Source organism: Curtobacterium pusillum (assembly GCF_013359865.1).
Classification (GTDB): Bacteria; Actinomycetota; Actinomycetes; order Actinomycetales; family Microbacteriaceae; genus Curtobacterium; species Curtobacterium pusillum.
This window is the reverse complement of the sequence record NZ_JABMCE010000076.1, coordinates 1-57,671: the sequence shown is the minus strand read 5'-3', so window position 1 is coordinate 57,671 and position 57,671 is coordinate 1. Positions and strand designations below refer to the sequence as shown.

At 71.9% G+C, this 57,671-nt stretch carries 53 protein-coding genes and 1 riboswitch (1 of these 54 running past the window's edge); of the genes, 20 read left to right on the top strand and 33 right to left on the bottom strand.

Annotation, left to right across the window (positions count from 1 at the left end; translation table 11 throughout):
- Positions 1-605 carry the 5' portion of a tetrahydrofolate dehydrogenase/cyclohydrolase catalytic domain-containing protein gene (locus tag HP507_RS09835; protein ID WP_175351607.1) on the bottom strand. It extends 319 nt beyond the left edge of the window, so only the first 605 of its 924 coding nucleotides appear in the window; it begins with the start codon at positions 603-605; the stop codon falls past the left edge of the window.
- On the bottom strand, positions 602-1,906 hold the full coding sequence (gene glyA, locus HP507_RS09830; protein ID WP_271207311.1) for a serine hydroxymethyltransferase: 1,305 nt from the start codon (positions 1,904-1,906) through the stop codon (positions 602-604). Before glyA ends, HP507_RS09835 begins: the two co-directional genes overlap by 4 nt.
- Before the next feature lie 52 nt (positions 1,907-1,958).
- A riboswitch (ZMP/ZTP riboswitch) is annotated at positions 1,959-2,044 on the bottom strand.
- A gap of 37 nt (positions 2,045-2,081) precedes the next feature.
- On the opposite strand from glyA, the gene clpS reads away from it, so the two are divergent.
- The 9 genes from clpS to HP507_RS09785 all read left to right on the top strand — a co-directional run bounded on the left by clpS (position 2,082) and on the right by HP507_RS09785 (position 9,677).
- Positions 2,082-2,369 (top strand): ATP-dependent Clp protease adapter ClpS, encoded by a 288-nt coding sequence (clpS, locus tag HP507_RS09825; RefSeq protein ID WP_175351606.1) that lies wholly within the window; start codon positions 2,082-2,084, stop codon positions 2,367-2,369.
- Complete coding sequence (locus tag HP507_RS09820; RefSeq protein WP_175351605.1) at positions 2,366-2,842, top strand: DUF2017 family protein; 477 nt, start codon at positions 2,366-2,368, stop codon at positions 2,840-2,842. The genes clpS and HP507_RS09820 overlap by 4 nt, the downstream gene beginning before the upstream one ends.
- Before the next feature lie 116 nt (positions 2,843-2,958).
- Positions 2,959-3,384, top strand: a complete 426-nt coding sequence (locus tag HP507_RS09815; RefSeq protein ID WP_175351604.1) for a MarR family winged helix-turn-helix transcriptional regulator — start codon at positions 2,959-2,961, stop codon at positions 3,382-3,384.
- A gap of 25 nt (positions 3,385-3,409) precedes the next feature.
- A complete protein-coding gene (locus HP507_RS09810) occupies positions 3,410-4,882 on the top strand; it encodes an MFS transporter (RefSeq protein ID WP_175351603.1) in 1,473 nt (490 codons plus the stop codon).
- Between the two features lie 110 nt (positions 4,883-4,992).
- Positions 4,993-5,862, top strand: coding sequence for a formyltetrahydrofolate deformylase (purU, locus tag HP507_RS09805; RefSeq protein WP_175351602.1), 870 nt, complete (start codon positions 4,993-4,995; stop codon positions 5,860-5,862).
- Positions 5,863-5,870: 8 nt separating this feature from the next.
- Complete coding sequence (locus HP507_RS09800) at positions 5,871-6,275, top strand: YrdB family protein (RefSeq protein WP_175351601.1); 405 nt, start codon at positions 5,871-5,873, stop codon at positions 6,273-6,275.
- Positions 6,272-7,423, top strand: a complete 1,152-nt coding sequence (nagA, locus tag HP507_RS09795) for an N-acetylglucosamine-6-phosphate deacetylase (protein WP_271207313.1) — start codon at positions 6,272-6,274, stop codon at positions 7,421-7,423. The genes HP507_RS09800 and nagA overlap by 4 nt, the downstream gene beginning before the upstream one ends.
- A 127-nt stretch (positions 7,424-7,550) precedes the next feature.
- Positions 7,551-8,426: a PfkB family carbohydrate kinase gene (locus HP507_RS09790; RefSeq protein WP_271207314.1), complete on the top strand. Its 876-nt coding sequence runs from the start codon at positions 7,551-7,553 to the stop codon at positions 8,424-8,426.
- Between the two features lie 63 nt (positions 8,427-8,489).
- Positions 8,490-9,677 (top strand): MalY/PatB family protein, encoded by a 1,188-nt coding sequence (locus HP507_RS09785; RefSeq protein WP_175351599.1) that lies wholly within the window; start codon positions 8,490-8,492, stop codon positions 9,675-9,677.
- Between the two features lie 9 nt (positions 9,678-9,686).
- On the opposite strand, the gene nagB is transcribed toward HP507_RS09785, so the two are convergent.
- Positions 9,687-10,472, bottom strand: a complete 786-nt coding sequence (gene nagB, locus HP507_RS09780) for a glucosamine-6-phosphate deaminase (protein WP_175351598.1) — start codon at positions 10,470-10,472, stop codon at positions 9,687-9,689.
- Positions 10,473-10,533: 61 nt separating this feature from the next.
- Here nagB and HP507_RS09775 point away from each other — a divergent pair, with 61 nt between their 5' ends.
- Complete coding sequence (locus HP507_RS09775) at positions 10,534-11,013, top strand: NUDIX hydrolase (RefSeq protein ID WP_175351597.1); 480 nt, start codon at positions 10,534-10,536, stop codon at positions 11,011-11,013.
- A 298-nt stretch (positions 11,014-11,311) separates the two neighbouring features.
- Here HP507_RS09775 and HP507_RS09770 read toward each other — a convergent pair whose 3' ends face one another.
- From HP507_RS09770 to HP507_RS09755, 4 genes are all read right to left on the bottom strand, one after another.
- Positions 11,312-12,382, bottom strand: coding sequence for an ABC transporter ATP-binding protein (locus HP507_RS09770; protein ID WP_175351596.1), 1,071 nt, complete (start codon positions 12,380-12,382; stop codon positions 11,312-11,314).
- Positions 12,379-13,212 (bottom strand): ABC transporter permease, encoded by an 834-nt coding sequence (locus HP507_RS09765; RefSeq protein WP_271207315.1) that lies wholly within the window; start codon positions 13,210-13,212, stop codon positions 12,379-12,381. Before HP507_RS09765 ends, HP507_RS09770 begins: the two co-directional genes overlap by 4 nt.
- Positions 13,213-13,304: 92 nt before the next feature.
- A complete protein-coding gene (locus tag HP507_RS09760) occupies positions 13,305-14,294 on the bottom strand; it encodes an ABC transporter permease (protein ID WP_175351594.1) in 990 nt (329 codons plus the stop codon).
- A gap of 5 nt (positions 14,295-14,299) precedes the next feature.
- Complete coding sequence (locus tag HP507_RS09755) at positions 14,300-15,445, bottom strand: ABC transporter substrate-binding protein (RefSeq protein ID WP_175351593.1); 1,146 nt, start codon at positions 15,443-15,445, stop codon at positions 14,300-14,302.
- Between the two features lie 181 nt (positions 15,446-15,626).
- Between HP507_RS09755 and HP507_RS09750 the strand changes: the two genes are divergently transcribed.
- The 3 genes from HP507_RS09750 to HP507_RS09740 all read left to right on the top strand — a co-directional run bounded on the left by HP507_RS09750 (position 15,627) and on the right by HP507_RS09740 (position 18,750).
- Complete coding sequence (locus tag HP507_RS09750) at positions 15,627-16,064, top strand: YdeI/OmpD-associated family protein (protein ID WP_175351592.1); 438 nt, start codon at positions 15,627-15,629, stop codon at positions 16,062-16,064.
- A gap of 143 nt (positions 16,065-16,207) precedes the next feature.
- On the top strand, positions 16,208-17,506 hold the full coding sequence (locus HP507_RS09745) for an FAD-dependent oxidoreductase (RefSeq protein ID WP_175351591.1): 1,299 nt from the start codon (positions 16,208-16,210) through the stop codon (positions 17,504-17,506).
- Positions 17,503-18,750 carry an alpha-hydroxy acid oxidase gene (locus HP507_RS09740; protein WP_175351590.1) on the top strand — a complete coding sequence of 416 codons (1,248 nt, stop codon included), beginning with the start codon at positions 17,503-17,505 and terminating at the stop codon, positions 18,748-18,750. Before HP507_RS09745 ends, HP507_RS09740 begins: the two co-directional genes overlap by 4 nt.
- On the opposite strand, the gene HP507_RS09735 is transcribed toward HP507_RS09740, so the two are convergent.
- The 9 genes from HP507_RS09735 to HP507_RS09695 form a co-directional block, all read right to left on the bottom strand.
- Positions 18,690-19,598, bottom strand: coding sequence for an NAD(P)H-hydrate dehydratase (locus HP507_RS09735; protein WP_175351589.1), 909 nt, complete (start codon positions 19,596-19,598; stop codon positions 18,690-18,692). The genes HP507_RS09740 and HP507_RS09735 overlap by 61 nt on opposite strands.
- Positions 19,546-20,295: a histidine phosphatase family protein gene (locus tag HP507_RS09730; protein WP_175351588.1), complete on the bottom strand. Its 750-nt coding sequence runs from the start codon at positions 20,293-20,295 to the stop codon at positions 19,546-19,548. The genes HP507_RS09735 and HP507_RS09730 overlap by 53 nt, the downstream gene beginning before the upstream one ends.
- A 163-nt stretch (positions 20,296-20,458) precedes the next feature.
- Positions 20,459-23,590 carry an alpha-mannosidase gene (locus HP507_RS09725; RefSeq protein WP_175351587.1) on the bottom strand — a complete coding sequence of 1,044 codons (3,132 nt, stop codon included), beginning with the start codon at positions 23,588-23,590 and terminating at the stop codon, positions 20,459-20,461.
- 45 nt (positions 23,591-23,635) lie between these two features.
- Entirely contained in the window at positions 23,636-24,535 is a 900-nt protein-coding gene (locus HP507_RS09720) for a carbohydrate ABC transporter permease (RefSeq protein WP_376984493.1), read from the bottom strand.
- Complete coding sequence (locus HP507_RS09715; RefSeq protein ID WP_175351586.1) at positions 24,535-25,485, bottom strand: carbohydrate ABC transporter permease; 951 nt, start codon at positions 25,483-25,485, stop codon at positions 24,535-24,537. The genes HP507_RS09720 and HP507_RS09715 overlap by 1 nt, the downstream gene beginning before the upstream one ends.
- 111 nt (positions 25,486-25,596) lie before the next feature.
- Entirely contained in the window at positions 25,597-26,952 is a 1,356-nt protein-coding gene (locus HP507_RS09710; RefSeq protein WP_175351585.1) for an extracellular solute-binding protein, read from the bottom strand.
- A 105-nt stretch (positions 26,953-27,057) separates the two neighbouring features.
- Entirely contained in the window at positions 27,058-27,897 is an 840-nt protein-coding gene (locus HP507_RS09705; RefSeq protein WP_175351584.1) for a PhzF family phenazine biosynthesis protein, read from the bottom strand.
- A gap of 93 nt (positions 27,898-27,990) precedes the next feature.
- Complete coding sequence (locus HP507_RS09700; RefSeq protein ID WP_175351583.1) at positions 27,991-30,432, bottom strand: lamin tail domain-containing protein; 2,442 nt, start codon at positions 30,430-30,432, stop codon at positions 27,991-27,993.
- Between the two features lie 194 nt (positions 30,433-30,626).
- Positions 30,627-31,871: an ROK family transcriptional regulator gene (locus HP507_RS09695; protein WP_175351582.1), complete on the bottom strand. Its 1,245-nt coding sequence runs from the start codon at positions 31,869-31,871 to the stop codon at positions 30,627-30,629.
- A 97-nt stretch (positions 31,872-31,968) separates the two neighbouring features.
- On the opposite strand from HP507_RS09695, the gene HP507_RS09690 reads away from it, so the two are divergent.
- Entirely contained in the window at positions 31,969-32,424 is a 456-nt protein-coding gene (locus HP507_RS09690) for a GNAT family N-acetyltransferase (protein ID WP_175351581.1), read from the top strand.
- Positions 32,424-32,819: an MGMT family protein gene (locus tag HP507_RS09685; protein WP_175351580.1), complete on the top strand. Its 396-nt coding sequence runs from the start codon at positions 32,424-32,426 to the stop codon at positions 32,817-32,819. Before HP507_RS09690 ends, HP507_RS09685 begins: the two co-directional genes overlap by 1 nt.
- Here the strand turns inward: HP507_RS09685 and HP507_RS18395 are convergent.
- From HP507_RS18395 to sucC, 11 genes are all read right to left on the bottom strand, one after another.
- The gene (locus HP507_RS18395; RefSeq protein ID WP_217508666.1) at positions 32,777-33,271 is read right to left on the bottom strand and encodes an acyltransferase; all 495 of its coding nucleotides are present in this window, start codon (positions 33,269-33,271) and stop codon (positions 32,777-32,779) included. The genes HP507_RS09685 and HP507_RS18395 overlap by 43 nt on opposite strands.
- 87 nt (positions 33,272-33,358) lie before the next feature.
- Positions 33,359-33,784, bottom strand: a complete 426-nt coding sequence (locus HP507_RS09675; protein ID WP_175351578.1) for a DUF805 domain-containing protein — start codon at positions 33,782-33,784, stop codon at positions 33,359-33,361.
- 37 nt (positions 33,785-33,821) lie between these two features.
- The gene (locus HP507_RS09670; RefSeq protein WP_175351626.1) at positions 33,822-35,630 is read right to left on the bottom strand and encodes an ABC transporter ATP-binding protein; all 1,809 of its coding nucleotides are present in this window, start codon (positions 35,628-35,630) and stop codon (positions 33,822-33,824) included.
- A 110-nt stretch (positions 35,631-35,740) separates the two neighbouring features.
- Positions 35,741-37,564, bottom strand: a complete 1,824-nt coding sequence (locus HP507_RS09665; RefSeq protein ID WP_175351577.1) for an ABC transporter ATP-binding protein — start codon at positions 37,562-37,564, stop codon at positions 35,741-35,743.
- Between the two features lie 320 nt (positions 37,565-37,884).
- Complete coding sequence (locus HP507_RS09660; protein WP_141399771.1) at positions 37,885-38,070, bottom strand: hypothetical protein; 186 nt, start codon at positions 38,068-38,070, stop codon at positions 37,885-37,887.
- 175 nt (positions 38,071-38,245) lie between these two features.
- Positions 38,246-39,883: a bifunctional phosphoribosylaminoimidazolecarboxamide formyltransferase/IMP cyclohydrolase gene (gene purH / locus HP507_RS09655; protein ID WP_175351576.1), complete on the bottom strand. Its 1,638-nt coding sequence runs from the start codon at positions 39,881-39,883 to the stop codon at positions 38,246-38,248.
- The gene (gene purN / locus HP507_RS09650; protein WP_175351575.1) at positions 39,880-40,473 is read right to left on the bottom strand and encodes a phosphoribosylglycinamide formyltransferase; all 594 of its coding nucleotides are present in this window, start codon (positions 40,471-40,473) and stop codon (positions 39,880-39,882) included. Before purN ends, purH begins: the two co-directional genes overlap by 4 nt.
- A 42-nt stretch (positions 40,474-40,515) precedes the next feature.
- Positions 40,516-42,627, bottom strand: a complete 2,112-nt coding sequence (locus HP507_RS09645) for a cell division protein PerM (RefSeq protein ID WP_175351574.1) — start codon at positions 42,625-42,627, stop codon at positions 40,516-40,518.
- Positions 42,628-42,685: 58 nt separating this feature from the next.
- Positions 42,686-43,195 (bottom strand): hypothetical protein, encoded by a 510-nt coding sequence (locus tag HP507_RS09640; RefSeq protein WP_175351573.1) that lies wholly within the window; start codon positions 43,193-43,195, stop codon positions 42,686-42,688.
- A gap of 81 nt (positions 43,196-43,276) precedes the next feature.
- Complete coding sequence (sucD, locus tag HP507_RS09635) at positions 43,277-44,164, bottom strand: succinate--CoA ligase subunit alpha (RefSeq protein WP_175351572.1); 888 nt, start codon at positions 44,162-44,164, stop codon at positions 43,277-43,279.
- Between the two features lie 15 nt (positions 44,165-44,179).
- Positions 44,180-45,346 carry an ADP-forming succinate--CoA ligase subunit beta gene (gene sucC, locus HP507_RS09630; protein ID WP_175351571.1) on the bottom strand — a complete coding sequence of 389 codons (1,167 nt, stop codon included), beginning with the start codon at positions 45,344-45,346 and terminating at the stop codon, positions 44,180-44,182.
- Between the two features lie 179 nt (positions 45,347-45,525).
- Here sucC and HP507_RS09625 point away from each other — a divergent pair, with 179 nt between their 5' ends.
- The 4 genes from HP507_RS09625 to HP507_RS09610 all read left to right on the top strand — a co-directional run bounded on the left by HP507_RS09625 (position 45,526) and on the right by HP507_RS09610 (position 49,259).
- Entirely contained in the window at positions 45,526-47,151 is a 1,626-nt protein-coding gene (locus HP507_RS09625) for a RecQ family ATP-dependent DNA helicase (protein ID WP_175351570.1), read from the top strand.
- 229 nt (positions 47,152-47,380) lie between these two features.
- Positions 47,381-47,662, top strand: a complete 282-nt coding sequence (locus HP507_RS09620) for a hypothetical protein (RefSeq protein WP_175351562.1) — start codon at positions 47,381-47,383, stop codon at positions 47,660-47,662.
- A gap of 38 nt (positions 47,663-47,700) precedes the next feature.
- On the top strand, positions 47,701-48,612 hold the full coding sequence (locus HP507_RS09615) for an oxygenase MpaB family protein (RefSeq protein WP_175351569.1): 912 nt from the start codon (positions 47,701-47,703) through the stop codon (positions 48,610-48,612).
- A gap of 8 nt (positions 48,613-48,620) precedes the next feature.
- Positions 48,621-49,259 carry a pyridoxal 5'-phosphate synthase gene (locus HP507_RS09610; protein WP_175351568.1) on the top strand — a complete coding sequence of 213 codons (639 nt, stop codon included), beginning with the start codon at positions 48,621-48,623 and terminating at the stop codon, positions 49,257-49,259.
- A gap of 5 nt (positions 49,260-49,264) precedes the next feature.
- On the opposite strand, the gene HP507_RS09605 is transcribed toward HP507_RS09610, so the two are convergent.
- Both HP507_RS09605 and HP507_RS09600 read right to left on the bottom strand, forming a co-directional pair.
- Entirely contained in the window at positions 49,265-51,718 is a 2,454-nt protein-coding gene (locus HP507_RS09605; protein WP_175351567.1) for an ATP-dependent helicase, read from the bottom strand.
- A gap of 12 nt (positions 51,719-51,730) precedes the next feature.
- The gene (locus HP507_RS09600) at positions 51,731-52,741 is read right to left on the bottom strand and encodes a glycerophosphodiester phosphodiesterase family protein (protein ID WP_175351566.1); all 1,011 of its coding nucleotides are present in this window, start codon (positions 52,739-52,741) and stop codon (positions 51,731-51,733) included.
- A gap of 130 nt (positions 52,742-52,871) precedes the next feature.
- Between HP507_RS09600 and HP507_RS09595 the strand changes: the two genes are divergently transcribed.
- Positions 52,872-53,855, top strand: coding sequence for a DUF817 domain-containing protein (locus HP507_RS09595; protein ID WP_175351565.1), 984 nt, complete (start codon positions 52,872-52,874; stop codon positions 53,853-53,855).
- Here the strand turns inward: HP507_RS09595 and HP507_RS09590 are convergent.
- From HP507_RS09590 to HP507_RS09575, 4 genes are all read right to left on the bottom strand, one after another.
- Positions 53,826-56,294, bottom strand: a complete 2,469-nt coding sequence (locus tag HP507_RS09590) for a glycoside hydrolase family 3 C-terminal domain-containing protein (protein ID WP_175351564.1) — start codon at positions 56,292-56,294, stop codon at positions 53,826-53,828. The two genes, HP507_RS09595 and HP507_RS09590, sit on opposite strands and share 30 nt — an antisense overlap.
- 263 nt (positions 56,295-56,557) lie before the next feature.
- Entirely contained in the window at positions 56,558-56,839 is a 282-nt protein-coding gene (locus tag HP507_RS09585; RefSeq protein ID WP_175351563.1) for a hypothetical protein, read from the bottom strand.
- A 23-nt stretch (positions 56,840-56,862) separates the two neighbouring features.
- Positions 56,863-57,408: a gluconokinase gene (locus tag HP507_RS09580; protein ID WP_271207317.1), complete on the bottom strand. Its 546-nt coding sequence runs from the start codon at positions 57,406-57,408 to the stop codon at positions 56,863-56,865.
- Positions 57,405-57,671: enolase C-terminal domain-like protein (locus HP507_RS09575; RefSeq protein WP_277355489.1), on the bottom strand; the 267-nt coding region annotated here is incomplete at its 5' end. The genes HP507_RS09575 and HP507_RS09580, both read right to left, overlap by 4 nt.

The following is a 57,671-nucleotide window of genomic DNA, read 5'->3' as shown; positions in this document are numbered from 1 at the left end:
TCGAGCCGGGTGAGCAGCAGGCCGAGCGGACGCCCGACCGTCAACCCCTGCCCGATGATCGTGACGTGCGCACCCCGGATCGGGATCTCGTACGCCTCGAGCATCGCGACGATGCCGCGCGGGGTGCACGGCAGCGGCGCGTCGATCGTGCCGGCACCGCCCGGGACGGCGAGCACGAGCTCCCCCAGGTTCGTCGGGTGCAGTCCGTCGGCGTCCTTCGCCGGGTCCATCAGCTCGAGCATGGGCGTCGGGTCGATGCCGTCCGGCAGCGGGAGCTGCACGATGAACGCGGTGACCGCGGGGTCGTCGTTCATCTGCAGGATCGCTGCACGGATGTCCGCCGCTGACGCGGTGACCGGCAGGTCGATCCGGTGCGAGTCCAGCCCGATCGAAGCCGAGTCGCGGTGCTTGCCGGCGACGTAGGACAGCGACCCCGGGTTCGAACCGACGAGGATCGTGCCGAGGCCGGGGCGGATGCCGTGCTCGTGCAGGCGGTCGATCCGGCCGCGGAGCTCGTCGAGCGTCCGGGCGGCGAGGGCGGTGCCGTCGATGCGGACGGCCGAGCCCTCCCCGGCCCAGAGCGCGCGGGGAAGCGCGTCGCTCACGCGTACAGCGGGAACGCGTCGGTCAGGGCCTTGACCCGGGCCGAGAGCGACGCGGCGTCCGGGTTCGGCATGAGCGTCAGCGCGATGATGTCGGCGACCTCGGTGAACTCGGCGTCCCCGAACCCACGGGTGGCCAGCGCGGACGTGCCGATGCGGACACCCGAGGTGACCATCGGCGGACGCGGGTCGAACGGCACGGCGTTGCGGTTCACGGTGATGCCGACCTCGTGCAGGAGATCCTCCGCCTGCTTGCCGTCGACCTCGGACTCGCGCAGGTCGACGAGCACCAGGTGCACGTCGGTCCCGCCGGTGAGGACGTCGATGCCGGCGGCCTTCGCGTCGGGCTGCGTGAGGCGCGCTGCGAGGGCCTGTGCACCGCGGATGGTGCGCTCCTGGCGGTCCTTGAACTCCGGGGTGCCGGCGAGCAGGAACGCGGTCGCCTTCGCGGCGATCACGTGCATGAGCGGGCCGCCCTGCTGGCCCGGGAACACGGCGGAGTTGAGCTTCTTGAAGAGCGACTCGTCGTTCGACAGGATCAGGCCGGAACGGGGGCCGGCGAGCGTCTTGTGCACGGTCGAGGAGACCACGTGCGCGTGCGGGACGGGCGACGGGTGCAGGCCCGCGGCGACGAGACCGGCGAAGTGCGCCATGTCGACCCAGAGCTTCGCGCCGACCTCGTCGGCGATCTCACGGAACTTCGCGAAGTCGAGCTGGCGGGGGTACGCGGACCAGCCCGCGATGAGGACCTTCGGCTGGTGCTCGATCGCCTTCGCGCGGATGTCGTCGTAGTCGACCTCGAACGTCTCCGGGTCAACGCCGTACGACACCGCGTTGTAGATGCGGCCGGAGAAGTTGAGCTTCATGCCGTGGGTGAGGTGGCCGCCGTGGGCGAGCTCGAGGCCGAGGATCGTGTCGCCGGCGGACGCGATGGCGTGCAGGACGGCGGCGTTCGCGGTGGCGCCCGAGTGCGGCTGGACGTTCGCGTACTCGGCACCGAACAGGGCCTTCGCCCGGTCGATGGCGAGCTGCTCGGCGACGTCGACGTACTCGCATCCGCCGTAGTAGCGCTTGCCCGGGTAGCCCTCGGCGTACTTGTTCGTGAGCACGGAGCCCTGCGACTCGAGGACGGCGCGCGGGACGAAGTTCTCCGACGCGATCATCTCGAGGTAATCGCGCTGACGGCCGAGCTCCTGCTCGAGGACGCGCGCGATCTCGGGGTCGACCTCGCTCAGCGGGGCGTTGAAGGACGTCTGCGTCCCGGAAGAAGCGGGCACTGCGGGGGGCAGATCGGTGATGGACACGGGACTCCTCGTTGTCTGTCCGTCGCGCGCGTGCACGACGAGGTGGACGGTGGGGCGCGGCCCAGGCGTACGGCAGCGCACCGTGTCAGGTGTCGCTCCCCGATGGTGACCCATCCAACGCCAGTCGCGACCTGACGATCGTACCGAGCGAGCCGGTTCGTGTCACCCTGGATGCATGACCCTGCTGTCGCCTGACGTGGACGAGCGCACGACCGTGCGCCCCGACGCACCCTGGGTCGCCGTCGTGTGGGACGACCCGGTGAACCTCATGTCCTACGTGACCTACGTCTTCCAGCAGTACTTCGGGTTCCCGCGGGCGAAGGCCGAGCGGCTCATGCGCCAGGTCAACGACGAGGGCCGGGCGATCGTGGCGACGGGTCCGCGCGAGACGATGGAGGCCCACGTCGAGGCCATGCACGGCTACGGGCTGCAGGCCTCCGTGGACAAGGCTCCTGCTCCGTGATCCCGTTCGTCCGCCGGGCCGACGGCGTGCACCTCGGCATGTCCTCCGGCGAGCGCGGCGTGCTCACCTCGTTGACCGAACAGCTGCAGCAGGTGCTCGACGGGGACCTGGCGTCCGACCCGGTCGCCGCGCGGATGTTCCCGGACGCCTACCGGGACGACCCCGACGCGAGCGCGGAGTTCCGGCGGTGGACCGAGTCGGACCTCGTGGCGCAGAAGACGACCAACGCATCCACCGTGCACGCCTGGCTGACGGGCGCACGTGACGGGGCGTTCACGTCGGAGGACGAACAGGCGTGGCTCCGCTGCCTGACCGACCTGCGGCTGACGATCGCGGTCCGGCTGGGCATCGTGGACGCCGCGACCGAGGCGCAGTCGTACGGCGCCGACACCGGTGTCGGCCTGCGGGACGTCTACGACTGGCTCGGGTACGTGCAGGAGCACCTGGTCGAGACGCTCACGAGCGCGCACTGACCACGTTCTCGCCCGTCCGGGCCTGGAGGCGCGGCGCACCTCCGCCTCGGCCCTCGCCTCGTCGAGATCGACAGGATGCCTTGCAAGTCCGGCTTCCGAAGGAGTACCGTTCCGGTATGGAATCGTCCGAGTCGTCCGACCTCGCCGGCGACCTGCTGACGCTCTACGGCAGGATCCGCCGGACCACGCTGGTCGGGAAGGTCGACGAGGTCACCGCCTCGCAGTCGGCCGCCCTCGGTCGTCTCATCCGCGACGGCGCCACCACCACGGCCGACCTCGCGCGGGCCGAGGGCGTCCGACCGCAGTCGATGGGCGCGACGGTCCAGGCCCTCGTCGACCTCGGTCTCGCCGACCGCGAGCCCGACCCGGAGGACGGCCGCCGCACGATCGTCCACGCCACGGACGCCGGCCGTGCCGCACGCGACGAGTCGCACCGTGTCCGGACCCGGCTGCTCGCCGAGCGCCTCGCCGCCCTCGAACCCGACGACCGCGCGACCGTCGCGCGCTCCCTCGCCATCCTCAGAACCCTCGTCGAACCGTGACCACCAGGAGGGGCGACGCGCGTCCGTGACGCGAGCCGCGCCTCCCGGCCCCCACGACGCGACCACGTCGCAAAGGCAGCACCCCACGTCCAGCGCAACCGCCTCCACACCCATCGCCCCGGCGACCGACCCGAAGGGCAGCGGCTTCGGGCCGAAGTTGCTCGTCCCCGTCCTCGTCGGGCCGCTGCTCAACCCGATCAACACCACGATGGTGTCCGTCGCCCTCGCCCCGATCTCCCGCGACCTCGGGATCGGTGCCGCGCAGGCGATCTGGCTCGTCGCGGCGCTCTACCTCGCGAGCGCCATCGCGCAGCCGACGATGGGGAAGCTCTCGGACCGGTTCGGCCCCAAGAAGGTGTTCCTCACCGGGCTCGTCATCGTCGGGGTCGCCGGCGTCGTGCCCGAGGTCCTCACGGGTTTCGGTGGCGCGGTGTTCGCCCGGGTCCTCATCGGGATCGGGACGTCGTCGGCGTACCCGGCGGCGCTCACCACACTGCGGCAGCACTCCGCACGGATCGGGAAGCCGACGCCGCCGCTCGTGCTCGGAGCACTGTCCATCACGTCGCTCGTGTCCGCCGCTGCCGGTCCGCCCCTCGGCGGGGCGCTCATCGCAGCCTTCGGGTGGCACGCGATCTTCCTCGTGAACGTCCCGCTCGCCGCCTTCGGCATCGTCGTGTCCGCGCTGTGGCTGCCGTCCGACCGGCTCCGCCCGCGCAACGACGAGGATCTGCCGGTGCTCACCGCGCTCGACCCGTTCGGCATGCTGCTCATGACCGGGTTCGTGTCGGCGCTGCTCGTGTTCCTGCTCGACCTGCCGGCCGGGCTCTGGTGGCTGCTCGGCGTCGCCATCGTCCTGCTCGTGGCGCTCGTGCTGTGGGAACGCCGCGCGGTGCGGCCGTTCGTCGACGTGCGGATGCTCGCCCGGAACGGTGCCCTCTCGCGCACGTACGTGCGGCTGTTCCTCACCTACCTGCTGGCGTACACGATGACGTACGGATTCTCGCAGTGGGTGCAGGACGTCGCCGGCTACTCGAGCGACGTCGCCGGGTACATGCAGCTCCCCGCGGCGGTCGTCGCCGGGGTGGCGTCGTTCCTCATCGCCCGGAAGTCCGCCGTCCGGGGGCCGCTGGTGGTCGCGGCGGTGGTGCCGATCGTCGGCGGTCTGCTCCTCCTGCTGCTGCACGCCGGGTCGCCCGTGTACCTGCTCGTGCTCGCGCCGGCGCTGTTCGGCGTCCCGCAGGCCCTGGCCTCCGTGTCGAACCAGGCGGCGCTGTACCGGGTCGTGCCGTCGGAGTACATCGGTACAGCGGCAGGGCTCTCGCGGACGAGCGTCTACATCGGCGCGATCGGTGCCTCGTCGCTCATCGGCGGCGTGTTCGGCCAGGCCCCGACCACGCCGGACCTGCACGTGCTGGCGTGGGTGATCGTCGGGGTCGCGGCGCTGCTGAGCGTCCTGACGATCGCCGACCGCGCGCTGGCCCGCCCGCTCCCCCGCTGACGCACCCCACGCCCGCGCCCCGCGCCCACACCCGCGGCCCTGTCGCCCGTCGCCCGTCCGACGGGGCTGCACCGCGCCTCCCGGCCGCCGCGGCCCGGTACCCTGATCCGGTGACCGACCCGACCGCCCCGATCCCCACGCACTGGACCCTCACCCTGGTCTGCGACGACCAGCCCGGGATCGTGCACGCCGTCTCCGGAGCAGTCGTGGCGGCCAACGGCAACATCACCGAGTCGCAGCAGTTCTCGAGCGTCGACACGAACACGTTCTTCATGCGCCTGCAGGTCCTGGCCCCGGTCGACCGCGCCGCCTTCGAGGCGGCCCTCGCCCCGGTCGCCGAGCGCTACGCCGCCCGCGTCCAGCTCGACGTCGTCGGCCGTCCGCTCCGCACGTTGGTCCTCGTGTCGAAGGCCGGGCACTGCCTCAACGACCTGCTCTACCGGCAGCGCGGCGGGCAGCTGCCGATCGAGGTCCCGCTCGTGCTGTCGAACCACGCGGAGCTGTCCGAGCTGGCGTCGTTCTACTCGGTGCCGTTCGAGCACCGCCCGGTCACGGACGCGGACTCCAAGGCCGAGATGGAGCGCCGGATCCTGCAGGCCGTCGAGGAGCACGACATCGAACTCGTCGTCCTCGCCCGGTACATGCAGATCCTCTCGCCGGAGCTGTGCGCGGCACTCGAGGGCCGTGCGGTGAACATCCACCACTCGTTCCTCCCGGGCTTCAAGGGTGCGAACCCGTACCGGCAGGCCCACGCGCGCGGGGTGAAGCTCATCGGTGCGACGGCGCACTTCGTGACGAGCGACCTCGACGAGGGGCCGATCATCGAGCAGAACGTGGTGCGGGTCGACCACACGAAGGACCCCGCGGAACTCGTGTCGATCGGCCAGGACGAGGAGTCCCGCACCCTCACCCAGGCGGTGCGCTGGATCGCGGAGGACCGGGTCCTCCTCGACGGCGCCCGCACGATCATCTTCAAGTAGGTCCACGTATGTCAGCACCGCAGTCCCCCGTCGACTGGGGAGAGGTCCCCGATCCGTCGGCGATCGGCAAGCCCCGCCGGGAGTTCGACGGCTGGCGTGTGCTCCGCATCGTGGTGTGCACGTTCGGACTGCTCTCGCTGGCGTTCTGGGGCTACCTCGCGTGGCCGTTCCCCATGCCCGGCATCCTGTTCATGATCGGTGCGCCGGTGTTCGCGGCGCTGGTCTGGTACCTGTTCCGGTCCGAGGCGTCACCGATCGAGACCGACGTGGTGGGGAAGACGATCGTCGAGGTCGCGCTCGTGGTCGCGGCCGGCGCGTGCTGGGTCTCGATCGGGCACCCGGTGGTGGGGCTGGTCTTCATCCTGGTCGCGGCGCTGTCCGGTGTGGTCCAGTTCCGTCGGGAGGCACGGTGAGCGGCGGCCTGGAGGCGCGGCGCACGCTGGTCCGGGCGACCCGCGTCGTCGACGCGGACGGCTCCAGGGCGGACGGCTGGGTCCTCGTCGTCGGCGACACGATCCACGCGGTCGGCTCCGGCCCCGAGGCTCCGGCGGCGGACGAGGTCGTCGACCTCGGCGACGCCGTCCTGACGCCGGGGTTCGTCGACCTGCACGGGCACGGCGGTGCCGGTGCAGCGTACGAGGACGACTCCTTCGCCGACGCCCTCGCGATGCACCGCTCGCACGGGACGACCCGCTCGGTGCTGTCCCTCGTCGCGAACGCGGTCTCCTCCCTCGCCGCTTCGCTCGCACGGGTCCGCGCCGCGATGGACGACGACCCGCTCGTGCTCGGCGCCCACCTGGAAGGGCCGTTCCTCTCCCCGCACAACAAGGGCGCCCACAACGAGTCGTTCCTTCGCTCGCCGACCGCAGCGGACGTCGACGCGCTGCTGGCCGCCGGGTCCGGCGTGCTCCGACAGATCACCATCGCACCCGAGCTTCCCGGTGCCCTCGACGCGATCCGACGGTTCGTCGCGGCCGGCGTCACGGTCGGCGTCGGCCACACCGTTTGCACGTACGACCAGGCCCGAGCCGCGTTCGACGCCGGCGCGACCCTCCTCACCCACGCCTTCAACGCCATGCCGGGGATCCACCACCGCGCGCCGGGCCCGATCTCGGCTGCCGTGGCGGACGACCGCGTGACCCTCGAACTCATCCTCGACGGCGTCCACGTGCACCCCGTCGTCGCGGACACGCTCTTCCGCGCCGCTCCGGGCCGGGTCGCGCTCGTCACGGACGCGATGGGCGCTGCGGGTTCGGCCGACGGGTCGTACACGCTGGGGTCGCTCGCGGTCACCGTCGCGGGCGGGATCGCCCACGTCGCCGGGACGGACACGATCGCGGGGTCGACGCTGACGCAGGACGCGGCGTTGCGGAACGCGGTCGCGCTCACCGGCCGGTCGCTGCCCGAGGCCGTGGCGGCGCTGACGAGCGTGCCCGCGGCTGCCCTGGGGTTCGGCGATCGTCTGGGGCGGCTCGCGCCGGGGTTCGCCGCGGACCTCGTGGCGCTGTCCCCGGCGCTCGAGGTGCAGCGGGTGTGGGGCGCCGGGCGAGCGCTGCGCTGACGCGCTGCGCGCCGTAGCCTCGCTCAGTCTGGGAGCGCGTGGACGTGCGGTGCGCGTTGTGTGGCGTGCGATGAACTCGTCGCGGTCGAGGCCGAGATCGGCGGGTCGGACCACGAGGAGGAGCACCGTGAAGGCTGGGGCGGTCGTGGTCGGCCAGGTCGCGCGAGATCTCGTGGTGCGGGTGGAGCGCCTGCCGGCTCCCGGACGCGCCACGACGGTCGCTCGTCGCATCGAACGGCTCGGCGGCAAGGGGGCGAACCACGCGCTCGGACTCCACCAACTGGGCCTCGCCGTGGCACTCGTCGGCGTCGTCGGCACCGACCATGCGGGGGACGACGTGCTGCACGAAGCCGACACGGAGGGCCTGGACGTGGCCGGTGTGGTCCGGCGTGGTGAGACGGCGCTCCTGATCGACGTGACGGACGACGACGGTCGTCGCCTCCTGGAGGACGTCCCCTCGGACGCTCTCCTCCGCCCGGAGGACGTCGAGCGGACGGCGTCCCTGTTCGACGAGGCGGCCGTGGTGTCGCTGCAACTGCAGCAGCCGACGGATGCCGTGCTCACGGCCGCGCACCTCGCCGCCGAAGCCGGCGCTCGCATCGTGCTCGACGGCGCGACGGAGGACGACGGCGACGAACTCCTCGCCCTCGCGGACGTCGTCCGTGCGGATGCCACGGAAGCGGCGATGTGGACCGGCACCACGATCCGGGAACGGGCGGACGCTGCCCGGGTGACGCGGTCCCTGCTCGAACGTGGCCCCTCGCTCGCGGCGGTGACGGTCCCCGGACAGGGGGACCTCGTCGACTGGCGGACCGGCAGGGTGTTCCTCCCCTACGGCGACTCGCCCGTCGTCGACCCGACGGGCGGGGGAGACGCCTTCCTCGCCGGACTCGTCGCAGCGCTCACGCACGGCGCGGGCCCGGAGGAGGCCGGCCAGGCGGCAGCGCGGGCGGCGGCCAGCACCGTGGCTCGCCTGGGCGGGCGCCCCGAACTCGGGCGCTGACCACGGACGCCCGATCCGAGCAGCCCCTCGGCGACCGTCGGTCGTCGCTGCCAGGATGGCCCCATGAGCGTCATGGTCTCCCTCTTCGATGCACACCGCACCCGCACCAGCGAGAAGTACACGACCTACCCTCCCGAAGTACTGCCGATGTTCGTCGCCGAGATGGACAGCATGCTCGCCGAACCCGTGCGGGACGCCCTCGTCGCCGCGGTCACCAACGGCGACACCGGGTACGTCGGACACGGGCGGGCTCTGCCCGAGGCGTTCGCCGACTTCGCCGAGAGCCGGTGGTCGTGGCACGTCGACCCCGACCTCGTCCGGACCACCACGGACGTCTCGGTGGCCGCGGTGGAGATCCTCCGCCGGGTGATCGAGCCGGGTGACCAGGTCGTCATCATGCCGCCCGTGTACCCGCCGTTCTGGGAGTACGTGGCCGAGGCCGGCGGCTCCGTCACCGAGGTGCCGCTGCTCGCACCCTCGGGCGAGCCGGACCCGTTCGACACGACGGCCGGGTGGCGGATGGACCTCGAAGGGCTCGCTCGGGCGTTCGCGGACGGCGCCCGCACCGTGCTCCTCTGCAACCCGCACAACCCGCTCGGGCTGGTGCACGCCCGTGACGAGCTCGCCGCCTTGGCCCGGCTGGCCGCGGAGTGGGACGCCGTGGTCGTGTCGGACGAGATCCACGCCCCGCTCGTGCACGCGGACGCGACGTTCACCCCGTTCCTCGACTCCTGTCCCGAGGCAGCCGGGCTGGGGGTGGCGCTGACGAGCGCGAGCAAGGCGTGGAACCTCGCGGGCACCAAGTGCGCGCTGATGATCGGCGCGTCGGACCGCGCGCGGCAGTGGTTCGACGGGATGCCCCGTGAGGTCGTCGAGCGCACCGGCATCCTCGGCTACACGGCGAGCGTCGCCGCGTTCAGCGAGGGCGGACCGTGGCTCGCGTCGCTGCTGACCGAGCTCGCGGCGAACCGACGCACCCTGGCGGAACGGCTCGGCGACGTGCTGCCCGGCGTGGGGTACCGGCAGCCGCAGGCCTCGTACCTGGCGTGGCTCGACCTGCGGGCGCTGCCGTGGGGCGATGACCCCGCGACGCTGCTCGTCGACGAGGCGAAGGTCGCGCTCGGCAGCGGGCCGGACTTCGGACGCCAGGGCGTCGGCTTCGCGCGGCTCAACTTCGGGTGCTCGGCGGAGACCCTCGACGAGGGACTCAGCCGCCTGCGCACGGCGTACGAGCGGTGCGCGGACGGCTGAACCCGGGCGTCACTCGAACCGCTGCCACTCCGGCTTGTTCGCGTACGTGTACCGGTAGTAGTCGGCGAGCTGCAGGCCTGCCGCGGCTTCCTCGTCGACGACGACGGTCGCGTGCTGGTGCAGCTGCAGTGCGGAGCCGGGGACGAAGGAGCTCAGCGGCCCTTCGACCGCGGCCGCGACGGCGTCGGCCTTCGTCGACCCCTGCGCCACGAGCACGAGCTCACGGGCGTCGAGGATCGTGCCGAGGCCCTGTGTCATGCAGTGCGTCGGCACCTGCTCGAGGGAGTCGAAGAACCGGGCGTTCGCCTCCCGCGTGGACGGCGCGAGGGTCTTGATGCGCGTGCGGGACGCGAACGAGGACGTCGGCTCGTTGAACCCGATGTGGCCGTTGGCGCCGATGCCGAGGATCTGCACGTCCACGCCGCCGGCGGCACGGATCGCGGCGTCGTACTCCTTGGCGGCGAACTCCAGGTCGGACGCACGACCGTCCGGCACCCGCACCCGCGACGGGTCGAACCCGAGCGGCGCGGTGACGTCGCGCGCGATGACGCTCGCGTACGACTCGGGGTGTTCGAGCGGGATCCCGACGTACTCGTCGAGGGCGAACGCGCGGGCCTCGGCGAACGAGATCTCCCCGGCGTCGACGCGACGCTTCAGGTCGGCGTAGATGCCCTGCGGGCTGGACCCGGTGGCGACACCGATGACGGCGGACGGCTTCTTCGCGACGACGGAGGCGATCTTGGCCGCGGCGACGCGACCGACCTCAGCCGGCGTGGACAGGATGATGATCTCCACGGGGCCAGCCTACTGGTCATGACCAGTCTGTGACAGGGCGGCTTGTCGGTAGCGTGGCGGCATGCCCACGCCTGACTTCGTCCTGTCGCTCCGCTCGAAGATCGGGACGGACCCGCTCTGGCTGACCGGGGTCACGGCCGTCGTCACCCGCGGCGAGGGTGCGGGGCGCGAGCTGCTCGTCGTGCGCCGGGCCGACAACCACGTGTTCACCCCGGTGACCGGCATCGTCGACCCCGGCGAGGAGCCCGCGGTCGCCGCCGAGCGCGAGGTCCTCGAGGAGGCGGACGTCGTCGCCGTCGCCGAACGCCTGGCGTGGGTGCAGGTCCTGCCGGAGATGACGTACCCGAACGGCGACCGGGCGCAGTACCTCGACCTCGTGTTCGTGTGCCGGTACGTGTCCGGGGAACCGTTCCCGGCCGACGGCGAGAACACCGAGGCGTTCTGGGCTCCGCTCGACGCCCTCCCCGAGATGCCCGCGAACATGCTCGCCCGCATCGAGGCTGCTCTCTCCGACGAGCCCGCGGCGCGCTTCCAGCGCTGACGCCCGCCGCCCGTCCGCGAAAGCGACAGACACCCGGCGCACGCGAGCGGCACCCTGTCGCTCTCGCGGGACGGACCGCACGGACCGGCGGCACCCTGTCGCTCTCGCGGGACGGACGGACTGGAGGCACGGTGCCAGGCCGCACCGCGCCTCCAGTCCGGCGCCTTCTCGCGAAAGCGACAGGTTCCTGCCGGACGCGGGCGGGAATGTGTCGCGTTGGCGGGAGGGACCGCTCGGCTGGGCCGGAGACCGTCGCTTTCGCAGAGGGGACCGAGGGAGGCGGGCACCCGCCCGGCCGCTACGCGAGGGGCGCGACCGCCACCGGTGCGCCGAGCAGGCGCACCGCGACCGCGTCGCCGGCCGCGCGGCGGTCGCCGACCTCGTGCTGGACGGTCACGACGGTGTCGTCGTCGAGCCGGACGGTGGTGCGCCGGATCGAGCCGAGGAAGCTCGAGGCGACGACCGTGCCGGTGACACCCTCGGCCGCGAAGGCGACGTCCTCGGGGCGCACGTACGCGAGCACCGGGCCGTCCTGCGCTCCGGCGTCGATGGCCGGCACGCGGAACCCGTACACGAACACGTCGCCGCCGCGCAGGTCGCCTCGGAGCCGGTTCGACTGGCCGACGAAGTCCGCGGTGAACGCCGAGGACGGGGAACGGTAGAGCTCCTCGGGGGTGCCGATCTGCTCGATGTCGCCGGCGTTCATCACCGCGATGCGGTCGGAGACGGCGAGCGCCTCCTCCTGGTCGTGGGTGACGAACACGGTGGTGATGCCGAGGTCGCTCTGGATGCGGCGGATCTCGTCGCGCAGGGAGACGCGCACCTTGGCGTCGAGCGCGGAGAGCGGTTCGTCGAGCAGGAGCACCCGGGGACGGGTGACGAGGGCGCGGGCGAGGGCGACGCGCTGCTGCTGGCCTCCCGAGAGCTGGTGCGGGTACCGGTCGGCGAACTCGGCGAGGTGCACCATGTCGAGCGCGTCGATCACCCGCTCGCGACGTGACGCTGCCGGGACGCGGCGCATCTCGAGGCCGAACGCGACGTTCTGCCGGACGGTCATGTGCGGGAACAGCGAGTACTGCTGGAACACCATGCCGATGTCCCGCTTGTCGACGGGGGTGCTCGCGACGTCGGCGCCGTCGATGCGGATCGATCCGGAGTCGATGCCCTCGAGGCCCGCGAGCGCGCGGAGGGCCGTGGTCTTCCCGCAGCCGGACGGACCGAGCAACGACACGAACTCGCCGGGTTCGACGCGGAGCGACAGGCCGGCGAGGGCTCGGTGGGCGCCGTAGTGCTTCTCGACGGCCTCGAGCTCGACGGTCGCGCCGGCTGTGGCGAGCGACGCCGGTGCGGCAGGGGCGGTGACGGTCATGCGGACTCCTTCCGGCGGCGCCGCTGACGGGCACCGGTGCCGGACCGACGGGTCCCGATCCGGCCGATGACGACGAGCAGCAGGAACCCGAACACCAGGGCGCCGAGCGAGAAGATCGCGGCGACGTACGGGTCGGTCTGCTGCACGAGCACGAGCGCGGTCTGGAACGTCGTGCGGGACAGGAACGAGGCGAGGGTGTACTCGCCGAGGACGACCGTGATGGTGAGGAAGCACGCGGCCGTGATGCCGCGGCGGAGGTTCGGCAGGAGCACCCGCCACGTCACCGCCCACCACGAGGCACCGAGCGACCGTGCGGCCTCGGACAGGACGGTCAGGTCCGTCGCGGTGATGGCCGCTGCGATCGGGCGGAACGCGAAGGGCAGCGCGACGACGCCGATCGCGAAGGACAGCGTCCACGCTCCCGAGCCGAACACCTGGGCGACGACCTGGTACACGGGGATGAACCCGACGACGAGCACCACGACCGGCACGGTGATCGGCACGATGCAGACGAACTCGAGGACTCGGCGCAGGCGCGGGTAGCGGAGCGCGGTGACGATCTGCGCCGGCAGGAGCACGAGCAGCACGATCGCCACCGTGATCACCGCGATGAGGAGCGAGGCGCCGAGGCCGTCGAACACCGGCTGGTAGGTCGAGGCGTTGATCGGGTCCGTGATCGCGGAGTAGTGCGCGAACGTCAGGCCGCCGTCCGTCCCCTGGCGGAAGGTGAACTGCGCGAGGGCGACGAGCGGGACGGCGAACACGAGGCCGATCACGATCAGCACGATCGCGGCGGTGACCCGTGACGGGGCCGCGCCGAAGCGGGGCACGCGAGTCGCGCCTCCAGGCCGACCCGACGGACGGGACCGACGCGACGGACGGGACCGACCCGAGCGACGCGACGTGCCGGACGTGGCCGCGCTCATCGTTGCCACCTCGCTGCTCGACGCTGCAGGAGCGAGTACGCCCCCATCACGACCGCCATCACGACGACCATGCCGAAGGCGAGCACCCCGGCCACGTTCTGCAGCCCGATGATCGTCTCGCTGGTGAGCTGCGTGCGGATCGTGAGCGGCACGATGCCGCCCTGCGAGATGAGCGCCGCGGCGGTCGCGAACGACGAGAAGCCGTTCGCGAACAGCAAGAGCAGCGATCCCCAGAACGCCGGCGCGAGCACGGGCAGGCCGATGCGGCGCCAGTACGTGACGCGGGAGGCGCCGAGCGTGGCGGCCGCCTCGCCCCACTGCGCCTTGACGCCCTCGAGCGCCGGCATGAACGTCAGCACCATCAGGGGCACCTGGAAGTACACGTAGGGGACGACGAGTCCGGGCACCGTGTAGAGGAACGCGCCGTTCGCGTTGAGGTCGACGTGGAACGCCGACACCAGCCACGTGGTGACGACCCCCTGAGCACCGATCGTCGCGATGAACGCGAAGGCGAGCATGACGCCGCCGAACTGGGCGAGGACGCTCGCGGCCGAGTCGATCATCGACCGCACGAGCCCGTCGGGGCGGAGTGCGGCGAGCGCCCAGCAGACGATCGCCCCGATGACCGCGCCGATCACGGCGGAGACGGCGGACAGCGCGAAGGAGCCGCCGAAGGCCCGCAGCACGGACGGGTCCGCGAACGCGGCGAGGTTCGCGAAGGTGACGTGTCCGGCGGCGTCGAAGAACCCGCTGCCGACGGCGATCGCGGCGGGGACGGCGAGGAAGAGCACGACGTACGCCGCGAAGGGGGTGAGGCCGAGCCACGCGATGCCGCCGCGGCGCCGGACAGGGGGTCCGGCGACGCGGCGGGCGGTGACATCGGCGGGGGCCGGCGCGACGCTGGTGGCGGCGGCCCCGGCCGTGGCGGGAGCGGGGGTCGCGCCCGGCGCGAACGCGCTCCCACCCGGTGCCGATGCGCTGGTCATGCCGCTCAGGACCCCATCGTCGAGGCCCACTTCGCCGACAGCACCTTGGCCGCCGCGGTGGCCTGCTCGTCCGTCAGCTCCACGTAGTCCTTCGGCGCGCCACCGGCTGCGTCGAGGGCGTCCTGGTCGACCTTGCCCGACTTCTCGAGCGCGGCGAGCGTGGAGGGGAAGGCACCGGCCTGGAGGTACAGGTTCTGCACGTCGGGGCTGGCGATGTACTCCTGCCAGAGGCGAGCGGCCGCGGGGTGCGGTGCGTCCTTGCTGATCGCCTGGGAGTAGTACGAGCCGAGGGCCTGGCCCTCCGGGACGACCGTCTTCCAGTTCTTGTTGCCGGAGGCACCGGCGGCCGGGCCCCACGCGAGGTTGTTGTACGACCACTGGATGACCACCGGGGTCTCACCCGAGGCGACGGTCGCCTGCGTCGGCAGCACGTTCTGGAAGTTGCCGGCCTGCTTGAGCTTGCCGAAGTAGGTCACCCCGGCGGTGATGTCGTCCGCCGAGCCGCCGTTCTCGAGTGCGGCGAGGTACACCGCGGACGCGGCCTGGTTCGCCTGGGTGGGGTCGCCCGAGATCGAGACCTTGCCCTTGTACTCGGAGCCGAGCAGGTCGTTCAGGTCCTTCGGCGCGTCCGTGATCTTCGACGAGTCGTAGCCGATCGACATGAGGCCGGTGTAGTCGCGCGTCCAGGCGCCCTTCCCGTCCTTGAGGTTCGCCGGGATGTCGTCCCAGTTCGCGACCTTGTAGTCGGTGAGGAGGTCGAGGTTCTGCTGCAGGACCGCGTTGCCGAGGTCGAGCACGTCCGGGGCGGTCGACTGGCCCTTCTGGGACTTCACCGCGGCGACCTCGTCGGCGCTCGAGCCGTTCGGGTTCGCGGAGTTGATCGTGATGCCGTACTTCTTCGTGAAGCCGTCGATGATCTTGCCGTAGTTCGCCCACGACGGCGGCAGTGCGATGACGTTGAGCTGTCCCTCCGCCTTCGCTGCCTTGACGAGGGCGTCCAGGCCGCCCGCCGACTCGGCGCTGGTCGCGGTCTTCCAGTCGGCGTCGGAGCTGCCCGACGTGCTGGCGGAGCTGGTCGCCGAGCATCCGGCGAGGGTGACGATCGCGGCGGCGGCGAGGGCGATGCCGGCCAGGGTGCGCTTGTGCTGCACGGGGTGTGCCTTTCGGGTGCTTCGGGGCGGTCCCGGGGTCCGGGTTCTGGATGATCGTGGCCCTGGCCGGTTTCCGACCCGTGCTGCGGTGGTGAACGGTGGCGGAACAGCGGGTGCGCCTGTAGGTTTCGCGTGTCAGCGCGCGTCGCGCTGCGCTTCGGTTCACGGCCTGGAGGCACGGATGCGGTTCACGACGACGGTCCTGCAAGCGAGGAAGACGGCCACCGGACTGCCCGTCCCGCAGTCCGTGATCGACGCGCTCGGCTCCGGGAAGCGCCCCGCGGTGATCGTCACCATCAACGGCGGCTACACCTACCGCTCCACCGTCGGCGTCATGAACGAGCAGTTCCTCGTCCCGCTCTCGGCGGAGCACCGTTCGGCGGCGGGCATCGCGGCCGGGGACTCGGTCGAGGTCACGATCGAGGTGGACGCCCAGCCGCGGAGCGTCGACGTGCCGGACGACCTGGCGACGGCGCTGCACGAGGCGGGGATGCGGGCAGCGTTCGACACGCTGTCGAACTCGCGGCAGCGCGCGATCGTCGACCCGGTCGTGCAGGCGAAGGCCCCGGAGACCCGGCAGCGGCGCATCGACAGGGCCGTGGAGTCCCTGCGCCGGTAGGCCGCGTGGGATGCGGCGTTCTCGGTACCGGCCGGACGGACGAACCGGGCATCACCGGGAGTCCGGTGACCGTTTGCCCCGGATTGCCTGATCGGCCCCTCCCCCCGCGACCCGATCCACCGGTCCGCCTCGATATGTGAGGCATGACCCATCGCCTTCCCATCGCTGTGCTCGGCGCCGGAGCCGCCGGCTGCGCCACCGCTCTCGCCCTCGCCCACGCCGGCCACGACGTCACGCTGATCGACCGACGCGGTCTGCTCGAAGGGACGAGCAACGGCACACCGGCCCGGCTCGGCCTCGGCTTCCACTACGCAGACCGCGCCACCGCGCTCCTCCTGCTCGAGCACACCGTCGACTTCGTCACCCGCCTCCCCGGGAGCACGCTGGCGGATCGACCAGGCGCCCCGGATTCGGTCCGGCACGCCCGGTACTTCATCGCACGGGACTCGCTCTTCACACCCGACGAGCTCCGCGGCACCCACCGGGCACTTGCGGCGAGGTACGCCGAGCTCTGGCAGGAGCACGAGGGCCGGCTCCCCTACGGCGAACCCGAGCAGTTCCTCCGCGAACTCGCTCCGGAGGAGTACGAGCACGACACGGCGACCGCGCGGGTCGTCGCGGGCTTCGACACCCGCGAGGTCCTCATGGACTGGCCGCACGTCCGCCGAGCACTGCTCGACGCCGTCACCGCGGAGCCCCGCGTCCGGGTCGTCACCGGTGCCGAGGTCGTCGGCGTCGACCGCCACGCTCCCTTCCGTTCGGTGGTCCGCATCGAGGACGCCGCCGGTCGGGCGGCGCAGCTCGGGGCATCGCTCGTGGTCAACTGCACCTGGGAGAACATCGACCGTCTCACGGCGAGTGCTGGGCTCCCGGTCAACGCCGAGGCCGTGAACCGGCTGAAGGCGCTGCTGGAGCTGCGCCTGCCCGCCTCGCTCGTGGACCTGCCGTCGACGTTCTTCTGCATCGGACCGTTCGCGATGTTCTCGAACATGGGCGACGGCCGGGGCATGGTCACGTACGCGCCGGACACGAACGTGCGCGCGTACCCGGCGGGCGACGGCGTGGCCGAGATCATGCGTGCACTCGACGGCCAGACGTCGCGGAAGGCGGATGACGAGCTCGCCGCGCGTATCCTCGCGGGAGTCGCGTCGTTCATCCCGGGAATGGCCGGCGCCGAGCCGCTGGCGCTCCGGTACGGCGTGGTCCGCACGCACGGCTCCTCCGCGCTCGACGACCGCGGCAGCGACATCCACCGACGCGACTACAGCGGCGTCCGGGTGGAGGCACCGGACCTGATCACGAACGCGGCCACGAAGCTCATCTACTTCCTGCGCAACGCGGACGACGTGACCACGCGGGTCGCCGAGGTCCTGCCGCCGCCGACGGACCGTGCGCGTCCCGGGGACTGGGTCACGCCCGTGGCCGCCGGAGCGCGACGATGATCGTCGGTCCCAGGGGCGGCGATCCGGCCCTGCGGCGCACGCCGAGCATCGACGGGCTCCGCGAGCTCGCGCGGCGGCGTACGCCCCGCGCGGTGTTCGACTTCGCCGACGGGGCGGCCGAACGCGAGTCGAGCGCACGCCGGGCCGTGGCCGCGTTCGACGAGCTGGACTTCGTCGCACGCGCCTTCCAGGACGTCTCGGTCGTCGATCCGACCGCGGAGGTCCTCGGCTCCCGCGCGGCGGCACCCTTCGGGATCGCGCCGATCGGGTTCACCCGTCTGGTGCACCCCGCGGGTGAGATCGCCGGCGCACGAGCGGCGGCGAGCGCGGGGGTGCCGTTCACCCTGTCGGCGATGGGCACCACGACGATCGACGGACTGCGGGAAGCGGTACCGGATGCCCGACTGTGGATGCAGCTCTACCTGCACCGTGACCGCAGCCGGATGCGTGCGGTGCTCGACCGCGCCGCTGCCGCCGAGTACGAGGCGCTCGTCGTCACGATCGATGCGCCGACCGCCGGCGCCAGGTACCGCGACACGGCGAACCGTCTCGCCGTGCCGCTGCGCCTCGACGCCCGCCGGGCGCCGTCCGCGCTCCGCCATCCCCGGTGGTGGCTGGCACACCTCCGGGACGAACCGCTGCGCTTCGCCTCGGTCGACCGGGCTGAGGGATCGATGGCGGAGGTGTTCGCGTCCGTCTTCGACCCCGCCATGACGCTCCACGACCTCGCCTGGGTCCGCGAGCACTGGGCCGGGCGGCTCGTGGTGAAGGGCGTCCAGCGGCCGCGCGATGCGGTCGCCGCCGTCGAGGTGGGCGCCGACGCGGTCACGCTCTCCGTACACGGCGGCCGGCAACTCGACCGCGCGATCGCGCCGCTGCACGTGCTTCCCGAGACCGTGCAGGCGGTCGCCGGTCGCGCGGAGGTCCACATCGACTCGGGCATCCGATCCGGGGCGGACATCGTCGCGGCGGTCGCCCTCGGAGCCGATTGCACGCTCGTCGGCCGCGCCTACCTGTACGGGCTCATGGCGGGCGGGCAGGCGGGGGCCGATCGATCCATCGCCATCCTGTACGAGGAGATCGAGCGCACGATGCGGCTGCTCGGCGTGTGCTCGCTCACCGAGCTGCGCGAGTCCCATGCCGTCCGGACCCGGGCCGCCGGCCGTGCCTCCGCGCTCGCGAGTCAGGCGCCGAGTTCGACCAGCACTCGTGGGATCTCCGTCACGAGCTCACTCGCCAGGTAGCCGAGCGGGCCGACCTGCACCGCCAGCCGGTCCCCCGCGGCCGCGTGCACGTACGACGCCCACGCCGCTGCCTGGGCCGGCTCGGCCCCGCGCGCGAGCAGCCCGACGATCGCGCCGGAGAGCACGTCGCCGCTGCCGCTCGTGCCGAGCCCGCCGGTCCCCGTGCCCTTGGCCCACGCGCGGCCGTCCGAGGTCGCGATCGTGTCCCCGAGGGCGACCACGGCGCCGAACCGTTCGGCGATCGCCAGCGCGTCGGCCACGTCATCGTCGAGCGGGCGGCCGAGCAACCGCTCCGCCTCGCCACTGTTCGGCGTCATCACGAGCCGTCCGCGCAGGGGCCGCAGTTCGGCTCGCACGTCGGCGACGACCCCGAGCGCGAAGGCGTCGAGCACGACGAGCGTGTCCGGTCCGACGGCACCCGCGATCCTGGCAACGAGGTCGCGGGTGCCGTCCGGTTCGTCGAGACCCGGTCCGAGCAGCACGGCGTCGGCTCTGGCGAGGTCGTCGACGATCCCCTCGATCGCCCCGAGGGCGACGTGACCGTCGGCGTCCTCGTCGAGGGGTTCGACGCCGGACTCCGGGACGGCGACCGCGACTTCGTGCGCGACGCTCCGCGCGACCGCCAGGGTGAGGCGTCCCGCTCCGACCCGGAGTGCGGCGAGCGCCGAGAGCATCGTGGCCCCGGGCGTCCGGGCGGCGCCGCCGATGACGAGCACCTGGCCGCGACCGTACTTGCTGCCGCCCACCTCCGGCAGCGCCCACTCGCGCAGCAGGTTCGGGGTGACGGGGATCGGTTCAGCCGGCACGGACGTCGTCCTTCCGGCCGCTGTGCTCGGTGACCTCGGCATCCGGGTCCTCGGCGAGGTGCTGGACGGCGGAGAACTCCTCGAGGGTCCACGGCGCTCCCGGGCGGTCGCGCCGGAGTCGCGTCAACGAGGCGTTGGCCACCGTGTGCGTCGCGGCGAAGTCCATGAGGGCGGGTTCGTCGAGGTCGAGGCACACCGCGACGGTCAGCATGACGACGGCGTCGTGCGCGGCGATCAGCAGGCGTTCCGGGCCCTCGAGCCGGTCGAGGTCGACGAGCAGTGACCGCAACCGGAGCTTCACGTCCACCCAGGACTCCCCGCCGGCCGGCCGGTGGTAGTACTTGCCGAGCCACTGCCGGCGGCGTTCCTCATCGGGGTAGCGGTTCCGCACGCCGGCGCGTGTCAGCAGGTCGAGCACGCCGAGCTCCCGGTCACGGAGCCGTTCGTCCACCCGCTTCGGTGGTTCCGCGAGTCCACCCGCGGCGAGCGCGATGCCGATGGTCTGCTGCGCGCGCAGGTACGGCGACACCCAGAGCGCGACCGGGACGTCGTCGACCCCGCGCTCGGCGAGTTCGGCACCGAGCGCGCGGGACTGTTCCTCGCCGAGCGCGCTCAGCGGGACGTCGGCGTCGCGGTGGTCGACCTCGATGACGTCGGCGCCGGCGGCCTCGGCACGCGCTGCGGCGACGTTGGCGGTGGACTCCCCGTGTCGGACGAGCCAGATGTCGGTGACTGCCATGCCACCACGTTAGGCCGCGGCGCCTCAGGCGCTGACCAGGATGGCGCTCGACGGCGGGCGCACAGGACGCGGCAGCCCCCGAGCCCGCAGCAGCAGCACGGCGCCGGACGGAACGCACCCGTGTCCCGTCCGGCGCCGCGGTCTCCCGGCCGGACCCGCTGCCTCAGGCCCGGCGTACCCGCAGGGTCACGATCTCGAAGGGCCGGAGCGTGAGCACGACCGGCTCCCCCGCGTCCCACGAGTCCCCCGACGGGCGTTCCAGCAGGTCCACCGCCGCCACCGATGCGACGTCGAACCCGAAGTCGACGCCGACGTCCGCCGCGCGGCCGCCGGACGCCTCGTAGAGCCGCACGACGACGTCGCCGGAGCGGTCCTCGGCGAGCTTGACGGCCTCGACGAACACCTGCGGCGACGACACGGTCACGATCGGCTCGACGGTCGTCGAACCCGGCACAGCCCGCACGGGCAGGTTGAGCCGGTACCCGGAGTCGGCGGCGTCCAGCACCGACTCGCCGACACGGAGCACGGTGCCGAACACGTGGTGGCCCTGGTCGGCGTCCGGGTCCGGGAACGTCGGCCCGCGCAGCAGCGACTCGCGGACGAGCGTGGTGGTCCCGCCGTCCGCCCGGGTCGAACGGGTGATGTCGTGCCCGTACGTGGAGTCGTTCGCCACGGCGACGCCGAATCCCGGCTCGGCCACGTGGACCCAGCGGTGCGCCGACGTCTCGAAGCGGGCCATGTCCCACGAGGTGTTCTGGTGCGTCGGCCGGTCGATGTGCCCGAACTGGATCTCGCTCGAGGCGGAGCCCGCACGGACGTCGAGCGGGAACGCCAGCTTGAGCAGCTTCTGGTGCTCGTGCCAGTCGACCTCGGTCTCGATCGTGAGTTCCGGCTGCCCGGCGACTGCGGAGTACCGGGTCGTGATCGTCGAGGAACCGAACGACCTCGACACCACGAGCGAGGAATCGGCGATGTCCACCGAGGACGCCGACAGCACCGTCCCGCTGCGCTGGTACGCCCGGTCGATGTCCCACGCCTCCCACTGGTTCGGGGTGTCCCGGAACACCGTGTACTCCCCGGCGGCGGAGCCGGGCGCGACGGCGTCCCGTCCGGTGGCGTGGTCGACGAGCGACACGACGTGGCCGGCCGCGTCGACGGTCGCGGTGACGACGCCGGTGTCGAACACGAAGCGGTCGCCGTTCCGGACGGGAGGCACGGGTCGCGCCTCGTCACCGAGCGAACCACCCAGGGCGGTTGCGCCCCCCGCCGCCACGGGCGAGGCGTTGAAGCGCACGACGGTCCCGACGGACGCGCTGCCACCCTCGGCACCGGACGACGGCGCGTCGAGGAGTGCTCCGCCGTCGCCGCTCCCCGGGCCGGCACCGCCGGCGAGCGCGGTCGACGAGGCGCCCACACCGGCGAGCGCCGCGGCGCCACCGTTCGCGAGCGCGGCGGTCGCGTTCCCGATGAGCCCCTCGAGGACCTCGGCGACGCGGGCGTAGTTCGCTTCGGCGTTCTCGTAGACCCAGGCGATCGACGACCCGGGCAGGATGTCGTGGAACTGCTGCAGGAGGACGGTGTGCCAGGCCTCCTCGAGCTCCTCGTACGGGTAGTCGAGTCCGAGCCGGACGGCGGCGGTCGTCGCCCAGAGCTCGGCCTCGCGCAGCAGGTGCTCGGAGCGCCGGTTGCCCTGCTTCGTGCGGATCTGTGACGTGTAGGTGCCGCGGTGGAACTCGAGGTACATCTCCCCCGACCACACGGCCGGCGTCGGGAGTGCCTGCTCGAGCTCCTCGAACACCTGGGCCGGGGTGCCGAGGTCGACGCGGGGCGACCCGTCGAGGTCGTGCTGCCGTCGGGCGGCGGCGACCATCTCACGGGTGGGGCCACCACCGCCGTCGCCGAAGCCGTACAGCAGCATCGAGGTGTTCGCGACGCCGCGCTCCTTGTTCTGCCGTTCGCCGCGGTGCAGGTCGGCGGGCGACACGTCCGAGTTGTACGTGTCCGCCGGGGGCAGGTGGGTGAGGACCCGTGAGCCGTCGATGCCCTCCCAGTGGAAGGACGTGTGCGGGATGACGTTCGTCTCGTTCCACGAGGGCTTCTGCGTGACGAACCACTTCGAGCCCGCGGCGCGGACGATCTGCGGCAGAGCGCCCGAGTAGCCGAACGAGTCGGGGAGCCAGGCCTCGGGGGTGTCGATGCCGAACTCCTCGAGGAACAGGCGCTTGCCGGCGACGAACTGCCGGGCGAGTGCCTCACCGCCGGGCAGGTTCGTGTCGGACTCGACCCACATGCCGCCGACCGGGATCCACCGTCCCTCGGCGACCCGCTCCTTGATGCGGGCCCAGATCGACGGGTAGCCGTCGCGGATCCACGCGTACTGCTGTGCTGACGAGCAGGCGAAGGTGAAGTCCGGGTCGCGGTCCATCAGGTCGAGCACGTTCGAGAACGTGCGGGCGCACTTGCGGATCGTCTCACGGACCGGCCAGAGCCAGGCGGAGTCGATGTGTGCGTGGCCGACGGCGATCGCCCGGTGCGCGGCGGCGCTCGCGGGGACGGCGAGCACGGGTGCGAGGACCGCGCGGGCGTCGGCCGCGGTGCCGGCGACGTCGTCGGGGTCGAGGGCGTCCGCGGCCCGTTCGAGCACGCGGAGGACGTCCGCGCCACGGGTACCGTCGGTGGGCAGCTCCGCCATCAGGCCGCGGAGGACCCAGAAGTCCTGCTGGAGTTCCCACACGGTGTCGTCGCGTTCGACGACCTCGAGCGCCTTGAGTCGGTAGATCGGCTTCGTGCCCGCGGTCGATCGCGACCCGAGCGGGGTGGCGCCCTGGAAGGAGTCGCCGCCGATGTCGGGGTTCGCGGCGGCCTCGACGTAGAGCTCGAACGTCTCGCCGGGGCCGGCCTCGATCGGCACGGTGTCGTTCTTCGGCTCGATGCCCTTGACGGTGGAGCCGTCCGGGCGCCACACGAGCCCCTCGGCCTGGAACCCGGGTTGCCGCTTCGTGAAGCCGAGGTCCACCAGGAGTTCCGCGGTCGTGCCCGGGGCCGTCCCGAAGTCGTCCGGGACGGTGCCGCGGATCCGGAACCACGTGGTGCCCCAGGGCCGGCCGCCCCACGAGCTGCCGACCGTGAACGGCTCGTACTCGGCGCGCACCGCGACGTCGAACGGCACGGGTTCGTCGGGCACGGTCCACGCCGCGATCTCCACCGGCGCGGACCTGCGGTGGACGGCCGGGTCGATGCGGTCCCGCACGAGGCGGGCGATCCGGGCTTCGACGAGCGGTTCGTCGTGGTGCATGGAGTGGATTCCTTTCGGAGGACGGATCGACGTACGGGGCGGGCGTCAGCCCTTGATGCCGCCGGCGAGGGCGTTGCCGCCGCCGAGACCTCGGGACACGAGCACGTAGAGGGCGATGACGGGCACGGAGTAGATGATCGAGAAGGCCGCGAGCTGCCCGTACGCGACCGCCCCGTACTGCCCGAAGAAGTTGAAGATGCTCACGGCGGCGGGCACCTTGTCGGGCGAGAGCAGCAGGACGAAGGGGACGAAGAAGTTCCCCCACGCCTGGATGAACACGAAGATGAACACCACGGCGATGCCCGGGCGCATGAGCGGCACGACGATGCGCATGAGCGTGGTCATCATCGAGGCGCCGTCGGTCCACGCCGCTTCCTCGAGCGAGATCGGCACCGAGTCCATGAAGTTCTTCGCCATCCAGATCGCCATGGGCAGCGAGGTCGCGGCGAGGAAGAAGATGCAGCCCCACACGTTGTCGATGAGGTTGAGCGACACGAACAGGGCGTAGACCGGCACCATCATCGCGGTGATCGGCAGACCTGTGCCGAACAGGATCCCGTACAGGAACGGCTTGTTGACGCGCATCTTGTAGCGGGACAGCGGGTAGGCGGCGAGGATCGCGACGACGACGGTCACGAGGGCGCACCCACCGGAGATGAGCAGGCTGTTCGCGAGCGGGATGAACGACAGTTCCGGCGTGAGGACCTTCGTGAAGTTGTCGAGCGTGAAGTGCGACGGCAGCTTCACCGACAGCGACGCGTCGGGGTCGACGGACGCGAGCACGAGCCACAGCAGCGGCACCGCGAAGCACAGCGCGATGACGAGCAGCACGATGTTCGACACCCACCGCATGGTCCGCCCGCGGGGGGAGGTCATGTGCAGGGCACCGGGTGCGGTGACCGAACGGGTCGTGGTCGTCTCGGGACGAGCGGCGGTCAGTGCCATCAGTCCACCTCCGGCTTCAGGGCCCTGATGTAGATGATCGAGAACACCGCGCCGACCACGAGCAGGATCGTGGCGATCGCCGTCCCGAAGCCGAGCTGCGAGAACTTGAACGCCTCCTGGTACGCCAGGATCGGCAGCGTGGACGAGTTCGTGCCCGGACCGCCGGCCGTCATCACGTAGATGAGCGTGAACACCGACAGCGTCTGCAGCGTGGTGAGCATGAGGTTCGTGGAGATCGACCGGCGGATGACGGGCAGCGTGATGAACACGAGCCGCTGCCAGCCGGTGGCCCCGTCGACCTCGGCGGACTCGGTGATCTCCTCCGGGACCTCCTGCACGGCCGCGGAGTACACGAGCATCGAGAACGCCGTGCCGCGCCAGATGTTCGCGAGGATCACGGCGAGCATCGGGTACGTGTAGAGCCAGTTCGGGCCGCTGATCCCGATGCCGCTGAGGAACTCGTTGAGCGTCCCCTTGTCGTTGAAGAACGCGTACGCCGCGAACGACGCCACGATCTCGGGCAGGACCCACGCGGCCACGACGAAGGTGCCGACGATCGCCCGGACCGCACGGTGGGCGCTCCGCATGAGGAGCGCCAGCCCGAGGCCGAGCACGTTCTGCCCGACGACGGCGGAGGCGAGGAGGAAGACGATCGTCAGGATGACGGACTTCGGGAAGTCCGGGTCCTGGAACAGCTCGACGTAGTTCTTCAGGCCGACGAACTGCTGGTCCGCGGCTCCGACGCCCGTCAGCGCCGAGTTGGTGAACGACCCGTAGAACGACGAGATGACGGGGCCGAGCAGGAAGATGACGAGGAGCACCACTGCGGGGAGGAGCGGGACCGCTCGTCCGACGTTCCGCAGTGGCCGCCGCTTGCGCGGCGCCGGTGGATCGGTGCGCTTCGGCGCGCCGGGCGCCGACAGCGTCGGCGCGAGGGGGGTGGTGGACACAGTGGTTGCCTTCCGGGTGCGGAGGGGGTTCCGAAGGTGGGTGGGGTCCGGACTGGAGGCGCGGCGCACGACGCGAGCCGCGCCTCCAGTCCGTCAGGTCGTCCCGTTCCGTCAGCCGGACGTGGTGTGGTCCTTGCCGACCACGCCGATGACGCTCTTGTCGTAGGCCGCCGCGGCTTGCTTCGGCGTCTGCTGCCCCGTCATCACGGACTCCATGGCGACCTGGATGGCGTTGGAGACCTGGGAGTAGTCACTCGTCGCCGGTCGGAAGTTCGTGTGCTCCACGAGTCCGGAGAAGAACTTGAACGTCGGGTTGGAGGCGTCGTACGACGGGTCCTCGGCGACGTCCTTGCGGACCGCGATCTGGCTGTTCTCGATGTCGTACTTCAGCGAGCCCTCCTTGTTGAGGAAGGTCGAGATGAAATCGAAGGCGGCCTGCGGGTCCTTGGAGTTCTTGCCCACCGCGAGGGTCCAGCCGCCGGACATCGAGTTGTAGCCCGGGTCCTGGCCGTTCTGCGTCGGCATCGGCGCCTGACCCATCACCTTGTTCCAGTCCGCCCACGGAGCGGTGCCGGACTTCAGCCACGTGCCGGACTGCCACGACCCGTCGAGGTCGATCGCGAGCTGGCCCTTGGGCAGCCACGTCTGCGCGATCGTGGTGCCGACGTTCGTGTCGAGGGCCTGCTGCGGTGTCGGGCCGAGGCCACCCTGGTAGACGTCCTTGATGAACTGCAGCGAGTCCTCGAACTGCTTCGAGCCGGTGACCCACTTCTTGTTCTTGTAGAGCGTGTTGCCGGAGCCGTCCGCGCCGTACAGGAGCATCTCGAAGCCCTGCATCGTCGACGCCTCGCCCTGGGGCTTCCCCGAGTACACGTTGAACGGGATGACGTCCGGCTTCTTCTCCTTGATGGTCTTCGCGGCCGCCAGCACGTCGTCCCACGTCTTCGGCTTCCACGGGACCGGCAGCCCGACCTCCTTGAAGATGTCCTTGTTGTACCAGAGGGCACGGGTGTCGGTGCCCATCGGGATGCCGTACGTCTTGCCGTCGACGCCCTCACCGGCCTGCTTGGCGTTGTCGTAGAACTCGCTCCAGTCCTTCCACTTCGCCGTGTACTTGTCGAGCGGGAGGAGGTACCCGGCCTGGGCGTCCGCCTTGATGAGGAAGGTGTCCTCGTACATGACGTCCGGTGCCGTGGCCGGGGCCTTGTTCATGAGCGCGAGCTTCGTGTAGTAGTCGTTCTCCTGCGCCTGGATCGGCACGAGTTCGACCTTCTTGCCCGGGTTGTCCTTCTCGTACTCCTTCTTGACGACCTTCATCTGGGCGTCGAGCTGCTGGAAGGCGCCGAACTTCTGGTACGCGATCTTGATCGTGTCGCTCGAGGCGGACCCCGAGCTCGAGCAGCCTGCCAGGCCGACCGCGGCGACGGCCACGGCTGCGAGTCCGGCGATGATGCGGGTGCGTTTCATCGGTGCTCCTTTGCACGGGTGAGGTCCGCGGGCTCCGTCGCCCGCGCGCACACTTAGTCCACCGTATTGACTTATTGCTGTCAAGGGTCCCGCGCGTCGAGCCGCTCAGATCGGGGTCGCACCGCCCGTGACCGTGATGCCGCCCGTGGCCGGCACGTCGACGAGCAGCACGCTCGGACGGCCGACGTGGCGGCCCTGCCGGATCACCACGCGGTCACCCGCCGCGGCGGCCCCGACCTCGCGCAGGTACGCGCCGGTGGCCGCCGCGGCCGAACCAGTCGCCGGGTCCTCGGTGATGCGGCCGACCGGGAACAGGTTGCGCGCCTCGTACTCCAGTGGCGCCGTCCGGTGCAGCACCGTGACCGTCCCCGACCAGCCGGCCTCGCGCATGAGGTCCGCGAGCGGCGACGGGGCGAACCGGAACTGGTGGAACAGGTCCTCGTCACGCAGCACGAGGACCGGGTGCCAGTTGCCGGCGAAGGACTCCCGGACCGGGAACCCCTCGGCGACGTCGTCCGGCGTCAGCCCGAGCAGCGTGAACAGCCGGTCGCAGCGTTGCGGGTCGATCGGTCGGGAGGCCGGTTCGACACTCGTCATCGCCACCCGCACACTGCCGTCCGGTGCCCTCGTCGCGTCAAGGGCGATCGCTCCCGCGGGTGTCGTGAAGACCCGCTGCCCGAGGCCGTGCCGCTCTGCCAGCACCACCGCCGTCGCGACCGTGGCGTGGCCGCAGAACGGCACCTCGGCCGCCGGCGAGAAGTACCGCAGCCGCGGGCCGGTCGGGGTCTCGCCGACGACGAAGGCGGTCTCGGGGTAGGCGACCTCGCGCGCGATCGCGAGCATCTCGTCGTCGGACAGGGCCGCCGCATCCAGCACGATGCCGGCGGGGTTGCCACCGCCCGGCTCGGAGGCGAACGCGGTGTACCGGAGGATCTCGACGCTCATGCTGCGACGGTAGCGCCGGGCTGCGGCGTCGTGCGCGGGCCGATCCGCGGCGCGTGGCCTCCGGCGAGGCGCGCGCACCGCGTTTCGCCACCGCTACTCGGCGGCGACTCCGGCGGCTCCGGCTCCGGCTCCGGCTCCGGCTCCGGCTCCGGCTCCGGCTCCGGCACGGCGTCGGCGCAGGACCAGCACGCCGACGCCCGCTGCGAGGAGCAGGAGGGCCACGAGCGCCCCGCCCCCGAGGCCCTCGGCGCCGGTGAAGGCCAGCTCACCCGTCACCGGGTCGATCGTGATCGTCGTCCAGCCGATGACCGTGCCGTCCGCAGCCGTCACCACGATCCGGTGCTCGCCCGCCGGGGCGTCCGCCGGGATCGTCACCGACACCGTGCCGTCAGCGGCGACCGTCACCGTGCCCAGCAGCGTCGGGGTCGAGAACAGCCACACGTCGACCCGGTCACCGGCGTACCGCGTGCCCACACCGACCGTGATGGTCTCCCCGGGACGGGCCGTCGCGGGCGCCGTCAGTGTGCCGCGGTCCGCCTCGGTCAGCGACGTCTCCGAGGGGGCCACCGGCGTCGTGCCCGGCACCGGAACCGGGGTCGGCGTGGAGCCGCTGCCCGGGGTCGGCGACGGCGTGGACCCGTCCCCCGGCGTCGGCGTCGGCGTCGGCGTCGCGCCACCGTCACCCGGCGTCGTCCCACCGTCGTCCGTGCAGGGGTAGGTGCCCGTGCGGAGCGAGAACCCGTCGGTGTCGTTGTCGTCCGTGTAGAACGTCGCACGCTCTCCCGAGGCGCAGACGCCCGAGATCGCGAAGCCCTCGTTCGCCAGGGTCCGGTCAGCCGCCGAGGGTGCCTCGTGGACCGTCGACGCCGTGAAGGCCCCGTCCGTCACGTCGTACAGCGCCGCCCGTCCGGAGCACGCGTCGTCGCAGACCACCCAGAGCGCGTCGAGCGTCGGGTCGAACTGCACGTCCGCGACGACGGCGAACGGCGTCGCGATCGTGGCCACGCGCTGGAACGAGCCGCCGTCCATCAGGGCGTAGGCGTACACGCTCGCGGTGCCCTCGACCCCCACGAAGAACAGGCCGTCACCGTGCCCGGCGTAGGTCGACGGCGAGTACGCGACGCCGGTGTGCTCGTCCGCGAAGCCGTGCGCGGTGAGCCAGGAGTCCGGGATCCACGTGACGCCCTCGAGACCGGCGTTCGCGCCGAGCCCCGGGAAGTCCGCGGCGAGGTTCCACTCTTCGGTGGCGTCCAGCGTCGCCTGCGAGCCGTCGGTCGTGGCGAACCGCAGGACCGCGGGTCGGCTCGTCGACGACACGTCGTTGTTCCGCTCGGTCGAGACGTACACGGCGCCGGGGTCGTCGCTCGTGACGGTCACACCCTCGGCGTCCGGGGTGCCCGAGCCGTCGGCGTAGTGCAGCACCGTGCCCGCGGCGTTCGACGGTGCCCAGCCGCCCGTGCCGTCCGAGACGAGGTGGTAGAGCAGGCCGTCGCCGTTCTGCACCGCCCAGAGCTGACCGTCCTCCGAGGTGGCGGACGTCGTCCAGTCGATGCCGCTCAGGTCGCCGGTGAAGGTGTCCTCGTCGTCGAGCACCCGCTCGTCCGCGCCGCCGGGCCACGCCTCGGCGGTCACGACGCCCGCGAACGCGTTCGCCGAGCCCTTCGTCGGCTCGGAGGTCTCGGCGAAGTCACCGGTGCCGTCGGGGTTGCGGCCGTACGTGGTCGCGGCGTGCGCGGTCCAGGAGTACGAGTCGACGAGCTGACCCCGGGGGTCGAAGATCCTGGCCGAGTCCGCCTTGCCGAGTCCGAAGCCGAGGTCCGCCTCGTCGAGGACGGTGAACCCGCCCGGCGCGATGGTCGCCCCCGCGGGGATCGTGTACGCATGGTCGTCCTCGCTGTCCTCGACGACGTAGCCGCCGAGGTCCACCGTGGTCGCGCCGACGTTCGTCAGCTCCACCCAGTCGCCCGGCGTCCCGCCGTCCGACTCGACCTCGTTGATGCGCACCGGCGAGGAGCAGTCGTTCGCCGTCCCCTTCGTCGACGCGGTCGTGTCCACGAGGTCGCCGGTACCGTCCGGGCACCGACCGAAGGTGACCGCCGCGTGCGTCGTCCACGAGTACCGCAGCACGAGGTCCCCGGCCGGGTCGTACACGCGCGCGGTGTCCGCTCCGCCCAGGCCGAAATCGAACCCGGGAGCGGTCGCCGACAGCTGGTCGATGACGAAGTACCCGCCGGCGGCGATCGTCGAGCCCCCGGGCAGGACGTACGCGTCGTGGCTGCTGTCGTCGTCGAGGAACGAGTACCCCGACAGGTCGATCGCCGCCGCGGAGGTGTTCTTCAGCTCCACCCAGTCGGTGTCGTCGCCGTTCGACTCGACCTCGTTCACGACGAGACCGTCCGCGGCTGCGGCACCCACGGAGGGGTCGTCGTCACCGACCGCGGCAGAGGCTGAGGCGGGTGACGTCGTCAGCACGCCGGCGGCGACGACGAGGCCGGCCGCGATGGAAGCGCCGAGGCGCAGGGCACGGGAACGCATGCAGGGTCCTTCTCGGGTGTTCGGGCGGGACCTGCACGACTGTTCAGCACCCGGGCGTCCGGCCGGTGGCGACCAGGTGAACGACGGGTGTCGCGTGCTCTAGACGCGACGGTCGTCCGACGGGAGGCGCGGGGCGGCCCGGCACCGCGCCTCCAGTCCGGCAGTGGTCACCCCACCACCACCACCACCGCGCGTCAGCGGCGGATGAGGAGCGCGCTCGCGCGCGGCGAGAGCGCGGCGTCGAGCACGAGGCAGGCGGCCCCGACCGCCGCGACGTCCGCACCGCGACCGCTCTCGTCCACCACGACGGGGTGCTTCGGGACGAGCAGCGGCGAGTCGACGATCGCCTGTCGCGCAGCCGGGAGAGCCGCACTCGCGATCCGCGACCAGAACGGTCCGCCGAACACGACGCGGTCGATGTCGAGCAGGTTCACGATGAGGACGACAGCCCTGCCCATGACGGTCCCGGCCTCGGCCGCGAGTCCGACCGCGACCGGGTCCCCCGCGTCGATCGCCTCGGCGAGGGCGTCCCAGGCGCGGTCCACGGCGGCCACGTCCCGCGGGTCACCGCCGAGCGACAGTCCGCGTGACCGGGCGATCTGCACCAGCCGGTCCGGAGCCACGGCGGCGCCGACCTCGCCCCGGGTACCGGCCGCGTCGGGCGTCCCGGCGAGCGCGCCCTGGTCGACCATGATGTGCCCGGCGTCCCCGGCGTTCGAACCGACACCGCGCACGGGTTCGTGGTCGATGACGAGCCCCACGCCGAAGCCGGTGCCGAAGTACACGAAGGCGAAGTTCCGCGCCGAGGACTCCCCCGCCAGGAACATCTCCCCCACGGCGGCCGCCGTCACGTCCTTCTCGAGCAGCACCGGGTAGCCCGTGGCCTCGGCGAGGGCGTCACGCAGCGGGACGTCCCGCCACCGCGGCAGGAACGGCGGGTCCAGCACGACACCGGCGTCGACGTCGATCGGGCCGGGGCTGGCGATCCCCACGCCGAGCACGGCGTCCACGTCGACCTGTGCCTCGGTGATCAGTCCGTCGATGGCGGTCCCGATCGTCCGGACGACCTCCGACGGGTCGTCAGCGGTCGGCGTGGACGTGGTCGTCGACGCGACGACGGTCCCGGCGAGGTCGAGCAGCACGTAGGTCACGACCGCGGGGTCGACGTGCACCCCGACCGCGTAGCGGCTGCCGGCCTCGAGCCGCAGGATGGTCCGGGGCTTGCCGCGACCGGACACGATCGTGCCGGACTCCGCGATCATCCCCGCCTCGATGAGGAAGCGAGTCACGTTCGACACCGTCTGCGCGCTGAGGCCGGTGCGCGAGGCGAGCTCGACGCGGCTGAGCCCGTCGGGCGAACGGCGCACGGCATCGAGCACGACGGTGCGGTTGAACCCGCCGATCGACGGGAGGTTCGCCCCACGCCGATGCTCTGCCATGCCGCGACCATACCGCGCCGGTCGCGCGGCAACGGTGCGGTATCGGTCTCCCCGTCTCACTGGCCCCCGCACGGGTCGCACCGTTAGCCTGATCGGCATGACGGACCTCCGCCTCGAAGAACTCTCCGCATCGACCGCCGCGGCGGCGAATTCGCTGACGCTCAAGCCCGGCCAGGAGCAGTTCGTGCAGCCCACGACGTACGGAGTCGCGGAGTCCGACGTGAAGCCGAGTTCCGCGTGGACCCGTGTGGTGCTCGACGGGGACGAGGTCGTCGGCATGATCATCGGGACCTTCGACGAGGACAACTCCGAGGAAGTGCTCCGCAGCGCGATCTGGCGCGTGAACGTCTCCGCGTCGGCGCAGGGTCGCGGCGTCGGCCGGTTCGCCGTGCAGGGCCTCGCGGACGAAGCCCGCAGCCGGGGCCTCGAGCGGCTGACGGTCGTGTACGAGCCCGGCGGCGACGACAGCCCCGAGGCGTTCTTCCGCGCCGTCGGGTTCGAGGTCGTGCGCGAGACGAAGTACGGCGACCACTTCGCGGTCCTCACGCTCTAGTGGAGCAGGACTCCGGTCCTGAGCAGGAGCAGGACTTCGGCGCCGACGTCGCGGAGGTCGTCCGGCTCATCCCGCCCGGTCGCGTGATGACCTACGGCGACGTCGCGGCCGCGCTCGGCTCGCGGGCGTCGCGGGCCGTCGGCAAGGTGATGGCGCACGAGGGCGCCGACCTGCCGTGGTGGCGCGTCGTCCGGTCCGGCGGTCTGCCGCCGGTCCACCACGAGGCGCGGGCGCACGAGCACTACCGCGCCGAGGGCACCCCGATCGTGCAGGGGAGGACAGCCTGGAGGATCGACATGCGCCGTGCGCGCTGGTCACCTCCCGCGGACGCGGACGACCAGCCGGACGACGGCTACGACCCGACGGACCCGGGCTTCCCGAGCGACCCGTTCTGAACCCACGCCGCCTCCGTCGGCCGGATGTCACGGAGGCGCTTCGCGGGCACCCCGCCGTAGAGGCCGCCGGAGCGGAGCCGACCGGCGACGACCGCACCGGCGGCGATGACGACGTCGTCCTCGACGACCGCCCCCGGCAGGACCATCGTGCGCGCTCCGATCCAGACCCTGGACCCGATCGACACGGGGCGACCGGTGGCCACGCGGTCCCAGTCCCCGGCATCGTCGATGCCGTGGTGGCTCGTGACGATGAGCACCTGCATGCCGATCGCCGAGGCGTCGCCGATCGAGACGGGTGCGACGGCCTCGATCGCCACGTGCTTGTTGCAGAACACCCCGCGGCCGATGGTGAGGTTCCGAGGGGCCCCGGTCAGGGCGAATCCGGTGCCGGGGCCGGCCTCGACGTGGGCACCGGCCGCGTTGAGGACCGCTCGCCGGAGAACGCGGGGCACCAGCGCCGATCCCAGGACGGTGGTGAACAGGACGTGCTCGGCACCGGACGACAGGTCTTGACCCAAATCACCACCGACCGTGCGGCTTCAGGCGTCGAAGCGGGTGCCCTTCGGGTTCGCCGGCAGCAGGCACATGACGAACAGCACGAGCGAGCCGATGCCGACCAGGACGTGCAGGAACTGCCAGAAGCCGGACAGGTTCGCGTCGTGCAGCCGGCGGGCGCCGAGGGCGAGCGACCCGATCAGCGTCGCGAGGCCCCACAGCACGAACAGGTACGAGCCGACGGGGTTCTCGAGCACCGGGGTGTCCGGCGTGAAGACCTGCGGCACGAGCTGCAGCACGAGGCCGATCGCGAACGACGTGATCCACCACCACCAGAACTCGGCGCGGGACGCCCGTCCGGTGAACACGGTGTACTTCCGCCAGAACCGTCGGACCGCCTCGGCGAAGGGTGCCCCGTAGAAGGGGTCGCGCAGGGCCACGCCGCCGGGCTGCACGCTGTCGTCGCTCATGGGTCAAGCCAACCACGTCGTGCAGCCCGGCACCGCCTCACACGAGCGAGTCGCGCCAGGCCGCGTGGAGCTGGGCGAACCGCCCGGTCCCCGCGATGAGGTCGTCCGGGGTGCCGTCCTCGACGATGCCCCCGTACTCCATCACGAGCACCCGGTGGGCGATCGCGACCGTGGACAGTCGGTGCGCGATGATCACCGCGGTCCGGTCGGCGAGGAGCGTCTCCAGCCCCTCCTGCACGAGCCGCTCGGACGGGATGTCGAGCGACGCCGTGGCCTCGTCGAGGATGAGCACCTTCGGGTCCGCGATGAACGCCCGGGCGAACGACAGGAGCTGCCGCTGCCCGGCCGACACCCGGCCGCCGCGCTTGTTCACGTCGGTGTCGTACCCGTCGGGCAGCGCCATGATGAACTCGTGCGCGCCGACCGCCCGCGCCGCCGCCTCGATCTCCTCGCGGGAGGCCCCGGGCTTGCCGAGCGCGATGTTGTCCGCGACGGTCCCGGAGAACAGGTAGGCCTCCTGCGTGACCATGACGATCGCGCGGCGCATGTCCTTCGGGTCGAGGTCCCGCAGGTCCACCCCGTCGAGCTTCACCGAGCCCTGAGACGGATCGTAGAAGCGCGCCATGAGCTTCGCGAGCGTCGACTTGCCGGCACCGGTCGACCCGACGAGGGCGATCGTCTGCCCAGCCGGGATGTGCAGGTCGAACTCCGGCAGGACGACCTTGCCCGCCTTGTACGCGAACACGACGTCGTCGAAGTCCATCTTCCCGGTGGCGTCGGGCAGCTTCGTCGGCTTCGCGGGATCCGGCACGCTCGGCTGTTCCTCGAGCACACCGGAGATCTTCTCCATCGCCGCCGAAGCGGACTGGTACCCGTTGTAGAACATCGCGAGTTCCTGCGCCGGATCGAAGAAGCGCTTGGCGTACAGCGCGACGGCGAGCAGCGCGCCGACCTCGAGCGACCCGCCGACGATCCGGAAGCCGCCCACGATCACGACCGCCGCGAGCGTGGCGTTGCCGATGAGCACGAGCACCGGGTCGAACGTCCCGAACAGGTTGAACACCTTCGTGTTCGCCAGCCGGTAGTCCTCGACGTAGCCGCCGTACTCGTCCCGGTTGCGCGACTCCTTGCGGAACGCCTGCACCGCGCGGATGCCCGTCATCGTCTCGACGAAGTGCACGATCACACGGGCCGAGGTGACCCGGGTGGCGCGGAACAGCGTCTGCGAGTTCGTCTGGAACCAGCGGATCAGGAACCACAGCGGCACGAGCGACAGCGCGAGCACGAGCCCGGACGTCGGGTCGAGCGCCACGAGGGCGATCGCCGTGAACACCATGTAGAGCACGCCCTGGATGAGCTGGTTCAGCCCGGAGTCGAGCAGCTCGCGGATGGAGTCGAGGTCGCTCGTCTGACGGGAGATGATCCGGCCCGACGTGTACGTCTCGTGGAACTCCAGCGAGAGCCGCTGCGTGTGCAGGAACACCCGCTTGCGCAGGTCGAACAGGATCGCCTGGCTGATCCGCGCCGCCAGCACGGTGTACCAGGCGGTGAGCACCGCGCCGGCGATCGCCACGACGATGTACGTCGCGACGACCCCGAACGCCGGCACCCAGTCGTTCCGGTCGAGCACGGCGGGCAGGGCGTTGTCGATGCCCCACGCGATGAGCGCCGGACCCGCGACCGTCCCAGCGGTCGAGATGACGACCACGACGGCGAGCAGCACCAGTCGGGCCTTCAGCGGTGCGGCGAGCGACCCGAGCAGGGCGAGGGAGCGACGCCGCAGGCGCTTGCTCTCCGCCTTGGTGAAGTCCTCGCGCTCCTCACCACGCACGCCGAGCGTGGTGATCGACGCGGTGATCGGCGCGGCAGACTGCGAGTCGGCGATGTCGTCGACGACGGGATCCGCGCCTCCCGGACCGGCGGCCGTGTCCAGGGGCAGGTTCTGTTCCTGCTGGCTCATGCCATCGCCTCCTCTCGTGCGGTGGCGTCGTCCTCGTCGAGCGACGAGATGACGTAGCGGTAGTGGTCGTTGGTGGCCATCAGCTCCGAGTGGGTGCCGACGGCCGTGACGACGCCGTTCTCCATGAGCGCCACCCGGTCGGCGAGCGTCACGGTCGACGGACGGTGCGCCACGATGAGCGACGTGGTCTCGGCGAGGACTCGGCGGAGACCGGCCTCGACCCGCGCCTCGGTGTCGACGTCGAGCGCCGACAGCGGGTCGTCGAGCACGAGCACGGACGGTCTCGCCGCGATCGCCCGGGCGAGCGCGAGGCGCTGCCGCTGGCCGCCGGAGAGGGACAGGCCCTCTTCGCCGACACGGGTGTCGACGCCGTCGGGCAGGTCGTCCACGAAGGACGCCTGCGCGATGTCGAGGGCCTCACGCATGACGGCCTCGGCCTCGTCGCCGGACAGGTCCGGACGCCCGAGCAGCACGTTCTCCCGCACGGTCGTCGAGAACAGCGTGGCGTCCTCGAAGGCGACCCCGACGTGGCGGCGCAGCTCCTCCCTGGTCAGCGAACGGATGTCAACGCCGTCGATCGTCACCGACCCTCCGGTCACGTCGTACAGCCGGGGCACGAGCGACAGCAGCGTGGTCTTGCCGCAGCCGGTCAGCCCGACGAGCGCCATGGTCTCGCCCGGCCGCAGCTGCAGGTCGACCCCGTTGACGAGGTCGGGGAACTGCGGTGGCGAGTCCTGGTACCGGAAGTGCACGCCGTTGAAGGACAGCGCTCCGTGGGGCTCGGCGATCGTCTTCGGCGACTCGGGGTCCGTGATCGTGTTCTCGGAGTCCATCACCTCGAAGAACCGGTCGACCGCGGTCCGGGTGTCGAACGTCATCGAGAGCAGGAAGCCGATCGACTCGATCGGGAACCGGAGCACCGTCGCCGTGGCGAAGAACGCGAACAGCTGGCCGACGGTGATCCCGCCCTGCGAAGCGAGCCAGATGCCGGCGAGCAGGCACAGCGCGAACGCCACGTCGGGCACGAGCAGCAGCCACAGCCAGATGCCTGCGATCGCCTTGGCCTTCTCGATCTCGGTGCCGCGCAGCGCCTCGGCCTGCTCGCTGAACTCGTCGAGCTTGTACCGGCCGCGACCGAACGCCTTGAGCACGCGGATGCCGTGCACCGACTGCTCCACGCTGGTGGCGAGGTCGCCGACCTGGTCCTGGCTGCGGCGCGCGACGACGGAGTACCGGCGTTCGAACAGCAGCCCGTTGATCCACAGGGGGATCGACGCGACGAGGAACACCAGACCGAGCAGCCAGCCGAAGGTGAAGAGCACGACGAAGCCCACGATGATCGTCACGATGTTGACGACCAGCAGGACGACGCCGAACGCCAGCCAGCGCCGGATGAGCGACAGGTCGGAGACCGAACGGGACAGCAGCTGACCGGACTCCCACCGGTCGTGGAACGCCACCGGCAGGTCCTGCAGCTTGGCGTACAGCGCGTTCCGCATGCTGGTCTCGATGCGGGTCGACGGACGCATCACCATGCGGCGACGCGAGGCGATGAAGAACGCCTCGAGCACACCGAGGGCGAGCACGCCCAGGCCGGCGGGCCAGATCTGTGCGGAGTCCTTCGACGACAGCGGGCCGTCGACGAGCCACTGCAGCAGGTAGGGGATCGCGAGCGCCACCAGGGAGGCACCCATGGCGGCGAACATGCCGCCGATGAGCCGGCCCCGGTAGGGCTTCACGAAGGGGTAGATCCGCGCGATCGCGCGGAAGGTAGAGGGGCGGTCGGTGGACGGGCGCGCCTGGTCTGGCGTCTTGGACATGCGGTTGCGTCCTCGTGCGTCGTGCCGAGGCCTCGGGCCCGGTCGCTGCTCTCGCAGCCGCCGGACGGGAGGCTCGGTGTCCGTTGCGTGGTGGTCGTCGGCCGAGCGGGTCGGTCGCGCCCCGTGCCGCGCTCGCCCTGGTCGGGCGTGCTCGGTTCGCGTCGCGGTCGCCCGCCGCCGCTGGTCCAGCGGCGTCGGTTCGGTCGGAGTGCACCGGGAGACAGTCGTCCCCCGGGTTTCAGGCGTGGGCTCGCGCGGGCCCGTGGTCGGTGGCGCCGGCTGCGCCGACGGTCACCGTCCGGTGGCTGTGGGAGGCAGCCCTACGCGGACAGCGGTGCCGTGACGGCGGGCGCACCCCGGTAGGGGTACGGCGCGACGGCCGCGTGCGCGGGACGCGGGCGTACGCCGCGTGCCCCGCCGAACGGTCGTGCGTCGGGAGCGGTCCCCACGAAGAGCACGAGACCCGCACGGGCAGCCGTCGCCACGGTTCCGGTCGTCGTGTTCATCGTCACTCCAGTCGTCGTCTTCGTCACCGTTGTGTCCGCGGTGCCGCCGGCCCGTGTCTGGTGTGGACACTGCGGGGCCGTCGGCGTGCCTGTCGCGGAGCCTTACAGACTATTCACAGTCGAACGTGGTGCGCAAGCGGTTTCCACGATTGCAGCACCCGACGAGTACCTGGACTCAGTGGAAGAAGTGGCGCTCGCCGGTGAAGTACATCGTCACGCCCGCGGCCTTCGCGGCTGCGATGACCTCGTCGTCGCGGACGCTCCCGCCGGGCTGGGCGACGGCACGGACACCCGCGTCGAGGAGCACCTGCAGCCCGTCGGCGAACGGGAAGAAGGCGTCCGAGGCCGCCACGCTGCCGGTGGCACGCTCGCCGGCACGGTTCACCGCGAGGTGGCAGGAGTCGACCCGGTTGACCTGCCCCATGCCGACGCCGACGCTCGCCCCGTGGTTCGCCAGGAGGATCGCGTTCGACTTGACCGCACGCGACGCCTTCCACGCGAACGCGAGGTCCGCCAGGGTCTGCTCGTCGGCCGGCTCGCCCGCGACCAGGGTCCAGGTGGACTGGTCGAACCCGGTGAAGCGGTCGGCGTCCTGCACCAGGAACCCGCCGGAGATCTGCTTGATCTCCCGCGGGGCCAGCGCGAAGTCGGTCGGCAGCGTGAGCAGGCGGATGTTCTTCTTCAGGGAGAGGATCTCGATCGCCTCGGGGTCGAACGCCGGGGCGACGACGACCTCGGTGAAGATGTCCTTCACGGTCTCGGCCATCTGCTTCGTCACCGGACGGTTCGCGGCGATCACCCCACCGAAGGCCGACAGCGGGTCGCAGGCGTGGGCGGCGGCGTGAGCGGCGGCGATCGGGTCGAGCGCGTCGGCCGGGGCGATCGCGATGCCGCACGGGTTGGCGTGCTTGATGACGGCGACGGCGGGTTCGTCGAAGTCGTACGCGGCCCGGACGGCGGCATCGGCGTCGACGTAGTTGTTGTACGACATCTCCTTGCCGTGCAGCTGCGCCGCCTGGGCGATGCCGGTGCCGTCCGGGGTCGTGTAGAGCGCCGCCGACTGGTGGGCGTTCTCGCCGTACCGGAGGGTGTTGGCCAGCCCGGCGGCGACCGAGAGCTGCTCGGCGAAGGCGGGGCGCGCCTCCTGGCCGTCCGCGACCGGCCGGCCCTCCGTGGCCTGCGCGACGACGTCGCTCGCGAAGTACCCCGCCACGGCGGTGTCGTAGGCGGCGGTGTGCGCGAACGCCTGGGCGGCGAGGCGCTTCCGCAGCTCGAGCGTGGTCCCGCCGGCACGGACGGCCTCGACGACCTCGGCGTAGGACGACGGCGACACGACGATCGCGACGTTCGGGTGGTTCTTCGCCGACGCGCGGACCATCGCCGGACCGCCGATGTCGACGTTCTCGACCACCGTCGCCGTGTCGGCTCCCGAGGCCACGGTCTCGACGAACGGGTACAGGTTGACGACCACGAGCTGGAACGGCTCGATGCCCAGCTCGGCGAGCTGCTGCTCGTGCGACTCGAGGCGCAGGTCGGCGAGGAGGCCCGCGTGCACCGACGGGTGCAGTGTCTTCACGCGGCCGTCGAGCGACTCCGGGAAGCCCGTCACGCTCGAGACGTCGGTCACCGTGTACCCGGCGTCGCGGATCGTCTGCGCGGTGGAGCCCGTCGACACGATCTCGACACCGGCGTCGGCGAGGGCCCCGGCGAGCTCGAGCAGGCCGGACTTGTCGCTCACCGAGATGAGCGCCCGCCGCACGGGGACGAGGTCCCGGTCGCGGTACAGGCTGGGGTCGGCTGCGTGCACGCTCATGCGCTCGGGGTGCCCTTCAGGTCGGTGGTGCCGTTGGCGATGTCGAGGATGGTCTGGATGAGCAGGCGTCGCTCGACCGGCTTGATGCGGTCGTGCAGCGTCGACTCGGAGTCGCCGGGCAGCACGGGGACGCGCTCCTGGGCGAGGATCGGGCCGCTGTCGACGCCGTCGTCGACCTTGATGACGCTGGCGCCGGTCTCGGGGACGCCGGCCGCGAGGGCGTCCCGCACGCCGTGGGCGCCGGGGAACTCGGGCAGGTACGCCGGGTGCGTGTTGATGATCCCCGGCCCGAACTCGGACACCACCGCGGGCGGCAGCAGGCGCATGAGGCCGGACAGCACGAGGAGGTCCGGCGACCACGGACGGATCTGCGCGGCGAGCTCCCGGCCCCATTCCTCGCGCGAGTCGAAGCGCGTGAAGGGCACCGTGAAGGTCGGGATCGCGTACTCCTCACCGAGCCCGAGCCCCTCGGCGTCGCGGTCGGCACCGATGGCGACGACCCGCGCTGGGTACTCCGCGTCGAGGGTCGCCTCGAGCAGGGCCCGGAGGTTCGAGCCGGCACCGGAGATCAGGACGACCAGTTCGAGCACGGCACCAAGCCTACCGGGCGTCCCGCCGTGCGACGGCTGGCGCTACCGGTCGTCCTTCGGACGGCGCCACCACGGCAGTTCGTCCTCGGGGATCTGGTCCGTCGCGTCCCACTTCGGTGTCGCGGGGCGCGTCGGGGCCGCCGACTCGGCAGCGTGCCCGTCCTCGGGTTCGTCCTCCGCGTCGTCGCGGCCGGCGACGAACTCCTCGGTGCTCCACGGGAACGCGGGTTGCGCCTCGGTCCCCGGTGCATGCGGAACGGGAGTGACGGCCGAGGCATCCGCCTGCTCGCGCTCGGCGTCGGCGCCGGTCACCCGGTCGCGCAGGTCCCCGGCTCGCTCTCGGACGCCGTCGGCCGCTCCGCGCAGGCGCTCCCGGATCGCGCCGACGCCGCCGCGGGCCGTCGACGGACGCGGCTCGGCCACACGGTCCGCCGCGACGGCGTCGGTGCGGGCCCAGTCCGGGAGTTCGACGTCGGCGTCCGGGTCGCGTTCCGGAACGGGAGCGGACGCGGGCACGGACGCGGGCACGGACGCGGGAGCGGCGGCCGGTCTGGAGGCGCGGCTCGCCTCGACCGGGCGGCCCGCCTCCGACGCGGTGCGGGCCGCGTCGTCGCGCACCGGCCGGCGCTGCGGCTCGCGGTCGCGATCCCGATCCTCGTCGCGGTGGGCCTCGCCGCCCCCGGGATCGCCGTCGTGGATCGTCTCGGTCGTCACGCCTGCGTCGAGGTCGCCGGTCGCGGCCACCGCGGCCGTTGCCTCCGACGCGGTCTCGCCGTGCGCCTCCTCGACGACGAACCGGTGGACGTCCGTGGTCCGCCCGGCACCCGCCTGGGCGAGCGCGACGAGCAGCGATCCCTCGCGCCCGGCGGAGTCGTCACCGGCATCGGTCTCGTCGTCGGCCTCGTGCCACCGCTCACGCGTCCATCCGCGCTCGGGCATGCGGACGAGGTCGCTTCCGACCGCGAGGGCCACCACGGCGGGGACCCCGACCTCGAGCGCGCCGAACGCGCCCACGACCAGGGCGTGCGGCCCGACGTCGGCCAGACGCCCCGGCCCGAACGACCCCGATGTGAGCCAGGCGACCAGTCCGGTGAGCACCCCGGCGACGACGCCCGCCGCGACACCGCCGAGCGCGCGGTGCAGGGCCGAGTTCGCACTGCCGAGAGCCCGCACGAGTCGGGGGCGCAGGAGTCCGCCGGTCGCGAACCCGGCGATCACGGGCACGAGCACCCAGACCAGGCCGAACGCGTGACCCGACGTGGGGAGCGCACCGAACACGGGGATGCCGGGGATCGGCCCGAGCGCCGTCCCGATCGGCGAGACGCTCGAGCCGGTGCCGATGGCGAAGCCCGGGCCGACGAGCCACGAGGTCGCCCAGCCCACGAAGTCCGGCAGGAACGCGAGCTGCCCGACCGTGAGGGCGATGCCGCCCACGACGCCGGCGTGCGACTGCTCGTAGAGCGAGATGACCTGGGCGAACGAACCGAAGAGCAGGAACGCGACGACGACGCCCGCGACGGCGACGACCACTGCGGTCGCAGCCGTGCCCGCACGGAGGCCGAACGCGGCGACGGAGCGCCAGGTCGTCGGGATGCGGTCGACCTGGTCGAGCACGCGCTTCGTGACCGGATCGGCGGGGAGGCCCCGGCGTCGACGGCAGACCTCGGAGGTGACGAGTGCGGGGACCCCGAACCAGAGTGCGGGCAGGACGACCGCCTGCCACATGGTCGGCTCGGTCGCCGTGGACCGGGACGACAGTGCGACGGCGAACCCGAGGACCGCGACGACGGCCGTCCCGACCAGGAGCCCCGTCGTCCGGTGCTCGGTCTCGGCGAACCGGCGTCCCGCGCGTCCGGCGAGCCACGCGGTGACGATCGCGAAGCCGAGGGCCGCGAGCGTGACGTGGATCGGGTCCGTGGCGCCGCTGACACCGGAGGACTTCGCGAGCGCCGACCCCAGCAGGAACGACACGTCGACGCCGTGCCCGACGAGCCAGACGCTCCCCGTGGCCTTCCAGAAGACGTCCCAGTCGATCTGGAGTCCGTACTCGAAGCCCCAGAGGAGCGTGAGCGGCACGAGGGCGATCCCGAGGCCGACACCGACCGTCACGACCGCCTCGATCGCGGCGAGCAGTGCGGTTCCCAGGCGGTTCATCGCAGCGAGGATACGTGCCGCTCCACGCTCGCGGGGGGAGCCGCGCGGCGGACCCGTGTCATCCGCGACGTCGTTGCCCGGACAGGCTCCAGAGCTGCGCCACCACCACGGCGGCGACGACACCGAAGCCGTACGCGACCCACCTGTCGACCTGGAGGAGTCCGCTGACGAGCAGTGTCACCCACCCCGCCACCACGGCGATGACGACGGTCAGCGGGGTCGTGTTGGTCCGCCCCGAGACGTCCGTGACGTATCCGGCACGCGGTTCGTAGTCGGCGGGATCGTAGATCGCCGGGTCGTGCGGCATCGAGCTCGCCTCGCGGGACAGCGATGCTGCCCCTGCTCGACGGGGTCGGCTCAGGAGCGCGTAGACGACGAACCAGGCGCCGACCGCCAGCAGCACGACGCCGAGGAGCCAGACCGGCACGTCGTTCTCGGTGACGAGCGTCCGCAGCGGCGAGAGGAGGACGACGGCACCCGCCACGGCGAGCGCCGAACCGGCGCCGACCCACCCCGCCGGCACCGGCGGGCGCGTGGACGTCTCGGTCGGGCGGCGTTCCTGGGGCACGACGCGAGGCTACCGACGGACGGGAGGCGCGGTGCCAGCCGGCACCGCGCCTCCCGTCCGTCACGTTGCGGAACGCGACCGCTACTTGCTCGCGACGACCTCGCGCAGCAGCGCCGCCGTCTCCGACGGCGTCTTGCCGACGCGCACGCCCGCTGCCTCGAGCGCCTGCTTCTTGGCTTCGGCCGTGCCCGCGGAACCGGACACGATCGCGCCCGCGTGGCCCATGGTCTTGCCCTCCGGCGCGGTGAAGCCCGCCACGTAGCCGACGACCGGCTTCGTGACGTGCGCCTTGATGAAGTCGGCCGCACGTTCCTCGGCGTCGCCGCCGATCTCGCCGATCATGACGATCGCCTCGGTCTCGGGGTCGGCCTCGAACGCGGCGAGCGCGTCGATGTGCGTCGTGCCGATGACCGGGTCGCCGCCGATGCCGATGGCGGTCGAGAAGCCCAGGTCACGGAGCTCGTACATCATCTGGTAGGTCAGCGTGCCGGACTTCGAGACCAGGCCGATCGGGCCCTTGCCGGTGATCGTGGCCGGGGTGATGCCGACGAGCGACTCCCCCGGGGTGATGATGCCGGGGCAGTTCGGGCCGATGATGCGGGTCTTGCCGCCGAGGGCCTTCGCGTGCGCCCAGAACGCCGCGGAGTCCTGCACGGGGATGCCCTCGGTGATGACGACGACGAGTGGGATCTCGGCGTCGATGGCCTCCATCACGGCGTCCTTCGCGAACGCCGGCGGCACGAAGACGATCGAGACCTCGGCACCGGTGGTGTCGATGGCCTCGCGCACCGAGCCGAACACCGGCAGGGTGACGTCGCCGTGGGTGACGGTGGTGCCGGCCTTGCGGGCGTTCACGCCGCCGACGACCTGGGTGCCGGCCTTGAGCATGAGCGCGGTGTGCTTCGTGCCCTCGCCGCCGGTGATGCCCTGGACGATGACCTTGGAGTCCTTGTTGAGGAAGATCGACATTGTTGCTTCCGCTCCTTACGCCGCTGCGGCGAGCTCGGCGGCCTTCTCGGCCGCATCGTCCATGGTCGCGACGACGGTGACGAGCGGGTGTGCCGCCTCCGCCAGGATCGCGCGACCCTCTTCCACCTTGTTGCCGTCCAGGCGCACGACGAGCGGCTTGGTCGCCGCGTCGCCGAGGATGCCGAGCGCGGCGACGATGCCGTTCGCGACGGCGTCGCAGGCGGTGATGCCGCCGAAGACGTTCACGAAGACGCTCTTCACCTGCGGGTCGCCGAGGATGACGTCGAGCCCGTTGGCCATGACCTCCGCCGAGGCGCCGCCGCCGATGTCGAGGAAGTTGGCGGGCTTCACGCCGCGGTGGCGCTCACCGGCGTAGGCGACGACGTCGAGCGTGGACATGACGAGTCCGGCACCGTTGCCGATGACCCCGATCTCGCCGTCGAGCTTGACGTAGTTGAGGCCGTGGACCTTCGCCTTGGCCTCGAGCGGGTCCTCGCTCGCGGTGTCCTCGAGCTGCTGGTGACCCTCGTGGCGGAAGTCGGCGTTCTCGTCGAGCGAGACCTTGCCGTCGAGCGCGAGGATCTGGCCGTCGCCCGTGCGGACGAGGGGGTTCACCTCGACGAGGGTGGCGTCCTCGCCCTGGTAGACGTCGTAGAGCTTCACGAAGACGTCGGCGACCTGGTCGCGCAGTTCCTCGGGGAAGTTCGCCTTCGCCGCGATGTCGAGCGCGGCCTCCTTGTTGATCCCGGTCAACGGGTTCACCTCGACGCGGGCGAGCGCCTCGGGCTTCTCGACGGCGAGCTGCTCGATCTCCATGCCGCCCTCGACGCTCGTGAGCGAGAGGTAGGAGCGGTTCGCACGGTCGAGGAGCACCGAGAAGTAGAACTCCTCGGCGATGTCCGCGCCCTGGGCGATCATGACCCGCTTGACCGTGTGGCCCTTGATGTCGAGGCCGAGGATCGCCCGCGCGTGCTCGAACGCCTCGTCGGGGGTCTTCGCGACCTTGACGCCGCCGGCCTTGCCACGACCGCCGACCTTCACCTGCGCCTTGACGACGACCACGCCGCCGATCTTCTCCGCGGCCGCCCTGGCCTCTTCCGGAGTGTCGGCGATGATGCCCTGGAGGACGGGGACGCCGTAGGACTCGAAGAGGTCCCTGGCCTGGTACTCGAAAAGATCCACGCTGTTCTTCTTCCCGCACGGTTCGTGCGATCGGCATCGGTTTCCCGGTCGCGCACTCCACATCGAGGGTCGCTCGATGTCGAGACAACGGCCGAGGGCCAGCCTAGCGCCGCTGTGTGGACGTCCGGTGCGCGCGTCTCCGAGCGGTACCCCAGCGAGCGACCGGCACGGTGGTCCCGATGGACACCGCACTCCGCACCCGCGCCGCCGACGTCTTCGGCTGGACGCTCCGCCCCGAGCAGGAGACGGTGGTCGACGCCGTGCTCGCGGGACGCGACGCCCTCGCCGTGATGCCGACCGGCTCGGGCAAGTCGGCGATCTACCAGGTGGCCGGACTCGCGCTCGACGGGGCCGTGGTCGTGGTGTCGCCGCTCGTCGCGCTGCAGGAGGACCAGGTGGTCGGGCTCGAGGACCACCCGGACGCCCCGCGGGCGGTGACGATCAACGCCACGCGCGGCCGTCGTGACCTGGACGAGGCGTGGGACGCGGTCGCCGACGGGTCGGCCCGGTACGTCTTCCTCGCACCCGAACAGCTGGCGAAGGACGACGTGGTCGAGCGGCTCCGGACCGCCGGGGTCGCCCTCGTGACCGTGGACGAGGCGCACTGCGTGTCGTCGTGGGGCCACGACTTCCGCCCGGACTACCTCGTGCTCGGCGAGGTCGTCGAGCGACTCGGACGTCCGCCGGTGCTGGCGATGACCGCGACCGGTTCGTCCCCGGTCCGGTCCGAGATCGTGGAGCGGCTCGGGATGCGGGACCCGCTCGTGCTCGCCACCGGGTTCGACCGGCCGGAGCTCCGCCTCGAGGTGGTCCGGCACGAGGACGCCGAGTCCAAGCGGGACGCCCTCGCCGCCCAGGTCGCCGGGCTCGACGGCGCCGGGATCGTCTACGTCGCGACCCGGGCCGAGACGCTCGAGTACTCGGACGTGCTGGTGGAGGCCGGCCGCCGCGCGAAGCCGTACCACGCGGGGCTGCGGGTGCGGGACCGGGAGGCCGTGCACCACGCGTTCCTCGACGGCTCCGTGGACGTGGTGGTGGCCACGAGCGCGTTCGGCATGGGGATCGACAAGCCGGACGTCCGTTTCGTCGTGCACGCCGACGTGCCGGAGTCCGTCGACGCCTACTACCAGGAGGTCGGACGCGCCGGCCGCGACGGCGAACCCGGGCTCGCGACGATGCACTACCGCGCCGAGGACCTCGGTCTCCGGCGCTTCTTCGCCTCGGGCAGTCCGCGGCCGGCCTCGCTCCGCGCCGTGTACGACGCGGTGCCGCCCCGGCGGACCGTCCGCCGGTCGGACCTCGCCGACGCGAGCGGGCTCGCCGCCCGGACCGCGGGCCGTGCCGCCAACGCCCTGGTCGACGCCGGTGTGCTCGTCGACGTCCGCGACGGACTCGAGCGCGCTGCGGGAGCACCGCGCTCGGCGGACGCCGCCGCCCTCGCCGCCTCCGAGCGTGCCGACGAACGGGAGCGCATCGAGGAGTCGCGGATCGCGATGATGCGGCGCTACGCCGAGACGGACGAGTGCCGTCGGCAGTTCCTGCTCGGCTACTTCGGCGACGAGCTCCCGGAGCCGTGCGGGAACTGCGACACCTGCTCGTCGGGTTCCGCCGCCGAGGCGCACGCGGCCGACGGGTCGCACGACGGCGAGTGGCCGCCGGACGCTGCGGTCGAGCACGCCGAGTGGGGCCGAGGCACGGTGATGAGCACCGAGGACGACCGTGTGACGGTGTTCTTCGAGTCGGCCGGGTACCGCACGCTCGCCCTCGCCGACGTCGAGGATCGCGGACTGCTCGAGCGCGTGTGACGCGGCCCACCGAGGACGGGCGGGGGAAGGCGCGGTCGCTCGACCACCCGTCGGCGACCGCGCTCCACTCCCCCGAGCAGGGAAGAGTGTGACTCCTCGGCGTGACCCGGAGGTGACGCCGAGGTGAACGCCACCCGAAGCCGGACGGGGAGGAGCGGGAGATGCGAAGCCGGACGCGTCCGCAGGCCCGGGGCGTACACAGGACTCCCCGACGCGGAAGGAGCGCGCAGTGAGCGACCCCGGCATCACGCCCGACGACGGAACCGACGAGTTCCGCGACGACGACGTGGACACCGAACACACCGGCCCCTACGAGGTGGACGAGCGCGAGGAATCCCTCGAGACCTCCACGAACGACGCCGTCGCGGGCGAGACGGTCGAACCGCAGACCGGCGACGGCACGGACGACGGCCCGACCGGCGGGGCGCCCCGCGAGGGCTCGCCGGACCTGTGGGAACAGGACGAGGAACGCCCCGACCTCGGGAACGACCTCGGCACGAAGCCCCTCTGAACCGGTTCCGGCGGAGCACGGCCCGGTACCATCGGGCCGTGCTCCGCCGCGTCCAGGACCGTGTCCGCCGCATGTCGGCGGTGACGGGACGACGGACTGGAGGCACGGCGCCCGACCGGCACCGCGCCTCCAGTCCGGCGGCTGGTCGCGTCGCGGACCGCGACCTGCGTCGGTTCCTCGCCGACAGCACGCCGGTGGTCGCGGGCGGGCGGGCGATCCTGCTGCAGATCGCCGACCCGGTGGTCGCGGCGGGAGTGCGTCGGCACTCGGACTTCGCGCGGCGACCGCAGCAGCGACTGGCACACACGCTGATGTTCGTCTACGCCGTCGTGATCGGCACCGACACCGACGCTGCCGTCGCGGCCTCGTTCGTGGACCGGGCGCACCGGCCGGTCGCCGGGGCCGACGACGAGGAGCGCCAGCTGTGGGTCGCCGCCACGCTCTACGACTCCGCCATCCGCGCGCACGCCCTGTTCGGCGCTCCGGTCGGCGCCGCCCGCGCACAGGCCGTGCTCGATGCCTACAGTCCGATCGGGACGACCCTGCGCGTGCCCGCGGACCGGTGGCCGGCATCGGTCGACGCGTTCGAGCACTACTGGGACGCCGGACTCGACCGACTCGAGGTGACCGACGACGCCCGCGGCGTCGTGCGCGACCTGCTGCACCCGCGCTTCGCACCGCTGTGGGTCAGAGCGGCGATGCCCCTCGTGCGGATCGTCACGGTCGGCATGCTGCCCGACGCCGTGCGCGCGCAGTACGGCTTCGCGTGGGGGCCGCGCGAGCAGCGGCGCTTCCGACGGACCGTCACCGGGGTTCGTTCCGTGCGTCGCATGCTGCCGGGGTGGCTCCTGCGCATCCCGGGACCCCTGCTGCTGCGAGCGATGCGGCGGACCGCCGACGAGTACGCGACATCCGCGCGGCCTCCACACGGGTGGCCCCGGCGGGGTTGAGTGGGGGCATGGCATCCAGCCCGCTGTCCGGCGACCCCTCGTTCGCGTTCCCGGAGTTCACCGACCCGCCGGCGAGCCCGTTCGAGGTCGCCCGGGCATGGATCGACGGGGCCCGGGCGAGCGATGTGTCCGAGCCGATGTCCATGACGCTCGCGACCGCCGGGACCGACGGCCGGGTGTCCGCACGGACGGTCGACGTGAAGCGCCTCGACGACGCCGGCCTCATGTTCGGGACCTCGACGCGCAGCCCGAAGGGCCGCCAGCTCCGCGACGACCCGTTCGCGGCGCTGCAGGCTTACTGGCGCGAGACCATGCAGCAGCTGCGCTTCGAGGGCCGGGCGGTCGCACTGTCGGACGCCGAGTCCGACGCGCTGTTCGCGGACCGTTCGCCGGGGTCGCGCGCCGCGACGGCCGTCGCGGACCAGTCCGCGCCGTACGGCGGTCGTGACCTGGACGACCTCATCGACGACGCGAACGCGCTCCTCGACGAGCACGGGGACGACGTGCCCCGACCGGGGCCGTGGCGGGCGTGGCGACTCGAACCGGACCGGGTGGAGTTCTGGCACGGGAGCCGGGACCGCATGCACCGGCGACTGGAGTACCGGCGCACCGCTGCCGGCTGGACGGCCGAGCGCCTCCAGCCGTGACCGGGCTAGAGCTTCTCGATCGGGGCGATCTTGATGAGGAGCTTCTTGCGGCCCGCCGAGTCGAACGCGATCTCGGCGATGCGCTTCGCGCCGACGCCGGTGACGGCTGAGACGGTCCCCTCGCCGAAGTCGACGTGCTTGATGCGGTCGCCTGGGACCAGCTCCATGTCGCCGTTGTCGCGGACCTGCCCGGACACCCGGTTCGCCCACTCGGTCTTCGGGCGGGTCTTCTGCGCAGCGGCCGCACGGTCGTACGAGCCGCCGCCCCAGCCGCCACCGCCGCGGTAGCCGCCGCCCGAGCCGCCGATCCCGCCGCCCCTCCGCGCGCTGAGCGCCCGCGGTTCGGTGCCACCACGGCTGTTCGCCATGCCCGGGGACTGCTTCCACTCGATGAGCCCCTCGGGGATCTCCTGGAGGAAGCGTGAGGGCATCGCCACGTTGACGTCGCCGAACTGCGCGCGGGTCATCGCGAGCGACAGGAAGAGGGACTTCTTCGCCCGCGTGATGCCCACGTAGAAGAGCCGACGTTCCTCCGAGGGGCCGCCGGGCTCGTTCGCCGACATCCGGTGCGGCAGCAGGTCCTCTTCCACACCGGTGAGGAACACCGCGTCGTACTCGAGACCCTTCGCCGTGTGCAGGGTCATGAGCGACACCGTTCCCGAGGAGTCGTCGAGCTCGTCCGCCGCAGCCACGAGGGACACCTCGGTCAGGAAGTCGGTCAGCGTGCCCTCGGGGTTGTTCTTCTGGAACTCCCGCGTCACGGCGACGAGCTCGTCGATGTTGTCCGCACGGGCGGCGTCCTGCGCGTCCGGCGACTTCCGGAGGTTCTCGAGCAGGCCCGAGCCGTCGAGCAGCTGCGTGAGCGTGTCCACGACCGGCTGGGTCGGCGCCTTCTCGGACACGGTGTCGAGCAGCTCCGCGAACGCCGTGATGGCCGTGCGCACCTTCGGGCCGAACCCGAGCTCGTCGGCGTGCCGGAGCGCGTCCCGCATCGTCGTCTCGTGCTCGTCGGCGTAGCGCTGCAGGGTCGTCTCGGTGACGGCGCCGATGCCCCGCTTCGGGACGTTGAGGATCCGCCGGAGCGCCATCGGGTCGGCCGGGTTGGCGACCGTGATCAGGTACGCCATCGCGTCCTTGATCTCGGCGCGCTCGTAGAACTTCGTGCCGCCGAGCACCCGGTACGGGATCGCCGCGCGGATGAAGATCTCCTCCAGCGCACGGGTCTGCGAGTTCGTCCGGTAGAAGACGGCCATGTCGCGGTAGGACATGCCGTCCTCGTGCAGGCGCTGGATCTCGTCCGCGACGAACTGGGCCTCGTCGTGGCCGGTGTAGCCGGTGAACCCCACGATCTTGTCGCCCGCTCCGACGTCGGTGAACAGGTTCTTCGCCTGCCGGTCGAAGTTGTTCGCGATGACGGCGTTCGCGGCGTCGAGGATGTTCTGCGTCGACCGGTAGTTCTGCTCGAGCAGGACGACCTTCGAGTTCGGGAAGTCCCGCTCGAACTCGACGATGTTGCGGATGTCGGCACCACGGAACGCGTAGATGGACTGGTCCGAGTCGCCGACGACCGTCAGGGACGCCGGGGCGATCGAGCCGTCGGCCTCGCGCATGCCGGCGACGTGCTGACCGGAGTCCTCGAGCCTGTCGACCTGCTCGACCGGGACCGGCCGGGTGAGCTCGCGGATGAGGGCGTACTGCGCGTGGTTCGTGTCCTGGTACTCGTCGACGAGGATGAACCGGAACCGGCGCTGGTAGAGCGCGGCGACCTCGGGGAAGGCCCGGAAGAGGAACACCGTCTGGCCGATGAGGTCGTCGAAGTCGAACGCGTTCGCCCGGCGCAGCTCGTTCGTGTACCGACGGAACACCTCGGTGAACATGACTTCCTGCGGGTCGTTCGCGTTGATGTTCCGGGCGTAGGAGTCGATGTCCTGCAGCTCGTTCTTGAGCTTCGAGATCTTCGACGCCGCGGCCCCCACGGTCAGCCCGAGCGAGTCCGCTTCGAGCTCCTTGACGATCCGCTTGAGCAGCGCCTTCGAGTCGGCGGAATCGTAGATGGTGAAGGACTGCGCGAACCCGAAGCGCTCCGCTTCACGCCGCAGGATGCGAACGCACGCCGAGTGGAACGTGGAGATCCACATGCCCTCGGCCGCCTGGCCGACCAGGGCCTGCACGCGCTCGCGCATCTCGGCTGCGGCCTTGTTCGTGAACGTGATCGCCAGGATCTGCGACGGCCAGGCTTCGCGGTTGGCGAGCAGCAGCGCGATGCGGCGCGTGAGCACGCTCGTCTTGCCGGAGCCGGCACCCGCCACGATGAGCAGGGATTCGCCGCGGTACTCGACGGCTTCCTTCTGCTGGGGGTTCAGACCCGCGGTGAACGGGTCGTCGTAGGCGCGGTCACCGGCGCCGGAACCGTCAGCACGGCCGGGCGTCGAGTCGAAGGGGTCGAGCACGATCGTCATGTCCGGGACAGTCTAGGCGCGACCCCCGACAGCCGAGCGGGCCAGCACCGCCAGGTCGGTGTGGTCCGCGAAGACCCCGTCGACCCCGGTCCGGATGGCCGACGTGAACCAGCGCTCCCAGTCGCCGAACGCCGCGACCTCGCCCCCGCGCCGGAGCGGTGCCGGCAGGAAGCGGTTCTCCGGGCGCAACGTCCACGCGTAGACCGCCAGCCCCGCCTCGTGCGCCCGGTCGACGATCGCGCTCCGCACGGGCGCCGGGTCGTCGAGCGCGACGCTGTCGACGCCCACCATCAGCGTCCCGAGGTCGACGCTCACGCCGTGGAACTCCGTCGCGAGCGCAGCGAGCGCGTCGTCGGAACGCTCCGCCGCGTACGTGGGAGCCAACGTCCCGTGGGAGGCGACCTCGTCGGCGGCGCTGCCCCGCGCCTCCTGGAGGTACACGAGGCGACCCCCCGTCCCACGCGACCGGAGGTCCCGGAGCACACCCTTCTCGAAGCTCTCGATCGTCAGCCGCTCGTCCCCCCGCCACCCGGCATCGGCGAGCACGCCGTCGAGCAGCTGCCCCATCGGGAAACCGGCGCGGTCGAAGTGGTCGGCGTGCTTGACCTCCGCGACGAGTCCCACCGGCCGGGGTGCGGCGTCGAGGATCCCGAGCAGGTCCTCGAGCCGCAGGACGGGCTGTTCGCCGTCGTGCTGAGCCGACGCGGGTCGGAGTGCCGGCAGGCGTTCGCGGGTCCGGAGCGTCTGCAGCTCGGCCCACGTGAAGTCCTCCGTGAACCAGCCGGTCTGCCGGTGCCCGTCGATGGTCTTCGTCGTGCGGAGGTGCCGGAACTCCGGGTGGTCCGCCACGTCCGTCGTGCCCGAGATCTCGTTCTCGTGGCGGAGGACCAGCACACCGTCCCTCGTCGGCACGAGGTCCGGCTCGATCGCGTCCGCGCCGAGCTCGACCGCGAGCTCGTACGCACTCCGCGAGTGCTCGGGACGGTAGCCGGACGCGCCGCGGTGGGCGATCACCAGGGTCATGGCCAGACCCTACTGGCCGAGCACGACCGCCTGTGCCCGCGGCTCCTCGTGTCCGGTGTCCGGTGTGTCCGCTGACACACGCGTGGGCGTCGGGACCGTCGTTCCCAGCCTGCGCCCGCACGATCGCGACATGACCGTCCGCGCCCTCTCCACCGCTGTCGAGCACCGCATCGACCTCGCCGCACGACGCCTGCTCGACGCCGGCAGGCAGCCCCGCCGTCCGGCCCGCGTGTTCGTGACCGAGTTCCTGGTGTTCGGTGCGAAGCAGGCATGGGCGTGCACGTTCGGGGCGCTGCTGCTCGCGACCATGGCCGTCGTGCACCTGACCGTGCCCGCCGAGGCGCGCAACGACGTGCTGACGACCGCCGCCGTCGTGCTGCAGGTCGGGATGCTCGTGTTCGGACTCGAGACCTTCCGGGAGCTCCGGGTCGTGCTGCTCTTCCACGTGGTCGGCACCGTGATGGAGGTGTTCAAGACCCACATGGGCTCGTGGACCTACGAACCGGGCGGCGTGCTCGTCCTCGCCGGGGTCCCGCTCTTCTCGGGCTTCATGTACGGTGCGGTCGGGTCGTACATGGTGCGCGTGTACCGGCTGTTCGACCTGCGCTTCGACCGGTACCCGCGGCAGTGGCTGCTCACGGTCGTCGCGACCGGGATCTACGCGAACTTCTTCGGGCACCACTTCGTCGGGGACGCCCGGTACGTCCTGCTCGCGACGGTGGTGCTGCTCTTCGCCCGGACGACGATGCACGTCCGGATCCACCGGACGGTGCTGCGGATGCCGGTGCTCGTCGCGATGGGGCTCGTCGCGCTGTTCATCTGGTTCGCGGAGAACGTGGCGACGTGGGCCGGTGCGTGGTCCTACCCGGCGCAGGCCGCCGCCTGGCACCCGGTGGCGCCCACGAAGATCGTGGCCTGGCTGCTCCTCATGGTCATCTCGGTCGCGTTGGTCACCTGGCTCTACCCGGCCGTCATGCCCGGGGCCACGCCGTCGGTCCCGGACCGGCGCGTCGGCGCCGGGACGACCACGGTGCGGACGGGAGGCGCGGTGCCGGTCCGCCGGACCGCTCACGTCCGCGCGGGGTCACGTCGTCACGACCCGGAGGTCCCGTGACGACGTGCCGACGAACACCTGCGGCGGTGCGGTGATCGGTTCCCAGCGGCCCGTCGCGGCATCCCACCGGCGGGAGACGGTGTCGGCCACCGTGACCGAGACCTCGGCCTGCGCTCCCCCGTCGAGTTCGCACGCCGTCGCGCCGGCGAAGCGCGGGACCGCGTACTCCGCGCCCGCGGCGGGATGTGCGACGTAGGCCTGGACGACGATCCGCCCGTGTCGGTGACCCGTGTTCCGGACCGTGACGGTGACCGCGATGCCCCCGTTCGTCGAGGTGGCGCGCGCCTCGCCGAGGTCCCACGTCGTGTAGCCCAGACCGTGCCCGAACGGGTAGGCGGGCACGGCTCCGGAACGCGCGTACCCGCGGTACCCGATGTCGAGCCCTTCGCGGTACACGACGTCACCGCCCTCCGGGAACGGCGAGGGGATCCCGCGCTCGTCGGCGGGGAAGGTGACCGGGAGACGGCCGCCGGGCTCGGCGGCCCCGGTGAGGACGTCCGCCACGGCCGGCCCCATCGCCTGTCCACCGAACCACGGCAGGACGATCGCCGCGACCTCGTCTCGCCAGGGCAGGAGGACCGGCGCGCCGGCGTTCACGACCACGACGGTGCGCGGGTTCACCGCGGCCACGGCGCGGACGAGCTCGTCCTGCGCGCCGGGCAGTGCGAGGTCCGTCCGGTCGAACCCTTCGGCCTCGTTCTCGGCGCTCGTTCCGACGAAGACCACGGCCGTGTCCGCCGCCCGCGCGACGTCGACGGCGTCCGCGATGAGTCGGGCGGCGTCCGGAACCGCCGTGTCGAAGCCGAGGCGGAGTGCCGCCACGGTCCGCGGAGCCGGCCGGTAGGTGTACTCCACGTCGACGGGACGGTCGGACCGGAGGGTCAGTTCGACGATGGCCTGTGGCGGCAGCGACATCCCGAGCACGGCGTCGTCGTTGATCGGCACCAGGTCGTCGTCCACGCGGACCGCACCGTCGACGGTCACACGGGCGTGGCCGACGCCCGCTGCGGAGAGCAGGTAGTCGCCGTCCTCCGGGACGGTGATCCGGGTGCGCAGCCGGATGACCGACACCTCGTCCTCGGGGACGCCGTCGGGGTAGCCCATGCCGTAGACGAGCGTGTCCGGCCGATCCCGCGTCTCCGCGCCGATCACGGCGCCGTCCGCATCGAGGAACTCGACCGAGACCACACCATCGCCGCTCGGAGCGCGACCGTTCGCCGCGGTCAGTGCACGGAGGAGCGAGGACGGCCGCGCGCCCTCGGCGTAGCGGATGTCGACGTCGGGGAGCGAGCCGGCGAGTGCGTCCAGCGGCGAGATCGGGAAGGGTGCGACGACGGCCGCGCTGCCACCACCGTTCGTACGAGGGGTCCTCGCGGCGGGACCGATCACGGCGAGCGAGCGCGTCGTGACGGGATCGAGCGGGAGGACACCGCCCTCGTTGCGGAGCAGGACGGTGCCGAGCGCGGCGACGTCCCGCAGGGACCGCTGCACGGCCGCGTCCTCGGCGCGCGGCGGGGTCGGCAGTGCCGCGCGGTCCACCAGGGGCGCGATGCCGTCGAGCGCGCCGACCCGGGCCGCGAGACGGAGTACCCGGAGCACCTTCTCGTCGATCGCGGACTCGGCGACCTCCCCCGCGCGGACCGCCGCAGCGAGCCCGTCTGCCCAGCGGGTGTGCGGTCCGGGCATGGCGAGGTCCGTCCCGGCCGAGGCGCTCGCCACGACGCTCCGGATCGCACCCCAGTCCGAGACCACGAAGCCGTCGAAGCCCCACTCCTCCTTGAGGAGCTCCGTGAGGATCGCCGAGTGGACGACCGGGGTGCCGTTGAGACGGTTGTACGACGCCATCACCCCGAGTCCACCGGCCGCGACGACCGCCTCGAACGGGAGCAGGTACGCCTCTCGGAGCACGCGTTCCTCGATGACCGAGTTCGAGTTCAGACGATCCGTCTCGGACTCGTTGCCGACGAAGTGCTTGGCCGCCGTGGCCACGCCCTCCGCCTGCATCCCGGTGACCATCGCGGCACCCATCTGCGCCGTCAACAGCGGGTCCTCGCTGAACGCCTCGAAGTGACGGCCGCCGAAGGGACTGCGCTGCAGGTTGATGACCGGACCGAGGACGACGTCGACCCCCTTCCGCCTCGCTTCCCCGCCCATGACCGCGCCCGCCGCCGCCGCGACCGCCGGGTCGAACGTGGCCGCGACGGCTGTCGCCGAGGGCGTGTTGATCGACGTGTCCTCCTCCGACCAGCGCACCCCCCGGATGCCCACCGTCCCGTCCGAGAGCACGATCGGGCGCAGGCCGATCGTGACGTCCGGGTACGTGCTCCAGTGGTCCTTCCCGGAGAGGAGCCGGATCTTGCCTTCGAGCGTGAGCCGTTCGATCCGGGCGCGGATCTCGGCGTCCGTCCGGGTGGCGTCCGAGCTGGGGATCATCGTCATCTGCGGTCCTCGACGTCAGGCCGCCTCGCCCGTCGTCGGGATCCGACGAACGACGTCGAGAGGCGGCGTCCATGCCGGCGGGGTTCGCGACCGGAGTCGATCGCTGCGAGCAGGCCCGCCCAGAGTGCACAACGTCTGCCTACGGATCACAACCTACCCCACGGAGTCGGGCGGCGTCGGGCGCTCGGGCGCTCGGCGCTCGGGCGCTCGGGCGCTCGGGCGCTCGGGCGCTCGGGCGCTCGGGCGCTCGGGCGCTCGGGCGACTACGCCACCCGTCGGCCGACGACGAGGTCCCACCCGGGTCCGGCACTGGCGCCCACGGACACCGCCCACACGCGCTCGGTGATCAGCGTCCCGGCGCGCGTCCGGTACTCCGGCACGGCCAGCGCCAGCGCGTCGTCCCCGGTACCGGCGTCGAGCATCTCGGCACCGACCGTGCGACCGTCCGAGAAGGTCACCCGGATCGCAGACGCCCGCACCGGCCCGGCACCACCTGTGATCCGGCAGCCGGGGTACAGGTGCGTCCGCGAGCAGTGCATCTCCATCCGACCTCTTTACCGGGATCAGCTCACGACCGCGCCGGCTCCTGCATGGCTCGGTCGTGCTCGCCGGGCGCACGCAGGTGCGCTGCGGCGTCCGCGACGAGGGTGTCGATGCTGGCGGCGACGTCCAGCGTCACGCCGGCCTCGTCCGCCTCCAACGGTTCCAGCGTCTGCAACTGCGAGCCGAGGAAGCTCGCCGGCATGAAGTGTCCGCTCCGCGCCGCGAGCCGTTCCGCGAGCAGTTCGCGGCTCCCCGTGAGATGGACGAACTGCGCGCCGGGATTGCCCTCGCGGAGCACGTCGCGGTACGACCGCCGGAGCGCGGAACAGCCGATCACGATGGCTCGCGGTGCTTCCCGCGCCATCGTCGCGAGCGACTGCAGCCACGGCCACCGGTCCTCGTCGGTGAGCGCTTCGCCGCGCGACATCTTCTCGATGTTGGCCGCGGGGTGGACGGTGTCCGCGTCGAGGAAGTCCGCGTCGAACGCCTGCGCGAGTCGGACCCCCACGCTCGACTTGCCGCACCCGGCGACGCCCATGACGTAGATGACCCGTTTCACGGCGGCGCTCACCAGTCGTGGACGGTGCCGTCGGCGAGTCGGTTGAAGGGCAGGTACGCCTGCTCGTACGGGTACTTGCCCGCCTCGTCGACGTCGAGACTCACCCCGAGGCCGGGCTCGTCGCCGGGATGCAGGTACCCGTCCGTGAACGTGAACGACTGCCGGAACACCTGGTTCGTGCGATCCCCGTGCTGCATGTACTCCTGGATCCCGAAGTTGTGGATCGCGAGCCCGAGGTGCATCTGCGCCGCGAGCCCCACCGGCGAGATGTCCGT

Bases quoted from the DNA above. Each gene is read 5' to 3' on its own strand.
- clpS (WP_175351606.1), top strand. From the start codon at position 2,082: ATGACCCTGCTGTCGCCTGACGTGGACGAGCGCACGACCGTGCGCCCC.
- HP507_RS09815 (WP_175351604.1), top strand. From the start codon at position 2,959: ATGGAATCGTCCGAGTCGTCCGACCTCGCCGGCGACCTGCTGACGCTC.
- HP507_RS09800 (WP_175351601.1), top strand. From the start codon at position 5,871: ATGTCAGCACCGCAGTCCCCCGTCGACTGGGGAGAGGTCCCCGATCCG.
- HP507_RS09785 (WP_175351599.1), top strand. From the start codon at position 8,490: ATGAGCGTCATGGTCTCCCTCTTCGATGCACACCGCACCCGCACCAGC.
- HP507_RS09775 (WP_175351597.1), top strand. From the start codon at position 10,534: ATGCCCACGCCTGACTTCGTCCTGTCGCTCCGCTCGAAGATCGGGACG.
- HP507_RS09770 (WP_175351596.1), bottom strand. From the start codon at position 12,382: ATGACCGTCACCGCCCCTGCCGCACCGGCGTCGCTCGCCACAGCCGGC.
- HP507_RS09760 (WP_175351594.1), bottom strand. From the start codon at position 14,294: ATGACCAGCGCATCGGCACCGGGTGGGAGCGCGTTCGCGCCGGGCGCG.
- HP507_RS09750 (WP_175351592.1), top strand. From the start codon at position 15,627: ATGCGGTTCACGACGACGGTCCTGCAAGCGAGGAAGACGGCCACCGGA.
- HP507_RS09745 (WP_175351591.1), top strand. From the start codon at position 16,208: ATGACCCATCGCCTTCCCATCGCTGTGCTCGGCGCCGGAGCCGCCGGC.
- HP507_RS09740 (WP_175351590.1), top strand. From the start codon at position 17,503: ATGATCGTCGGTCCCAGGGGCGGCGATCCGGCCCTGCGGCGCACGCCG.
- HP507_RS09735 (WP_175351589.1), bottom strand. From the start codon at position 19,598: ATGCCGAGGTCACCGAGCACAGCGGCCGGAAGGACGACGTCCGTGCCG.
- HP507_RS09730 (WP_175351588.1), bottom strand. From the start codon at position 20,295: ATGGCAGTCACCGACATCTGGCTCGTCCGACACGGGGAGTCCACCGCC.
- HP507_RS09725 (WP_175351587.1), bottom strand. From the start codon at position 23,590: ATGCACCACGACGAACCGCTCGTCGAAGCCCGGATCGCCCGCCTCGTG.
- HP507_RS09720 (WP_376984493.1), bottom strand. From the start codon at position 24,535: ATGGCACTGACCGCCGCTCGTCCCGAGACGACCACGACCCGTTCGGTC.
- HP507_RS09710 (WP_175351585.1), bottom strand. From the start codon at position 26,952: ATGAAACGCACCCGCATCATCGCCGGACTCGCAGCCGTGGCCGTCGCC.
- HP507_RS09705 (WP_175351584.1), bottom strand. From the start codon at position 27,897: ATGAGCGTCGAGATCCTCCGGTACACCGCGTTCGCCTCCGAGCCGGGC.
- HP507_RS09700 (WP_175351583.1), bottom strand. From the start codon at position 30,432: ATGCGTTCCCGTGCCCTGCGCCTCGGCGCTTCCATCGCGGCCGGCCTC.
- HP507_RS09695 (WP_175351582.1), bottom strand. From the start codon at position 31,871: ATGGCAGAGCATCGGCGTGGGGCGAACCTCCCGTCGATCGGCGGGTTC.
- HP507_RS09690 (WP_175351581.1), top strand. From the start codon at position 31,969: ATGACGGACCTCCGCCTCGAAGAACTCTCCGCATCGACCGCCGCGGCG.
- HP507_RS09675 (WP_175351578.1), bottom strand. From the start codon at position 33,784: ATGAGCGACGACAGCGTGCAGCCCGGCGGCGTGGCCCTGCGCGACCCC.
- HP507_RS09665 (WP_175351577.1), bottom strand. From the start codon at position 37,564: ATGTCCAAGACGCCAGACCAGGCGCGCCCGTCCACCGACCGCCCCTCT.
- HP507_RS09660 (WP_141399771.1), bottom strand. From the start codon at position 38,070: ATGAACACGACGACCGGAACCGTGGCGACGGCTGCCCGTGCGGGTCTC.
- purH (WP_175351576.1), bottom strand. From the start codon at position 39,883: ATGAGCGTGCACGCAGCCGACCCCAGCCTGTACCGCGACCGGGACCTC.
- HP507_RS09645 (WP_175351574.1), bottom strand. From the start codon at position 42,627: ATGAACCGCCTGGGAACCGCACTGCTCGCCGCGATCGAGGCGGTCGTG.
- sucD (WP_175351572.1), bottom strand. From the start codon at position 44,164: ATGTCGATCTTCCTCAACAAGGACTCCAAGGTCATCGTCCAGGGCATC.
- HP507_RS09625 (WP_175351570.1), top strand. From the start codon at position 45,526: ATGGACACCGCACTCCGCACCCGCGCCGCCGACGTCTTCGGCTGGACG.
- HP507_RS09610 (WP_175351568.1), top strand. From the start codon at position 48,621: ATGGCATCCAGCCCGCTGTCCGGCGACCCCTCGTTCGCGTTCCCGGAG.
- HP507_RS09605 (WP_175351567.1), bottom strand. From the start codon at position 51,718: ATGACGATCGTGCTCGACCCCTTCGACTCGACGCCCGGCCGTGCTGAC.
- HP507_RS09600 (WP_175351566.1), bottom strand. From the start codon at position 52,741: ATGACCCTGGTGATCGCCCACCGCGGCGCGTCCGGCTACCGTCCCGAG.
- HP507_RS09595 (WP_175351565.1), top strand. From the start codon at position 52,872: ATGACCGTCCGCGCCCTCTCCACCGCTGTCGAGCACCGCATCGACCTC.
- HP507_RS09590 (WP_175351564.1), bottom strand. From the start codon at position 56,294: ATGACGATGATCCCCAGCTCGGACGCCACCCGGACGGACGCCGAGATC.
- HP507_RS09585 (WP_175351563.1), bottom strand. From the start codon at position 56,839: ATGGAGATGCACTGCTCGCGGACGCACCTGTACCCCGGCTGCCGGATC.